This is a genomic window from Algibacter agarivorans (assembly GCF_039543245.1).
In the GTDB taxonomy this organism is placed as follows: domain Bacteria; phylum Bacteroidota; class Bacteroidia; order Flavobacteriales; family Flavobacteriaceae; genus Algibacter_G; species Algibacter_G agarivorans.
The window spans coordinates 57,672-115,342 of sequence record NZ_BAABJJ010000013.1 but is presented as its reverse complement, the minus strand read 5'-3'; the positions used below and the strand labels follow the sequence as shown (position 1 = coordinate 115,342).

Below are 57,671 nucleotides of genomic sequence, written 5' to 3'. Positions count from 1 at the left end.
GTACTTCATAATTAGTTGATGTATTAAGTAAAGATATATTATAAGGAGATGAAGTTAATCCAGTTACCTCTATCCAATTAAAAGAACCTACTTCTCGATATCTTAAATCAAAAGTTGCTCCTGCACTTGAGTCCCATGAAATAGAAGCAGAATCAGTTGTTATGCTAGAGGCTGATAAGTTGGTTGGAACTGCTGAGGTTATAGGGGTTAAAAGTACATCTGCTAAAGCTTTAGTTTCATAATCTAATATGGTTTGGTTGTTAAGTGTGAAAGATTGATAACAATCTGCTTCAAATAAAATATCATATGTACCAGCTTTTACTGGTCTGTAATAATCTCCTTTAGTGGCGTCAGAATATGTATGTGAACCATACGCATCATGACCAACAAGAGTAACAGTTGTCTCAATTGGAGTATTTGTATTTGCATCTTTAACAATGCCTCTAAAACCATAGGTTCCTTGTGTTAAATAATCTAGCAGGGCATCACGATTATAAAGCCAGTAATTTACTAGTTGGCTTTCAGGTAATATTTTTGTGTCTGATAACTCAATAGTAACTTCTTTACATTGATGGTAAAAATTCATGAAATCTTGACGTCCACCATAAACACGATACCACTCGGCACCATGTGTTACTCCTGGGCTAGGGTAAACGTTACTATCATCATCTGCGGTCATATATGTGTTGTCCCCTAAAGCATCGCTATCATTTTGTGCATGAGTTGCATATTCTACACCTGTGAATTCAAACCAATCGCCATCTGGGTGTGTGTATTGACTAACGTAAGCATTATCAAAAGGATAATTTACTAATTCTGTGCCCCCATGAAAATTAGCAGAAAGAACAAAATGATTGGCATCTGCTAATGCCATAAAAGCCAATGTTTCTATTTGGTAAGCGTTACCGTCATCATGAGGCCCAGCTACATTATCCGGATAGTTTCTGTTTAAATCTAAATTGTTGAAATTACCTCTTCTAGCTCCAGTTACAGATGTGTTTCCTGCACTACCATAATAAGTTCCGTCTGGGTTTGCACTTGGGTTAATCCAAATTTCAGCATTTTCAACCAAGTTTTTAACTCTAGCATGGTCGGCATGTCCAGGATTAGAATACACAGTTAGAATATAATCGATAAGACTTAACATCATTGGGTATCCAGCTATTTCATCTCCATGCATGGATGACGTGAACATGAGTTTAGGTTCTTGTTCGTCAGTGGATACATTATCTGAAATTTTCACAAAGAGTAACTCTTTCCCATCATTTTCGGTTGTAGATCCAATACTGAATTTATCTACCAGAGTAGGGTAGTCATTCTCAAAATCCTGCATTTGTTGCGCGTATTCTGCATAAGTTGGGTAATTGTCAACAGGGAAAGATAGTGTGTTTGCAAGACTTTTAGAAGTTAAATTTTTTGTTGAGGACTTAGATTTATTATCATAGATTAAGTTTGCATCTACTTCATTTTCACTTTCAGGTACTTCAAAGGGAATATTTTTTGATTTAAAAACCCTGAACTGATTTTCATTAGCCCAAGCTTTAACAGTTTTAGTTTTTGGGTCATAATTTACAATAGAGAAATCTCTAGTGTAATGATCAATTTCATTTTTATTATTTACTTTAAAAGTAAATGTAATCTCACCTTTGAGAGATAAATATTTTTCGGCTTTTTGTTCGTTAATACTTTGCGAGGAAACAAGTCCAAAATTGAATACAATAAAAAGTGATAATAAAACTTTTTTCATGAGAGTTGGTTATTATAGGTTAATTAATTTGATGATGAATTTAATATTATATTCTAATACTTTTCATAGATATATGATCTAATTGTCTAATTATAATTTTTTTTACGGTTTTTACGTAATAATATATCGGAAAATTCTTATATAATGGTGTTTATAGTATAGATATTAAGTATAAGCTAAATGAATTGTTAGGATTGGGTTTACTTAATAAAAAGTTAAGATTTTGTATAGAAATATTATTTTATCAATACTTTTTTAGAAATAGTATTAACATCGGTTCTTAATTTAATTATATACGTACCAGCATTTAACGATTTTGTTTTATGCTCTATATAATTTTCATTAGAATTTTTATTACAACGATATACAGATTGACCAAGTATATTATATAATTCTATTGAGTTAATATTTTTACGTGTTGGATTATTAATAATAACACTCTTTTTTTCATTTGAAAAATAGGTTTCTAAGTTATCATTCTCTATTTCATCTGTACTTAAAACAGAATTTGAAAACGTGACTTCAAAACGATTTAGATATTCACCAGCAGATAAAAGCAATTCGTAATTACTTTGTTTTAAGTCATGATAAACATCAAGTGATTTATCATGTAAATAAATATTTTGATTGCTAGAGATATTTTCTAAGTTATCAATTTTAATAGTAGCAAGACCTTGGGTAGAAATTTTTAACCCTAAAGGTAAAACCTGATCGTTATTAAAATTATTTACCGCTTGAATTATTAATTTACCTTCGGTACCTAATATCCAATACATGTCTTCTTTATTCGTTTCATTTAATGCGCCATCATAAGCTAAATCAAATCCATTAGAAGCATTTTGATCAACACCAACAAGTAATTGTCTGTGGTAACCATCAGGGGAATCAAACATTAATCTGATTTTTTTTCTAGTATCAGTTGGTTGTTTAATTGTATACTTATTTCCTTTAGAACTGTTTTTTACAAATATCGAACCTGTATTTGCTCCCATAGTTTCCCCCTCTTTTTTGAAAACTCTTTGGTCATTTTCAAATATAATAGTACCACCATTGACAACTGTAATATCTGGGTCATTATCGTCACCAACTAAATCTGAATCAAAAATTGCAGACACAAAAAAACCTTGTCCAACAGGTATGTATCTTTCAGGTTCTTTGTTTCCTGAAATTCCTGTTGTATTAATTCTAACATCATTACTTATTGCTACAGCGCCGCCCATTAATGTGTAAGTTGCATAGCCACCTTCATATTGACCTAAATTATGAGTATTATCTGAGAAATGATCCCAGAAATATAAAGCGCCATTTATTACATTTAATGTATTTCCAGCATTACCTCCATCAGAAGCTCTTATATTATCTCTAATAAATTCATTAGCATCAATAGCTGATGGATAAGGGTTGCCAATTAAATAGTCATTACCAGCTGCAATTGCTAAGGTAATATCACCATTATTGGGTTGTCCTAAAAATTCATAGTTTTGATCTGGAGTTGCTGTGCCAGGCCCTTTCATAGTAAATCCTTGACCAGGTAATAAAGATCCTGTGCTTCTTACATGTTGCCATAAAGAATAATCGTCACTAATTCTATTTGCATATTTCCAAACCCAGTAATCGGCAACAGCAACAGGTGATGCCGTGCCATTATATCCAGAGGTAAGGAAGTTTGTACCATTAAATATATTTGGCAATGTAAAACTGGCATTACTAGTAGGAGCAACAGGTGATGACCAATAATTATATATATATGTATTTGAAGTACCCTGTTGGTCTCTTTCTAGAGTACCCGAACTAGAAGTGTCAAAATCACTCCTTTCTGTTTGTATGAGTTGTGACTCACCTTCTAAATCTATGGTGCCGTCAAGTTTCAAATAATGTGTAACTGTTAATCCAATACCTGTATTTGATGCGGTGTCTCCATTGACTTGTAAATCTCCGCTATTTATTATTAAACCTTGAACGGAGCAATCTCTTGATCTTGCGTCTGTAGGATTGTCTCCTAGGTATATGTTATCATTTATTTCAACAATATTCCAATCAATGGGGGTTGTATTGTCAACAATTGATAATGCGTTAGGTAACGGTTGTACGCTACTGTTTAACCATGTAGCATCAGCATCCCAAGAACCACTTGCTTGTGTTTGGTAAGGTAGTGGTGCTGTTTGTCTATCAACAGTATCTAAATTTCTTAGTGCCCCTTGGTTGCTATTTCCTGACATATCATTTGTGTTTGTATATGTATATACAGACATTGGATAATACCCTGCTAAATTAGACCAAGGAATAGTTATAGTTTCATTTTTTGTTATAGTATCTGGTAATACATCTCCATCTACATTTGAACTTATACTTTCCAACTCTTGGTTCATAATGTACCTTAATTGACTTACGGAAAGTGCTATATCCCAAACTCTAACTTCGTCAATATTTCCAGCAAAATGAGCTGTTGGTGCATTTTTTCCTGCTGCTGCAATAAAAAACGATTGTGTTGTTGCTACTGGTACAGGAAGAGAAGACGCCGTTGTATCTGGCACACCATCAATATATAAAGTGGCATTACCGCTATCATATATTATGGCTACTTGATGCCATTCATTTTCTGGTATAGCTACAGAAGATGTTATGGTTGCGGCTCCACCGTTTAAAACAAACTCAAAGTTTCCAGAGGCGTTAATTTTAAAATCATAACCTTCTGTATAGGTAGCGTCTCTTTTTGAAACTATAGAGGCATTTACAGTACCTGTATTTCTTTTTATCCATGCAGATATTGTGAAATTAGATGTGTTTAAATCTAATGCATCTTCCATATCTACATAATCAACTATACCGTCAAACTCTACAGAGCGTTCAACAATAACTTGTGGTGCATATCCAAATGTAATGTATTTTGTACCATCAAAATCATAGTCTGCATCAAGGTTTCCGCTACCATCTGGTGTCATCACTCTATAATCTGCTGTTGGGTCAAAAACACCTGTATCAGATATAAACATTAAAAAGCTTCCTGGGGGTGTAATGTTTCTTATGGCATTTTGTGGAATCCTTACTTTACAAGAAGGAATATCTCCACCGTTTTCAACAACTTTCCATATACGTTGCATAGCAGTAAACGATACATTAGTAGTAAGTGCAGGTGTAATGCCAGCGCTCATGTTAACACTTACAGTTGTAGCTGCTAAGTCTAAATCAATACCACTGTTACCCCAGGTTAGGTATTGCCTATCACTAAGTGCTGTTGGGTTTGTACTTATGTTTTGATTGTTTGTATCATAAATATCTGATAGTCCAATAGAAATAATACCTTCTGTAAGACCTGTGCCATCGGTGGCATTGTTAATACTACTTGATTGTTTTTGGTTTAATTCAGAAATATCATCACGACCAATACCTGCGATATCATAATTATAGCCTGAATTTGCAGATTGATCCCAAATAACATTCCCACCACCATCAACATAATCTTGAGATGTACCATTGACTCCAAGAGTAATACCATATTTTATGGCCAAATAAGATTGTATTCTATTACGATCTTGAGTTAAATCTGCATCACTTTTACGAGATGAATAGGTGATTATTTCTGCTATTCTTGCATCTGTTGTTGCTTCCCAACCTTCACTTCGTCCAATCCAATATCTTGTATTATTTACATTAGCAAAATCAGGCACATCATTTTGTGTTGTTTCAATGTCTGTTGCATTGTAATATAATTCTTGTTGTGTAGCTCCACTATTATTTCGTGCATTAATAATCCCAGCATTACTATATGTGTTACCCGTTCCTGTTTCTGCCACACCATAGCCTAAACCACTAGCAGTTGTACCGTGTGCATAAGAAATAATTTCACCTGTAAAACGTACTGAATAAGCACCTAAACCAATACCTGTAGCGTCCGTTTCATCTGTAGCAATATCTTCATCACCACAAAATACATCCATACTACCAAAGGAATTATTAACAGTAACATTTGGTAGTAAAACAACAAATACATCTTGTGAATAATATCCACCGGTACCCTGTAAAAACTCTGTTGTTGTATCATCAAAAGAGAAATCACTATCTAAACTAAATGCCGAAGAATTATTATTAAAATCTACTACCGGGTTAAAATTGATATTATAAGCGGGGTCGTCTCTATAAGTTGGTTCTACACCTACAACTGGAGCAGTGGCATCATTACCATTACTAGTTTGATCTTGCCATGTACTTACTGATTGACCAGTTGTATAACTTAATCCTGCATTACCTTTAAGCCATAACTCTAATCCACTATCTACACCACCTGGAGCTTGAACAAGTACACCTGTTCCGCGAATATTAAAAGTATATGGGTTTTCAGCACCAGTTGGGTCATCATTTGCAATAGTGACCGTTGCGTTTTTTACACCAATAGATGTCGGGTCAAAAGTTATAATAAAAGTTGTGTTGCTATTTGCTGCAATTGGAGTTAAAGGCACTGTAGTTACTGTAAAATCTGCGGCATCTGCACCTCCTATTTGTACTAGTGGTGCGCCTGTTAAATTTAAGCTAGTTAGAGTTCCTAAATTATTAATAGTAAAAGTATTTGCATTTGTACTACCAGTTATAATAACATTTCCAAAATCCGTATCATTTGTAGTCGATGGAATATTAGTTAGGGGTAAATCATGCGGAATGCTATTGCTATTAGCAGTAATATCTATTTCTTGTACTGTGGTTGTTCCAGTACCTTGTATATTAAATGTGTAAGGGCCTTCATCAGAATCATCATTTGCAATAGATACCTGAGCAGTTCGTAATCCTGTTACCGTAGGATTAAAAGTTATTGTAAAAGTTGTACTCCCAGCAGCAGCTATTGGAGTTGTAGGGATATCACTTGGCAATACTGATAGTGTAAAATCGCTAGTATCACCAGTAATTACAACATATGGGCTACCTCCTGTTAATGTTAGAGAAACCGCTCCTGTATTTTGAATAGTAAATATATTAGAGTTTGAACCTGATACTATATCTTCATTGCCAAAGTCAGTATCATTAGTTGTAGTTGGTGTATTTGAGAATGTAGGGTCGTTTACTATATTATTTGAAGCACCCACAATATTTATTTCTGGTTGTAATGTCCAGCTAATTACGACTAAACCGTTAGCGCCACTTCCACCATTTGTGTTAGTATTACTTGTTGTAGAACCACCAGAACCACCACCACCATAAATACTTCCATTATTACCATTGGTAATGCCACTTACACCGTCTGCGCCATTGCCACCATTTGTAGTGGTTCCAGCTCCACCGGTTTGCCCAGTTGCATTTACACCAGCTCCATTACTTCCAGCACCACCACCTCCACCTCCAGAGAATGTACCACCACCATCGGCACCATTACCACCTGAGTATGTAATTGTTCCTGTAGAAGCACCTGCTGAACCTCCTGTAGCTCCAGTTGTAGAGTTGCCTCCAGCTCCATTACCACCAGCAGCAACAACTGTTAAGCCGTCAAAAGATGATGAACCACCAACGGTGTTTTCAGGGCCACCATTTCCGATTGTAACAGCATAAGAATTTCCAGGTATAACAGTAACTACACTACTGGCATAAGCGCCTCCACCGCCACCGCCGCCACGTCGTCCTCCACCATTCTGTGTAGCATCACTACCACCACCACCTGCACCCCAGGCTTCTACTGTAATTGATGTTACTCCAACAGGAACAATAAAAGAACCATCTGTAGTAAATGTTTGGGATTGGGACATACCATCTGTTGATAATAACATACCAACTAGAAGTATACTAGACCTTAATAAAAAAGTAATTCTTTTCATGAGAGATTAAATTTAGCTTGGGACTAATTAATTTAGGGAACAAATATAAGTTTATACTCCATGAAACGCAAATAAAATCGATGAAATGCAATTTGTGTTTTTAGTGTTCTGATTTTCAGTAAATTAAAAAAGGTGAGTTTTCTCTAAAAACCCACCTTTTTTAAATGTTGTATAAAAATCTCACTATTTTTTAACTAATTGCCTCATAGTGTTTTGACCACTTTTATTATTAGTTATTTTAAGAAAATAAAGACCTTGTTGTAACTTGTTTAAGTTTGAAATATTTATAATTTTATTATTACTTGATTGTATTTCGTTAAAAATAGTTCTTCCGTTAATGTCGAATAATAGAACATCTAAATCAATAGTGTTACTATAGTCTGTTAATTTAATAGAGATATTATCGTTAAACGGATTTGGATAAACCGTAGTTTCTCTTAATTCATTGTCTTCAACTTCAAGCGTGTTATTGGTTACACTAACTTGAACTGTAATCATATCATTACCACATTCTGCATTAGTACTGGTTAATACAACATCAAAAGTATTTGTTTCAAGGAAGGTGTAAGTTGGACTTGCACTAGTTGATGTGCCAATAAAATCTCCAAAATCCCATGAGTATGACGTGGCATCTGTTGAAGTATTTGTAAAAGTAACTTCACCATTGTTTAACGGATTTGCAACAAATGTAAAGTTTGCCGTTGGAGAAGGGTCAACAGTTACCACAACTTCTTTACGTGCACTTTTAATGCTTCCAATTTTCCAGTCATGGAAATAATGATATCTATTCGTTCCCTCGCTACTGTTTTTTATACTAATACTGCCATTTGTATAGGGGTAAGAAATTCCTGATGTGTTTCTGTATAGTCCGCCAGTACTAAAATCTTTACCTACTAAGCGTAAATTATTTGCTACTGGAATTATAAAATTGAGGTCAATAACTTGTATCCCAGAATTTACGTGTATAACAGTAGCGTCTAAAACATTTCCAGAACTATCTTGTAATTGCACTTCAACATCGCCTGAAGAGTTCGCGTTAATAGTTACTTGTTCTAAGGTAACGGATTCTGTGCAATCAAAAATTAAATATCTTCCAGAAGAAGTATGGTTGCGACCACCTGAATTATTACTTGTATTACCAACATTTGATTTTGAAATTACATCTTCAACAAAATAGCTAGTTGTACTTGTTAAATTTGGTGTGGTATAGCTTGCTCCTGTATATATAGAAGTCGTTGCATTTTCAGCATCATACCACTTTAAAGTTCCTGTTCCAGAAGCATTTAGTGTCGTAGTTCCAGAATCGCATAATTGATCGTCTGAAGCTGTTGGTTTAGCAGTTGTAGCTACTAAGGTTACATTCTGGATGGTTTTAGTATCATCAACAGCTGTTACACTAATATCTTGAGAAAGATACCCAGGCGCAGAATATGTTACGGTATAAGTTCCACCTTTTATTAATTTATAATAGTCACCATGATCTGGGTTAGAAAATACATGGGAATTTAGTTTATCATGCCCAGAAATGGCTATTTGTGCAACAACTGGGTTTCCAGACTCATCGGTTACAATACCTTGAAAACCATTATTTACTTGTTTTATGTAATCAAGAAATGCTTGTTTGTTAAAAGTCCATAGCGAAGGTAACTCAGCTGGGTCTATAAATTTTTCAAAAGCCAATTCTACTGTTACTTCTTTTGAGTGTTGGTAATAGTTTGAATAATCTTGACGACCACCATAAACTTGATACCAAATAACACCTTGAGTAACTCCTGGGCTAGAAGGGTTTTCTGGGTCATCATATTCAACAGTCATATAATTTGGATGATTTGAAACACCACCCGCACTTCTGCCACTAACGCCAGAATAATAGTTAACTGGACTATCATTTTGTGCATTTACTGCATATTCATTAGAAATGTATTCATAAAAATCATGATCAGCATGTTTTGTAAACGTATTATCATAAGGGTAATTAACAACCTCAGTACCATCATGGAAATTAGCAGAAAGCACAAAATCTCTAGAATCTGCAAGTGCCATAAAAGCTAGGGTTTCGTTTTCGTATGTCCCATCGTAATGTATACCGGCCACATTATCAGGATAGTTTCTGTTTAAATCTTGACCGTTTGAATTTGCTCTTACTGGACTTGTAATCGTGTTGTTGCCTGTGCTACCATAGGTTCCATCTGGGTTTGCCAACGGATTTATGAATATTTCAGTTGAATCAACAATATTTTTTACCTCAGAATCACTTCCATAATTTGAAAGTAAATAATCAATTAAATGAATCATAAGTGGATAACCGGTAATCTCATTACCGTGCATTGATGAGGTGTATAAAAATTCTGGTTCCGCTTCTTCAGTAGCTACATTGTCAGAAATTTTTAGAACTAATAAAGCTCTTCCGTTTGCGGTTGTACCAATAGTTTGTAATGAACATAATGTTGGATAATCAGTTACAAAACTATTCATTTTTGCTATATACTGAGAGTAGGTTGGGTAGGCATCCCAAGTCGTATCCCAAGCGGCCATCATTTTTGAATTTTTAGATTTTGCTAAAATGGCTTCTTTAGATGTGCCACTTTTATGGGCATCAAAAAGCAATTCATTGTCACCCTTATTAACTTGGTATGGTAAGCCGTATTCTAAAAACTTTGCAAATGTTTTTTTGTTTGCATAGGCTTCGGCGGTTAAGTCGTTTTTGTCAACATGACCATGACCTAATGATAGAAACCTTGAAATTTCTTTAAATTGTTCAGGACTATTAGCCTGAAAAGTGAAGCATACTTCACCTTTAGTATTTAAGTAATTTTCTGCTTTTTGTTTGTTAGTGTTGTTTTGAGCAGTAAGAGAGAATACAGCACACATTACTATAAGCAAATTGAGAGTAATTTTTTTCATCAGATTTGAGAGTTTAATAACATTTTATGAAGCAAATATAGAATAATAATTTAAAAAAACTCCATGAAACGCAAAAAAAACCGATGAAATGCATTTTGTTTTAATGCTTATATTTTTAATTGATTGATATTAAGTGTTTTAAAAACATGTTTGTATATACCTTTATTTTATAAATACATTTTTAAGGGTACTAATTATTAGTCATCATGCTTTTTTAACCAATGAACCTTTGACTAACATTGCAGATATAACAATTTATAATTTAGATTGTTGGATTGATAATAAGACATGAGAAAACGAACTTTAATTTAACCTATCTGTAACAAAATAACAGACTGAATGCATTTATTTTTCAATTAAAAACATTCAGTCTGTACTGTTGGCCACTACAAACTTTCAGTTGACATGAATTAAGTTGTCATCTCATCTTTAGTTCTTTTATCAACAATCTTTTCAATCAAGTCTGGCACTTTCTCAAAAGCAGCTGCTAAACCATGTATTTTTCCAGCTTCAATAAAAGAGATTTCTTCTTCTTTTGTTACTAGAAAACCTACAGGTTCTATGCCGACACCAGCTCCTCCACCAGCTCCTTGACCTTTTCTGGCATTCTTTTTGGTCTCAACGCCTTCACCTGCACCGGAACCAAATCCCATACCCACTTTAATTACTGGAACACATTTAAATTTTCCTAATTCAAATTGTTCGCCTACAACAGTATCTGTTTTGGCTTCTGTTTTAATAAAGTCAGTAATCTTACTTAATAATTCTTCAAAATGTAAATCCATAATGCAATAATTTAAAGGTTAATAAATGATTTAATAATATTGATTGGTCTATTTTTAATAATTATAACCAATTGATTTTTTCCTTGAAAATTTATATGAAATTTTCCTATGTTATAATTCAGCAATACAAATAATGGATACAATTTGGCATTCAATATGTAATTTCCAGTATCCATATTTATATAAAACTGTTTTATTTTAAATGTTTTTAATAGTTTATAAATTCTAATAAAAGACATGTGTCTTTTAGGTTTGGTTACATGTTTTTTCTTAGCCTTCTTTGGTTTGTTTGCACGCCTTTTTTTTAAAGGATAGATATAATATTTCATAAACAAAATATTTAATCGTATTCTAAAAACCTCCTCATCATGTCTTTCTAAATTCGCTTTCATTAAGCCTTGCAATTGTATATAATATTGGTTGGACGTTGTATCAATACATATACTAATAGGTACTAGTAGCAAGGAAACTAAAAGTATTAGAAACAGTGTTATGACTATAAAAAGAGTCATGATTAAATTTTGATTTAAAGTATTGAACAACAGGCATATAAAGCAATGATATTGATCAGCTTTGTTAATAAGTCTGATTTATATCATTGTTGCTTTTTGTGAAAAAGAATAATTTTGCTTAACATAAAACTATTACGGAACCACCTTTACTATGTAATCATTAAGATATTATCAGTGTGTTGTATTCAGCGATATTGTTGAAAATCAATAGTTATATTAATGTAATTGTTATTTAAAAATCACTCGATAAAAAATAAATTATTTCTAAATATTAATCAAGATGAAAGTACTTGTCTTTAGTGCCAAAAAATTTGAAATACCTTATTTAGAAAGCGCAAATAAGAGAAAACATAAACTAACTTTTATTGATGATGCACTATCGTCTGAAACAGCAATGAAAGCTATTGGTTTTGATGGGATTTCTATATTTTCGGCTGATGATGCTTCAGATTTGGTTATAGAAAAACTAAAAGATTTTAAAATTAAGTTTATCTCATTACGTTCTGTTGGTTACGATAATGTTAACATAAATACAGCTTCAAGGTTAAACATAAAAGTGGCCCATGTACCATCATACTCTCCATATGCCATAGCAGAACATGCTGTAGCCTTATTGTTAGCATTAAACCGAAGGCTAATTGAATCTAGCCAACGTGTAAAAAGAAGAAATTTTGATTTAAGCAACCTAACAGGTGTCGATTTAAATAATAAAACCATAGGGATTATAGGTACGGGTAGGATAGGTTCTGTTATGGCTAAAATAATGCATGGTTTTGGTTGTAAATTAATGGGACATGATATTGAAGTAAATAATGAATTGGTAGAAAAGTATAATATGCAATACATGTCTTTGGAAGATTTATGTAAAGGATCAGATATTATTTCATTGCACGTGCCTTTAAATACGAAGACGCATCACTTAATAGATAAATATTTAATTGAAAAAATGAAAGAAGGCGTAATCATTATTAACACCGCTAGAGGTGCTGTTTTGAATACGGAACATGTTATTAATGGGCTTAAAGATAATATAATCGGAGCTTTAGGAATAGATGTATATGAAAATGAAAAAAGACTGTTTTTTAAAGATCGCTCTTATGATTACCCTAATGATGATATTATCATTAAATTAAATGCTATTCCTAATGTTTTAATCACAGGTCATCATGCATTCTTAACAGATGAAGCACTTACCAACATAGCAGAGACAACCATTTATAATATAGACTGTTGGAATGAGGGCAAGAAAACGGAAAATGAATTAACAAATTCTTAAATATCAGTAATTGTATTATCTGTTGTAGCCATAAATATCTTTTAACGTTACTTTTTTGCCCTTTTCGTCAATTACATTTAAATCGTATCTTATATTGATTTTCGTACCAATAGGTGCATAATAATAAATAACCCATGCATCCGCTTCTTTAGTGCCAATACAACCATTTGAATAGGCCTTGTTTAAGGTTATTGGATTAGTTGTAGGATGAATGAGTTGTCCATTTCTTACGCCATTTATTTCGGTTACTATAAAAGGGATTTGTGGCAATTTAGTAACTTTTTTATCATCACGATTGGTTGCAAAATATTGACGCCCGTTTGCTGGGTTGTAATAACTTGGGTTACGAACGTGATTTACAATGAAACCATGGCCTGTTTCAGTTTTTAAATCTATAACTCTACCTGCCATTTTAAGATATTTTTTCTCATGCCTTCCAACCCGTATTGGAAACTCAAAAAGGTTAGTGGAATCTTTAATAATACGTAGTTTGAATTCGGGAATATTTATATCTATAAATGTGTTTCTAAATGAATTTAGAAGTTTTGTGGCCGTTATGGAATCAGGAATTGTTATAACAGCGCCTTTCGGCAAAACAATCATTTTTTTTTGATTATATACAAATGAATCTCGCGCTTTCATTCTATAATAATCCGTATTTTGAAGTGTGTCTATAATCCAAGAATTAGCCCTAACCAAAAGGTGTTCGCTTAATTTATATGGTGTTATGGAATCATATTTATGAACAATGGAATCCAAAAAATCAAAATACTTACCAATCGTAATTGGAGTATCAACTACAATGTTTTTTGAACTAGGAATTGAAGCCGTTTCATCTGAAACATTATAAAACGCAATAAGGTTATCATCTTCTTTAGGGCAGCAAAACTTTAATGTAACTAACAAGATGATTACCAAGGAAAGGGGAAAACTTATTTTTGGTAACATCCTGTTAGTTTTTAAATTAATTTTTTAATATCTTACTTAGAATAGTGTTTTTATCTAATTTTTTAGTGCAGAAAAACCAATCTTCACATGTTAATCCATCTTTGCTAGTCATACGTTCTTCTGCTACGTTGCATGATCCTGCTGGCGAAATAATGACATCGTCTCCAGGGTTCCAATCCGCAGGTGTTGCAACCGCAAATTTATCAGATGTTTGCATAGCAATTAAGGCTCTATATAATTCATCAAAATTTCTGCCTAAACTTAAAGGGTAGTATATTAAAGCTCTAACTATGCCTTTTGGGTCAATAAAGAAAACGGCTCTAACGGCTTGAGTTTCGCTTTCGCCTGGTTGGATCATCCCATATTTTTTAGCAACATTCATGGTAATATCTTCAATTAAAGGGAATTTTACTTCTATGTTTTTCATCCCTTTAAACTCAATTTTTTCTTTAATGGTTCTTAACCAAGCAATATGGCTATATAATCCATCAATAGAAAGTCCTATCAACTCACAATTGGCTTTAGCAAATTTGCTTTCCAGATGTGCAAAGGTCATAAATTCAGAAGTACATACTGGTGTGAAATCTGCTGGGTGGCTAAATAAAATGACCCATTTACCTTTGTAATCTTCAGGGAAATTAACTTCACCTTGAGTTGTTGTCGCTTTAAATTTAGGTGCTCTGTCTCCAATTCTAGGCAAAGACACCATGGTTTCTTGTTCCTGTATTGTTTCCATTTTTTTATTTTTTAATTCTCCCTATTTTGCAACTCACGTATGATTTTGTTTTTTCACCCAAATCATTTTTTTTATCAAATGGTGAATAGCCAATATTTGATAATATTTGTTTTACCTCTTCAACATCTGCTTTGTTTTCATGTTCAAATGTAATTGTGGCATATTGAAATTTAATTGATATGTTGGAATTGCTTTTTAGCGCAGAAAGCCTATTTATTAAAGTGGTTTCACAGGTGCCACATTTTAAATTTTGTAAGTATAAAGTGGTTTTCATTAGGACTCATTATTTATAGAAATAAAGATACATTTATGAGAAAAATACAGAAATGATAACCATCAGTCTTGGTAGAATATTATTGAAAATTTTAAAAGAGAGAGATTACGAATTAGTGTCTGTTTACGATTAGGTACTAAATATAACGCCATGTATCACTTGGAATTATCTAAGAAAAATTTAATAATATCGGCAGTAGAGACAATGCCTGCTATTTTATTGTTTTCAAGAATAGGAACGGCATGATAATATCCCTTAGCTAAAACTTTAGCAACATCCTCAATAGTTGCGCTAGTCGTTAAATAAAAAGGCTTTTGAGTCATTATATCTTTAACTTTTAGCTCTTTATAGATTTTATTATCATCACTAATTCCAGCGCCGGCAATATTATACATAAAGTCTATTAAACTTACCATGCCTACTAATACGTCATTTTTAGTAACAGGAATGTGATGGTGCCATTTCTTTTTCTCATAAATATGCTTAACATCCAAAAGATGTTGTTCTGGAGAAATACAAACCACGTTTTTAGTCATTATTGTTGTTATCGAATTGGATTTCATGAGCTTAAAATTAATGTTTTAGTCTACTTTAAATTTAAACCATTACCTGAGAAACCAAAATGATGAATATCATGTTAAATGATATAATTTGTCAATATATTTAGTATGAAGTTAAATACCATCTATTATGAAAACAAAAACAATTTTAGAACTACTCACATTAAGTTCTAGTATTTATTATTTAGCAAAAGACACTAAGTTTCTAGATAAAATAAGTGAGTTTTCAGAAAAAGGAAAAGATAATCTCAATAAAATTGTGACCGAATCTCAATTAGACGATAATGGGAATGAATTGGAATTTGCAGATAAAATAATTTTAAAAACCCATGAATTAAAAGAAGAGCTAAATGAAAAAATTGAAGAACTAATTGTCAAGTTTTACAAAAAAATAAATGTGGCACACTTAGATGAAATTAAGGCTTTAAATGAAAAACTTGAAAAACTAGATGCCACTATAGCGCTATTAGAAGCCCGGTTAAATAAATTAGAAGCTTAAAAAGAAATGGGAATTTTAAATGGGATTGGGAAGAATTTTAGATCTATCTCTAGGTACAACCAAATACTTAAAGTTTTAATAAAATATGGATTTGAAAATTTGGTAGAATACTTAGAGGAGGGCAATCAATATAGTTTTATGCGAAAATTAGTTCCTAAAGCTTGGAGACAACATGCTATGGCATATAGCAAATGGGCAAAAATGAGACTGGTATGTGAAGAGTTAGGACCTACGTTTGTGAAATTCGGGCAAATTTTAAGTAATAGACCGGATTTAGTGCCTTTAGAATTAACTTTTGAGTTGGCAAAACTTCATGACAATGTACCGCCAATGTTAGAAGGCGTTGCTAAACACGTTGTAGAAACAGAGTTAAAAGATAAAGTAGAAAACCTATTTGCTTGGTTTGAACCAACACCGTTTGCATCAGCATCCATAGCGCAAGTGCATAATGTAACTTTACACTCTGGTAAGCGTGTTGCTTTAAAAGTCCAACGAGCTGGGATTGATAAAGTTATTTTAGAAGACATTAAGGCCATGTATAAAATTGCAGAGGTTTTAGAAAGAAGAATTCCTTCTTTAAAAAGCTTTGATCCAACTGGGATTGTTGAAAACTTTGAAGATTCCATACTAAAAGAAATTGATTTTATTAATGAATCTATTAATATTCAAAGGTTTTATAATAATCTTGAAAATGATAACTCATTAGATCAATTTGCTGAGGCACCTAAAGTATATTCTGCTTTTACAACTTCAAAAGTTTTAGCTATGGAGTTTATTTCTGGAATTAAAATCAATCAACTTGATAAGTTAAGAGCTAAAAATTTTGATACTAAAGTTATTGCTAGAAGACTTACTATAAGCTATTTTAAACAAATTTTTGAATATGGTTTCTTTCACGCCGATCCGCATCCAGGAAATTTATTGGTACTCCCGAATAGCCATATTTGTTATTTGGACTTTGGCATGATGGGAAGTATGCTCCCTAGAGATGTTTCCATTTTTAGTAAATTATTCGTAGCTATTACGAACAAGGATGTGAAAAATGTAATTAAAATGCTACAACAACTATCTAATAATGCACCTATTAGAAACATGAGGGATTTGGAGTTTGATATTAATGAATTTGTAGAAAAATATTATGTGAGAGATATTCATGAAAATGAAATGAGTACGGTTTTATTGGAACTAAAAGATATTATCATTGACCATGGCTTAAAAGTTCCTACTTATTTCTTCCTTTTTGCCAGGTCTTTAGTTACCGTTGAAGGTGTTATTAATAATTTGGATCCTACCTTAGAACAATTTGAAATTGCAAAACCATATTTAAGAACAACTGTAACTAAAAAATATAACCCTTTTAAAATGGGAAAAAAAGTTGCAAATTCTATTGTGGAGTTTACGGATTATATGGAAGAATTTCCATCAGATTTAAAGAATGCGATACGTAGAATAAATACTGGTCAAGTTAAAGTAGACTTAACCCATAAGGGTATAGATCCTATGGTGCGCACATTACAAAGAATAACAAAACAGATCATTATAGCCTTTATTATGGTGGCCTTAATTATTGGAGCGTCATTGTTTATAGTTTTTGAAATACAGCCACTATGGAAAGGCATTTCGGTATTAGGTATATTCAGTTTTATTTTTGCTGTAATTTTGGGGTTTCGTGTTAGAATGAATATTAAAAAAGGGGAATATTAATTTCCCTAAGTAACATGATAAGTTTTAAATGAAAAAAGCACAATTTACATTGTGCTTTTTTCATTATTAAATAGGTTAAGTTTGGGAAAATGCTTTTTTAAAATGATCAAAAGCTTCAGAGATTTCATTTTGAAAATGCTCTAGTTTTGTTTCTTCTTTTTTCTTTCCATATTTACCTTTAAACTTATCAATAAAGGAATTGAAATCTTTTTTTCCTTTTTCAAAAGTGTCTTTAGCTTCTCTTTTATCTTTATTAAACTTTTGCTCTAATATCTCTAACTGAATTTTAAACTGTTCTATTTCAATTAGTGTTAAAGCATACATTCTATTTAAAGTTTCATTGGTTTTTATTTTTACTTCAATATCATGAAGTATTAAAAGTATTTGCTTTTTTTGTTTTTTAAATATCTCTTTAGTTTCAGCTTTTCCTAAAGCCAATTGTACGCGTAGTTCATCAAACTTGGTGTTAAGTTCTTCTATTTTTTCTTTAATCCCTTTTATTTTAAACTCGCTATCATGTATGAATACGTTAAATTTCTTTTTAACCTCTTCATACTTATCTTGAGCTTCTGCTTTTCCTAAGGCAGCTTTTACTTGAAATTCCTCTAGCTCTACTGCAGATTTTCTAAGCGCTTCTATAACTTTATCAACAAATTGAATGTCTTGTGTCTTTTTCATGATTATTAGATTTTTATTGCTATTAAATATCAAAATAAGTCCTAAATTAGGCAATGATTATTATCAGTTTTGAATTGGTTTAGGTAAATGCTTTAGCTTAAGTAATACCTCTGGTGTTAGTGCTTTTTTTGCGGCATTGTAACCTATTTTAAAGATATCCTCAATGTGATTTGTGTCAAAAGTACCATATTTGCTTAATTCTTTAGGCGAAATAACTAAATCGCATGTATCGAATTTTTTATAATCTACCTTAGCCGATTTTAGTTTAAATGCACGCTCCACAACGTTATACGAATGTTTTAAATCCTTTATGGTTATTGCATTAAAGCCATTAACATAACTTCCTATAATAATATCGCTTTTAGATTTTAAAGCATTAACAGGAAAATTGTTAAGTGCTCCACCATCAACATAATAGGAGTCTTTAATTTTTACTGGTGCAAAAATCCCTGGAATTGCTGCAGAAGCCAAAATGGGTTTTATAAGTTCACCTTCGGTAAATACGGTAAGGTGTCCTTCCAAAATATCTGTGGCAGTAATGGTTAGCGACTTTTTAAGTACATTAAAATTATCCTCTTTTATATAAGTGTTAAATTTTGGGTAAAACTTTTCTGTATCGATAATACCTGGTTTTCCAAGTGCGTATTTTTTTAAATCCAATATTTGAATACTTTTAAAGAATGCCAACATAGCTTCCCAATTATAACCATAAGCATAAAGCGCCCCCACAATAGCACCAGAGCTTGTTCCAGCAATATGTGTTGCATATAAGTCACATTCTTCTAAAGCCTTTATGACTCCAATATGCGCTGCGCCTCGCATGCCTCCTCCAGATAATACTAAACCTAAATCCATCTGCTACATAAATAACATTAAAAGTATAGTTAACTAACTAAAAGTATAGCTAACTCGCTGCTATTGCAATGATATTCATCAGTAACTATATGATTTTAATCATTTTATATGTAATTGTGATGTCATAAATTTAATTAATATAATATCTGCTTTATGTTGAAATTAATCAAAATAAAGTCTTTTTTAACGGAGATTGGTGAAATCACATATTTTGCACGTCGATTTTTTAAAGAACTTTTCAGCAAACCTTTCGAGTTTAATGAGTTATTAAGGCAATGTTATAGTATAGGAAACAAGTCCTTATTATTAGTTGGTGTTACGGGTTTTATTATTGGTTTGGTAATAACCCTACAAACCCGACCAACATTAGAAGAATTTGGTGCTGAATCTTGGATGCCTTCTATGGTAAGCATTTCCATTATTAGAGAAATTGGTCCCGTAATAATAGCTTTAACATTTGCAGGGCGTATTGCTTCTGGCATAGGTGCCGAATTAGGTTCTATGCGGGTAACCGAGCAAATTGATGCCATGGAGGTTTCGGGCACCAATCCCTTTAAATATTTAGTAGTTACAAGAATTTTAGCAGCAACACTTATGCTGCCCATATTAGTTATTTTAGGTGATGCCATAGCCCTATATGGTTCTTATCTTATTGAAAACATTAAAGGCGAAGTATCGTTTCAATTATATTTTAATAAAGTATTTGATTCTCTCGAATTTGGAGATATTGTTCCAGCAACGATTAAAACGTATTTCTTCGGTTTTGCAATCGGGCTTGTTGGATGTTTTAAAGGGTATTACTGTAAAAAAGGAACAGTAGGCGTGGGGTTGGCAGCAAATTCTGCTGTGGTGTTTTCATCTATGCTATTGTTTATAATCGACTTTGTTGCTGTATTTGTAACCGATATATTTTTTGAAATTTAAAAGATGAAACAAATACAAAACATACAAGAAGGAATTGAAACGGTAGTCTCTAAAAAGGTAATGCTTGAAATTAAAGATTTAAAAAAGGCCTTTGGCAATAACCAAGTTTTAAATGGATTTAATTTAGAGCTTTTTGAAGGTGAAAACCTTGTTATAATGGGCAAATCGGGTTCTGGAAAGTCAGTAATGATAAAATGTTTGGTCGGTTTAATGCAAGCAGATTCTGGTAGTATAAAAGTAATGGATAAGGATATTACCACATTAAACCGTATGGATTTAGATGAATTGCGTACCGAAATCGGGTTTCTATTTCAAGGAAGTGCTTTATATGATTCCATGACGGTAAGAGAAAATTTAGAGTTTCCTTTAAGGAGGCACAAACACAAATTTGGAACTATTACCGATACGACTCAATTGGTTACCGAAGCCTTAGAAAGTGTTGGATTGGCGGATGCTATAGATTTAATGCCTGCCGAACTTTCTGGGGGTATGAAACGTCGCGTAGCATTAGCTAGAACCTTAATATTAAAACCGAAAATTATTTTATATGATGAGCCCACAAGTGGGCTGGACCCTATAACTGCTAAAGAAATCATAGAGCTTATGCGTCGTATTCAGCGTCAGTATAAAACATCATCACTTATTATAACCCATGATGTTGATTGTGCACGAGTTGTATCCGAACGCATGATTTTATTGGTAGATGGTATAAATTATGCCGAAGGCACTTTTGAGGAATTAAAAGCATCAAAAGATGAAAAGGTGAAAGCGTTTTTTAAATAAAACATAGTAATCATGCAAAAAACAATAAACGAAAAACTAAAACTAGGAATTTTTGTTATTATAGGATTATTCATTTTTATAGTAGCCATTTATTTTATTGGTCAACGTCAAAATATATTTGCTAAAACTTTTTCAATAAGCACCAATTTTAATAATGTTAATGGACTAATAAATGGTAACAATGTGCGTTATTCTGGTATTAATGTTGGTACGGTAAAGTCCATAACTATGATAAACGATTCTACAATAAATGTAGTTATGTTAATAGATGAAAAAATGATAAATCATATTAAAAAGGATGCTATTGCAACTATAGGGACAGATGGATTGGTAGGAAATATGATTGTAAATATTATTCCTGGAGATGGGGTTAATGGATCTATTTCATCTGGAGATGTTATCAAGTCATATACAAAAATTGGAACTTCAGATATGTTAAATACCTTAAGTGTTACCAATGAAAATGCTGCTTTATTAACAGCCAAATTATTAAAAATAGCTGATGCTATGGCAAATAGTAAAGGCACATTTGGAATGCTTATAAACGATACTATTGTGTCTAACAATCTTAAACAAACTGTAAATCAGTTGAGAATTACGAGTATTGAAGCATCAAAATCTATAAAAGAGTTAAACGGTATAATTTCTTCAATCAACTTTAATGAAAGTATTGCTGGTACTTTATTGAATGATTCTTTGCAATCTCAAAAAATAAAAAACATTATTACTAATTTGGAAAATTCCACCAGTGAAATAACTGATGTTATTATTAATATGAATGAAACTATTGCCAATGCGAAAGAAGGCGAGGGGGCCCTAAATTACCTTTCAAATGATGTTGAATTTGTTGAAAGTCTTAAAGAAACTATTAAAAATATTAATGAAGGTACAGATAAGTTCAACCAAAATATGGAAGCTTTTAAGCATAATTTTTTAACGCGTGGTTATTTTAGAAAATTGGAACGACAACAGCAAAAAGAGGATAAAAAGCAAAAAGATTAAGCATCATATTATCAGTTCCTGCTATTTGAGTAAATTTAAGCATTTAAAATAGCAGGAAAAATATGGTCCCATTGCCGTTTAGACTTGGCTTTACGGTACGAATATACGGTTACTTTTCTATTATATTTATCCATTATCATTTGAGCTTTAAAAAAGCATAGCGTGGATTCTGCTCCTTGATTAATATTTACGTGGGTATCTTCTAAACCATCGTAAGAAGCACCGTTTTCAGGATTATACATAATTTGGTTAAGGTGGTTGTTTCCTAAAAACCAGCTAAAGGCAATTTCAAGTTGATTTTTATATTTAATTTTTCCAGTTATTCTATAAAATAAATCTAAAGCAATAATAGTAGTCGCTATTTCTATAGGTTGTTCACCATGAAATTTACGTTCATTTTTTTTCTTAAACCATCCTCTATTTGATATTACTTTTATTTGACGCTTCATAAAATATTGTGATAATAAAAAATCAAAAGTAATTTCAGCTATTTTTTTATAATCTTCGTTTTTTGTCATTAAGTAACTATACATCATGGCTTCTGGCAATATATTATTGGCATAAGTGAGGTAGTCTTCATACCAATGCCAACCTTCTTCATAGTTTACTTTGTAGTGTTGTAAAAGCTTATTTGCCAAACTTTCCACTTTAATTTTAATCAATATATCAGAGTTGGTTGTATAATAATGGCACAGTCCTTTAATTGCATAAGCAATGGCTCTTGGTGAATTAATTTCATCTATTCTTTCTATAGTTTTTTGTAAACATTTTTCGGCACGTTGAATAAACCCTATAGGCAGTTTTTCCTGATGCCCTATAACGTATCCCAAGCTCCAAATAGCCCTTCCATTGGCATCTTCAAGATTAGTTTTATAATTATTCTTTGTTAACTCGAGTTTATAGTTCATATAATTGTCAAACCAACCATTATCTCTTTGTATGTTTTCTATAAAGCTTAGATAAATATCTGCGTAGTTAAGCACACTCTTTTTTCCATATAAATTATAATGCATCACCATATTTATTAGAGCTCTAGCATTATCATCTAAAGTATAGCCTGAGTTTATGTCTGGCTCACTAAAATTTGAAAATTGTAGTATACCGTGATTGGTAGTAAGTTTTTGAATATGATTCAGCTTAATTGGTGGTAAATTAAATCTTAGGTCTTCTATGCGCTCTGTTAGTTTTCCAAAAAGTAACCCGTATTTTATGGCTACATTTTCCCAAGTTGAATATCGAATATTCGCAAAAGCATTTTTAGCTATTTTAGTACGCTTATTTTTATTTTCTATGAGATCTAATATGTTATACTTAAGCTCATTACTATCTCCAAAATTTTCTAACAGTACACCATTTTCGTTTTTTAAAACTTCTATTGCATGAGGTATAGGATTCGAAATTACTGCACATCCACAACTAAGCGCATATACTAATGTACCACTAACAGCTTGGTTAGGATCTTTAGATGTGAATAAATAGATATTTGATAGTGTTAAATATTCGAGGAGTTGCTTTAACTCTAAATATTTATTAATGAAAATTATATGGTCTTGAAGCTTAAGTTTTCTAGTAATTTCTAACAGCCGATTGCGATAAGCTTCACCTTCTTTTTTTATGATTTCGGGATGTGTTTTTCCTATTACCAAGTAAACCACATTAGGGTGTTTTTTAACAACATCTTTTAAAGCATATAAAGCAGTTTCTATATTTTTATTTTCACTAAGCAGGCCAAATGTTGACAATACCATTTTATCACGGTATCCATACTTAATTTTTAATGCTTTTTTCTGTTCCCAAAGTACAGTGTGAGTACCGTGCGGGATAATTATAACTTTGTGTTGTGCACATTTATAGTCTTCTACAAGTATTTTTTTAGATTTATTAGTAAGTGCAATAAGTCTATCTGAAAGTGTTTCTATGGTTTGAATCACTTTTTTCCGTTTTTCATCTGGATTTGGCAATACCGTATGAAAAACCGTTATTACCGGTTTATTCAATGCAAGTAAGAATGCTAATAAATAATCTCCATGAACCCCACCATATAAACCAAATTCGTGTTGTATACAAACTAAACCAATATCATTTCTTTCGTTAATTTTTTCAGCAATCAAACTGTAATTTTCTAGAATTGAGGTAAATAATATATAGGACACTTCTTCTCCATACGATAGTTTGGGTTCTTCATTTTGCAATGCGCATACTTCTATGGGCAGTGTACTTCCAAACATACTACTTATGGCATTAACGGTATCATTAGAAAAAGTTGCTATTCCGCATTTTCTTGGTGGGTATGAGCCAACAACTAACATTTTTATTCCTCTTTCTAAAAATTTCATAGTTTTTTTAAGGTTGTTTTCTTAATTCCTGTAACAGTTTATTTAAGCTCATTTTTACGACACCAGTGTACGTATCTGCCGCACCATAATACACATATAAATCGTCACCAAATATGGCATGCCCAGTAGGGAAAACAACATTATCTACAACACCATGTTTTTCCCATTTTTTTGTTGGAGAAAATAAAGGATATGGTAACCTTGATATTTCAATTTCTGGTTTATCTATATTCAATAAAGCTGCTTTTGCATGGTAAGTACGCCCTTTTGTTGTTTCCTGAACCCCGTGGTAAATTAACAACCAACCGAATTCAGTTTCTATTGGAGGGCCTCCAGCACCAATATAATTAACTTCAAAAATGCCTTTTGGGTCTAAAACTATATAATCTGTTAAATTCTTAATATAATCTTCCCAAAAACTTTTTGTTAAATCTTTCCAGTCGTCAAAATAAACGATTTGAATCCCAGGCCAAATACGGTGTAACATGGCAAATTTTCCGTTTATTTTTTTTGGAAATAATACAATATCCTTATCTCTTAAAAGTCTGTGTTTTTCATCTACCAATCCAATTTTGGCAAAAAGACGAAAGTAATGGTGGTATTTAGGGTTTAGTCCTTTTTTATCACAACATTTAACTAAGTTTTCGTACTCTTTATAATTGACTTGTGGGGTTATAATGCCCTGTTTCTCAAAGTGCACTAAATCTTTTGAGGTAGCCAAAGCCCCCAAGGTATTTATGCCATCATAAGCCGTATAAAGTATGTAATAAGTATCGTCAATTTTTGTGATTCTTGCATCCTCTACACCGTGTTTCTCATAATCTAAATCTCTTGTTATTAAAGGATAATTATAGCGTTCTTTTATTTTGTATGGACCATCTGTTTTTGCATACCCAATGGTAGAAAAATTACCGTGTTGTACTGCCCTGTAAAGGATATGAACCGTATCTCCATCTTGGTAAATACCAGGATTAAAGACACCATCGTTTTCGAATTCGTTTTCTGTTGGGCTCAAAAGAATTCCGTATTTTTCTAACCCCTTCATCTGTTTGTTTATTTTTGAATCTGTTTCCGTGAAACTATAAAAACAGCTTAAAAATACATTAGATGAAGGGTATTACAAATGATATCAATCAGTTAGATTAATATTAATTGTTTTTTGATTTTGATAGCTTAATCAATACGCTAATTTGTTTTTGGAGTTATTTACGTTTGTATTTTGAAGTTTAATTTTAGTGCTATGTTTATTAAACGCAAGTATGGGTATCTCTACCGAAGCTTCCATATCTTTCACTAAATCTTTATGAAAAACATTAGAAAAACTCCATCCATGTTTGCGTTCTAACATAGCTAACATGCTTGCTTTTCCATTGTTCAAAACACTTAATAAACCCAATTTTATTTTACTAGACAAAATACTTCTAAATGTTATTTCTGGATAAGAAACCTGTTTTAAAAGTATGTTTTTAAACTTTTCCATGTTTTCTCGTGCTAGGTGTTTATTCATTTCATAAACATGTACAATTTCTATAAGTGCTTCAAATGGTCTTGCTATTTCTATAAGTTTTTTAATCGATAAAATATCTGCTTCCTCAAAATCAGTAGCATATACTATAGTTTCAAGAACATTATAGGGTATATGATTTGGTACAATTAATAATGGTGCTTCAATTTTATCAAGTAATAAATTGGCAATATTACCAGAAAAATAACCTCTAGTACTATGGCTGTCTTTCATACCTATAATAATTAAATCTGGGCTTAATATTTTAGAAAGGCGCAAAACGCTATCGGAAACAGAGCTGTTTTCAACCACATGAAAAGTAATAGGTTTTTGGCAAAATTCATTTTTAAGATGTTCTGCACAATATTTGTTTACAAGTTCTATTTGCTCTTTGTGCATTCTTTTTTTCAATGACTCTAAAGGCTGAATAGTTGAAAGATTAATTGGAGGAAAATTGTAAACGTGTAAAATATGTAACTCTGCTTTCATAATAGCGCTAAAACGATAGGCATATTTTAACGTTGAAGCAGCATTGGAAGTACAATCTGTAGCATATAGTATGGTTTTCATTATAATGTGTTTTTAACTTAGTAAAATTAGAGGAATTGCTTAGTTTTTGAAATGATATTTATCATAATAGCCATCATATGTTTTTTTGCTTGGCGCCGGTTTACTTAGTTTCATATGGGTTTAGTGTATTATATTCTAAATCTGTAATTTCAAGATTTAACCAATTAAAATCGCCTTCTTTTAATTGCCAAGAAACTTCATATTTATATGGAATTTTATAGCCATTAAAGACTTTGTGATCTGTCATATTGACAACCCGTTTTTCTAGTTTTGAACCCTCATTTCCACCAAAATAACGGTAGGTTTCAAAGGCAATTAATCGCCTTTAGTGTTAAACTTGAAAATTCCTGAAACACTTTCTATACGTCATTTAATAAGTAAATTGGTATTAGATGGTTTAATGCTCTGAAATGTTTTTATGGACTCTTTTTGAACCTTATTGTTAAATTGAAAATTGCCGTAAGCAACAAGACTAACTAACAAAATAACAATATTTATAAATGTGCCAAATTTTGCATCTTTCCTATATGTAACAATTAAAAATTGAGAAATAATAACTGCAATAAAGGCTATTGTAAACCACCATTTAATTTTTAAAAAGAAAAGAAAAACAATAAGCAAAAATAAAAAAGAGGCGAAAGCCCAAAGCACTCCTAGAGGTTTAGGGATACTTTGGGTCAATAGATTAATTTCTGTAAGTTGAAAGGCTTTTGTAAAACCCATTAAATGTATAAGACCATGAGAGAGTAGGATAATAGTGAAAACCCATTTCATATTTTCATGATTATAAATATCTGTAGTTTGTAATAGCTTTAGAAGCTATACAGCATACAAACACTCTATTGAATATTGAAAACTAGTTACTATTTAAAATCTCCAAAATCATCCACTTTAACCTTAATACGCTTTTTACCATTCTCAAGGGTAACTTTATATAACTTTCTTATGTTGCCAGATTCGTGATAATTAACTAGGTATATGTTTTTCGATATTGCCCAGTTAGGGAACCTTTTAGTAATTGCTTTTGAAACAGGGAATGGTAATTTAATGTTTTTATATCTTTCAGCTGTACTTAATAGGTTGCCATCCTTATCATAGGAAGCCAGTACTTTACCTTCGGGAATTATAAAATAAACATCATATAGATCATATTCTTCCGAATAGACATCCAATTCCTTAACATCAAAATCACTTACTTTTAACTGTAGATTTTCAACAGGTACAGCCAAATCTTCCGAGCCTGCAGCGCTTAGGTACATATAGTTATGGACTATGTGCACTTCAGGGAGCTGTATTGGGTCTTGCGCATAAATTTGGGTGGTTAATCCCATTATAAATAAACCAAAAATTAATTTTTTCATAATTCAAATATTTAAGTGTTAATATAAAATAAAGCTATGCATATTAGTTAAGTCTCAAAATGATAACCATCAGTTGTTTAGTGTTTTGTAAGATGTTTAATAGCTTTGGGATTCCATATCTTTCTTATGCTTTTTAAAGAAGGGTTCTGACATGGTATCTTGTTCATAATTACGCTCCTTACCAGTAATTTCATGAATATTTATACGGTAAACTATTGGTTTGGCCTCTGGATTGGTCTTACCAGTAATTTGTGGAATAAATCTAAGCTCCTTTTTTTCTTTTTCAGCGATAAGTTTTTTTACACCAATTGAAAACTTATGTAATTCATATTTTGCATCTGGGCCTTTTAGTTCTTCAAAGGCACCTTGGACCAATACAGATTTCCAATTGTCAATAGCTTTTATTTCAACAACTTCGAGTGCAACAAGATTGTTTAATTTTAAAGCTCTGGTTTTATGCCCCTCACCAGTATAGCCAATAATTGTAATGTTTTTTTTATCATAAAAATAAGTAACCGGGATTACAAAAGGTAAATTTTTATATATGTAAGCCAAATGACCTATGTAATTGTCATTAAGTATTTTTAAGCATTGCTGTGTGTTCATGTCTGTTATCATTGTTTTTAGTGTTTTATTGTTTTAATAAAGGAGTTAACTTTTTAATAATTTTACTTGAATAAGATTCTGAGTTTTCTAATTTAGATTCACATGTGATGGTATCAACATTTTCCATTTTGAAGGTGCCTTTACCTGAAGTAGTTAATACAATAATTCTATCCTGAAAATCTTTTGTGCTATCAATAAATGTCTGTACATCAACAGGTGGTTTCCAATTCTCCCATGTGTGCATTACTACTATAGCATTGTAATTTTTTGGTTCTATTTTTTGTAGTGAGGACACATCAATAACTTTAATGAATATAGAATCTTGCTTGTAATGATCTATAATCCGTTTGGTTATTGCATCTTTAAATTCACTGCCTTGAGTAGCAATGATAAGTTTCTTGTTTAAGTTAGGAGTATTCACTTCGTATGCCTCTACCTTATACATGGAATATTCATATTTATACCAAATTACTAAGGATAAAAACAAGGCGCCAATTATTAAAATGGTTAGAGTTATTTTATTTTTACGAGACATCATGACTTAAACGATAGGTTTAAACAACAATATATTTTATATATGTTTTTTAGCCAATGATATAAATCAGTCTGAAATTTCTAATGGTGTTTTTTACAACTCAATTCAATAAGTGTTATCTCAGGTCGCATGCCTAGCCTTCCAGGAAAACCTATCCAGCCCAGACCCCTATTTACATATAAATATTGATTTTTATGTTTGTACATACCGGCCCAATGTTGATATTTATATTTTATAGGGCTCCAAGTATTGCCTTTTAAATTAATGGCAGCTTGCATACCATGTGTATGACCTGAAAGTGTTAGGGCTATATCGGTTTTTTCAATTATTTCTTCATTCCAATGTGTTGGGTCATGAGACAGTAAAATTTTAAAGGGCATATGCGATGCGTTTTTTAAGGCAGTATTCAAATCCCCATATTGTTTAAAAGGTGGATTTCCCCAATTTTCAACACCAATAATGGCTATTCTTTCATTATTAACATCAATAATTTGAGATTCATTTAACAACAATTTAAAATCGATGTCTTTATAAAATTGTTTAATGGCATTAAAGTTTTCTTGTTTAGCCTCTATGCTGTCCCATTCGCTATAATCGCCATAATCGTGGTTTCCCAAAACAGCATATTTTCCTTTTTTTGCTACTAGTTTTTTAAATACTTTTTTCCAACCTATAAGCTCCCATGCATAATTGTTTACCAAATCACCAGTAAAAAATATAACATCTGGTTGTAAGCTATTAATACTTTTTATCGCTTTTTCTAGTACATGAAATCTGTAATTAAATCCACCTAAATGCAAATCGGATATTTGAACAATTTTTAACCCATCAAATGCTTTAGGCAAATTTTGAAATTGTATTTTAGGATGATAAATTTTGAAATTATATACCGCATTAAAAATGGCATACATAATAATAAAAAAAGGTAAAAAGCCAGAAAACAGCCCAATTAAAGGTATGATTATAATGGACTCCATTTCAGAAAACATATAGTTAGTAAAAAAGAGAATTGAAATAATAACAATAAATAATATTTTAGGAATAAATGAAGAAACCGTAAGGCCGTATAACGAAGAAACGATTAAACTTTTACGTCTAGGACTAATATTGTCTAAAGTGATTTTAAGCACTATAATGGCGGTTGTTAAACCCATTGTAAAGACCCAAAACAGTATGTTTATTAATGTTTTTAAAAAAGCTGAGGGTAGTAAAGCGGTTACGGATTGCAACCAATAAAATGATATGATATCTACTAGTAATATCGCTAAGCATAAAAGCAAAATAGTAAATAACGAATAGCTGCGCATATTTGAATTACCGTATTAATATTATTTCTTTTTTAACCGTCGTTTGTCACGTAATGCCCAATAAATACCTTTTACGTCCGAAGCCCAATTATCGTACATAAAAATGAGGGTAATTTCTTCAAAAGTTTCTAATAAACCTATGATGATCATGATATAAAACAGGGTGTATTCTGGGTTAAAGAATAATGACCATAGTATAAACAGACTTTGAAGCATTGCCGAAAGTTTTGCTAAATAGGTGTGAAATGCTGTTGATTTGCCATATTTAAAATAAGCAATAATCATTTGTAAAATATAAGGTATAAATGCTATCAGTATTAAAACGATGTTTGTTTTGATAAAATTAGGTTCAAAATAAAAAAGCCCTATTAACCCAATTATTAGGGTTACTTGGTCTCCAAACGAATCTAGTTGTGAGCCTCTTGGACTTGTTATTTTTAGCTTTCTAGCTAAAAAACCATCGATAGCATCAGTAGAATAACTTATTAAAAGAAGCCATGTGAAAACCAATTGCAAATCGAACCAAATCAAGGCCAATAAAAAAGGTGCAGCAATTATTCTATAAAATGAAAACCAATCGGCTATATTGAAGTTTTTAAATGTTAGCATGCCTCATTTCAATTTCAATAAAAATACAACGAGTTGGGCATAAAAAAAATGAGCAATGTCAGGTTCAAAGTCAATTTATATTAAAATAAAAACCCCTAGAAAACTCGTTATAGCATAAAATCTAAATACGAACAAGCCCCACTATTTTAAAATGTATAACTAGCACCAATGAGCCAATAGAATGAATTTTCTAAATCTTCTTCATAAATAACGTCTTCTGCGGTTAAAGTAGCGGGGGTTTTGGGGATTGCCCAAACTGGTAAAAATGTTATAGCAAAGGGTTTGTGTATGTACCAAATGGGTAAACTGAACTCAAACGCCATAAGGTCAAATTTTTCACTTTCATTTAGTACCACTGTTGTTTCTGTTATGGTTGTTCCTCCAGTTCCATGACCAGATCCCGAACCTTTTCGACTTCCAAGGCGAGTATTTATATAATATTCTTCGTAAAAATTTTGTGAGCCAAAGAAAACACCTATAGTTGGGGATATTTGAATTTTTTGATTTTTGGTAATAAAATCATGACTTATTTCCGATGACAAAATGATGTCAACCTTACCGTTAGTATTAAAAAAGGTAGTAGCAGATGCTGCTAAGTTTATAATGTTAAAATCATAACTAAACATAGCGGTAATATCTGCTTCAACTTCAGCAATAACATTATAACTATCACTATTAAAAAAGTATTTTGTAAAAGAGATATCTCCATCAAACTTTTTTATTGCAAAATCGTAGCCAACAGTACCTAAAAACAAATCAATTCTACTTTCGTTTGATTTAGTGAGGTATGAAAAAGAGCCTGTGGCATAAAATCCAGATTTGTTGTAATAGGAAATAGATGGATATAAATATGGGGCGCTAATGGAATCTTTCCTGCCTAAAAAAACAGCATCATTAATAAAACCTAGGCTTAATGAAAAGTAAGATGGGACCTTATCCTTAATTTGAAGATTTGTTTCAGAATTGTCTTGCCCAAATACACTATTATTTAATATGAAAAATAATATAAAGCCAAAAAGTTTAATTGCATGAGGTTTCATGGAAAATGTTTTGAAATTTGTAAAAAGGGATTTGTTGTTATACACAAATCCCCTTTTAGTTTTTATTAACTAGCCCCTTTTTTTTTGCTTGTTTTTTTTACAACCCTTTTTTGAACCTTTTTATTCATTAAAGGTTTGTTTACATTCATTTTTCTGTACTGATAGGTGTTTTTAAACATTTTCCCATCCATATTCAAACATTCTCCATCTTTTAAGCGTAACTGAGCACGGGCTTTAGTTTGATAGCTTCCATCTGGATTTACAACAGTTCCGTTATCCAATTTAATTTGCTCGCGTATTTGATTTTGAAACTGATTTCTAATTTGATAAGCTTCTCCATCAATCATCATTATTTGATATCTGTTTTGATTTCTTTCTTGAATTTGGGCTTGATCTAAGCCTTTGTTTTCTTGTTGCACTTTATAGCGGTACTGGTATTCGTTACGGTATTTTACACCATCATTGTCTAAACATTCGCCAGGTTTTAAGCGTAATTTAACTTGGTCTTTAGTTTGGTAGGTGCCGTTTGGATTTACAATAGTACCATCGTTTAAAGTGATTTTATCTTTTAACCTAATTTGATCACGATCTCTAATTTGTAAAACATCGCCATCCACCAACATAATTCTATCTCGGTCTCGATCCTGTACTTTGTCTTGTGCGGTAAGTGTACTAGTTACTAATACTATAATTACACTTAAAAAAAATATTTTTTTCATTGTAATGAAATTTTAAAATTAATAAGTTAAAAATAACTCTATGCAAAAATTACTACAATGATATTGGTCAGGTAAAATGCTGTTTATATGTAACTTAAGTTGCTTTTGTTCGGTTTTGTTTTATTATATAACCTTTACTTCAGGTATCTTTATCAACTCTAAAGTTGTTGAAGCCAAAATAACTTTGCCATTCGTTTTTTTAACTTCCTCGTGAATTCTATCATGTAATAGATGCCTAGTACTACGCCTCTTTTTATAATCCACAATATATCTTAGGTTAAATTGAATCCAATTATCAGTTAGTGTAATAGCCAAACTAGGTTCCACAACGGCATCTTCAATATAATACTTATTAACGACACCTTTCCATTGTGTTTTTGAATTGGATGTGTATTCGGAAAGTATTTCTGAAGCAATTTTAATAACTATGGATTTTGCCAACTCCATATCAGACCCATACCTAATTGGTAAATTTAATGCATCCCAAATAAAAGGAAAGTCTTGCGAGTAGTTATAAATGGGACCTTTAAATACAAAGGCATTACTTAGTTTTATAATACGCCCTGTGTAATTATCGCTTTCAACCCACTGACCAATTTCCATCATGGTTGTGTATATACTATCTACATCTATAACATCGCCTTTAATACCGTTAATTTCAATTCTATCGCTTGGTTTATATACTTTCACAATAAAAATATATAGAGAGCCAGCAATGCTTAAAAAAAGTTCTTGAAGCGTAAAAGCAATGCCCGCGGTAAATAGGCCAATAATTAACGTAAAATCTTTGATGCTACCCGTGAAATAGGAAAAGGATAAAATAATCAAAATAATGTAGCCTATAATTTCTATACCTTTTTGTGATTTGTAGCGTGCTGAAGTATCTGTAACTTGTTTTTTTAAAAACCGTCTTATAAGTTGAATTAAAAAAAGAACAAAACCAACTAATATAGCATACTTAAAAATACTATAGAGTGTCGGATTTTGGGTAATCCATTCTTGAATAAATTCAATCCATTTCATATATCATAAAGTTAACTGTTGGGTTTTACACTAAAAATGATGAATATCATTTCAAGCTTAATGATTTAATTGTTCTTTTATTTATAATAAAAATTGGAAGTCATGAAAAAAGTAATTTATGCTTTTGGTATAATCTTAGTATTATCAAACTGCTCCTCTGCAAGAATGGTTGATAGTTGGAGGAGTCAAGAATACAATAATTATAAACCTAAAAAAGTGTTGATAGTAGGGGTAACCGAGAATTTAACCGCAAGAAAAAAGTTTGAATCACAATTAAAAACAGAACTAAAAATAAGGGGTATTGATGCTGTAGAGAGTTATGATGTGTTCGCACCTACTTTTACCAGTTTGAAACAAACCGAGGAAGATATTGAAAAAGAAGTAGAAAAAATATCTAACAATGGTTTTGATGCTATTTTAATTTCAGCAGTAAAAGGTGTTGATGAAAAAACAACTTACACTGGAGATTGGTATATAACAGATTATTATTGGCGTCGTTTTGGACGTTATTACTATTTATATCAAGATGTCTATTTTGATAGGGGGTATTATAATAAATATAAGATTTATAATATAGAATCTTCCCTGTATAACTTAAAAGAGAATAATGATAAATCCTTAGTATGGGTGGCGTCTTATAGTGTTGTAGACCCTTCTTCAATTAATACAACGGTTAATGATTATGTAAAAGCAATTATAAAGTCATTGGAAAACGAGGGCATTATTAATAAAATCAATTAGTTTTTTAGTGGTAATGAAATGAACAAATAGATGATAAACTTCTTGAAAGAAACCGAATAAAAAGATGTTTTTCAGATTCATTCCATGAGGCTTGCCCAGAGGTTTTTTTGATTTTTACAGAGACTTATATATAGCTTGCTTAAAAAAAAATAAATGATCAATATCATTTTACAAGATATTGGTTTATAGTACTTTGGGGTCATAAGTCAAAATCCATTTATTATGAAAACTTTACTATATGTATTTTTGTTTTTAGTTTCATTTATAGCCCATTGCCAATCTGATACAGATAAAGATGTAACCATTTTAGAAAAACAAAACGACGACATTTATCTTGCAGGCGATCAAATAAATATTAAAGCTCCAATACATGGCGATGCTGTAATTGCAGGAGGCACTATAGTTGTTAAAGACACCATAAGCCAAGATTTAATTGTTGCAGGTGGCGATATTACAGTAAAAGGGTACGTGCATGATGATATTCGCGCTGCAGGAGGGAACTTAATTATTGACACTACGGTAGGAGACGATGTTATTATATTTGGAGGTGAGGTACATATTACTGAAGACGCCATAATCCATGGAAACCTTATTTCCTTTTCAGGCACTATCATCGTAGATGGTACTATCATGGGGTTTGTAAAAGCTTCTGGTGGCGACCTTAAAATTAATGGCAAAATTGCCCAAGGCGCTGAATTCCGCGCAGAAGACTTAAAAATAAATGGAGAGATTACCGGACCCACTAAAATGGTTGCAGAAGATATTACCATTGGTGATAATGCTAAGTTTTTTGATGATGTTGAATATTGGAGTACATCTGGAGCGGTAGATTTTAAAAATTCGTTGGTAAATACTTCAGCAAATTTTAACCAAGATTTGGCTAGAGAGGAACACGACTTTCCTTGGGAATTCTTTGGGATTGCAGCCATTGGTGTTTGGATATTTTATATATTGTCTGCATTTCTTATTATTTTGATTCTTAATATTTTCTTCAGGAAATTTTTGTCTAAAACCATAGTATCACTAGAAAGCAATATGATTAAAAATTTAGGCTATGGCTTAATATATCTTTTTGGATTACCGTTACTTATCTTAATTTGTTTTGTAATCCTCATAGGCATTCCTATTGGTTTGTTATTGGGGGCTTTTTATTTATTTAGTATTTTAGTAGGACACTTAGTCGTTGCCTTACTTATTGCCCACTATCTCAATAATAAGAATCAAAATTCTTGGGGAATCTGGATGTTAAGTTTTGTTGCTCTTGGCATAGCAATAGTATTAAGATTTATAACGTTTATCCCTTTTTTAGGAGCACTAATTTCTTTAATAATAATTGCTATAGCTTACGGTTTAATTATACTGTCTTTAAAAAACAACAGAAGTGTCGTGAAGTTAACTGAATCTTGATAAGTAGATATTTAATCCTTATTGGTTCTGTAATATGCTTTTGTAGCAGGTAAATGACTGGTAAAAACAATACATATGCCAAGCATAGAGTATATTAAATGGAGTATATCAAATCCAATTCTAAAATATAACTGCATATTTATCCATACTATAAGTACCAATCCGAAGTAGTACGAAAATGTCCACGACCAATGATGATTCTTATAAATATTAATTTTTTGAAAGAATTTGAGTTCTTTTTTTGTTATTAACCCGTAAAGAATTAATAAGGGTATTAAACCAAGGATAAAAAATAAGAAAAGACCAGGAATCAGAAAATTATCGAAAGGCGCTTGGTTTAGTAATATGATTGGTAAACCTAACGTTTCGCCAGACGGATCGCTAATTAGGGCCCAGCCAGCTGGCACAGCACTAATAACTTGAAAAGCAATTAGAAGTATTAAAATGTAACTTGTTATGCGTTTCATATTTTAAAATTTTAGGTAGTAAAAATAAAAACCTAGCCTAATTGATTCAATAAAAGCTTTAATTGTATTAGTTGCAAAGACCTCATGAGTTATTGAAACCCGTGAGGTCTTTGCTATTTCTAAAACTGAAGGTTGTTTACTTTTCAAAATAATTTTTTGTCATGCAATTAAAGGCATTTTATAAACGCCTATAGAATGCCCTAATTTTAGATATCCATAATACCAAAACTGATTTTTGTGTTTACCCGGTATTCTTTAATCTTGTTGTTTTCAACTGTTACTTGCATATCTTTAACATATACAGATTTAATGTTTTTAACCGATTTTGATGCTTCTTTTATTACATTAGAAACGGCGTCTTCAAAACTTACGGTAGAGTTCCCTAGTACTTCAATAACTTTTAATACAGACATGATTTTTTGATTTAAAGATTAATAATTGTTTTAAAGTACTCTAATCGTGTTATTTACACAATGATAATTGTCAATGTTTGAAAAATAATATCTATTTGTTTAGAAAAGGAAATCTAAACGAAAATAACCCCATATCACGTGCCAAATCATGTAATAAAGTAGCCTAAAAAAGTACATGGTTATAAAATCATATGTTTTAAAAACAATTAATTGTGTGAGATTGAATAAAAACAAATTGATGAAAATTATACCGACAGCCCATGTAGGTGAAGAAGCCATATTGATGGTTTGATAACTTGGTTCCAATAATGCCACTATAACAATTGAAATCCATAAGTGTTTTTGGAATGCTATATTCTTAAAAATGGAAGTTGATAAAACCAGTAGGAAAGCAAGGGGTAAAACATGAAAAACAATCTCTATAAAAAATGCAATAACTGGATAAAATAATAAGGATTCGGGAAACAAAATATGTGTGTCCTTTGGAAACGGAACCTTCAAATCGATATAAATTGCTATGGAGGTAAAGAGCACTACCAACCAAATATATTTTAAAGACTTTTTTAGATTATTCTTTTTATAAATGGTGAACCAACCTTTAAAACGCAAGAAGTTCAATATCAAAAAAACCAGTACAACACTCAAAATAATTACAAACAAGGGGTTTATACTTCCTAAAAAACGGATAAATGATGAACTACTTTGATAGGTTAAGATTGCTGTTAGGATTACAATGAAAAACATAAAGAGAACAAGAATTTTATTCTGCGCTCTTTCTGCTAAAATTACGCCACTAAATTTCTGAAACCAATTCATGAAGTTTTTTGCTAATAATTTTCAATTTCCAAGCTAGATTTTAAATCATAAAATGTTTCAATACGCGCAAAGCTCTCAAGGTATTCCATCGGCTTGGTTGTCCTGCTTTTTCCATATCAAAATGAACTTTCCCAGGATGCTTTGCTCGTAGATTCCAAGTTCCTTCTTTATTTCGTTTTTTTAATAACATTTTAACGGCTGGTTGCATGCGGTCGTCCCAATCGGTTTTTGAATATTGGAAATAATCTAAAGCACTCAAAATATCATATCGCCATCGTCGTGGATAAGAAAACCTCAAAAAGTCTTTATTAATGATGTCTCCCGTTCTGTCGGATAGAAATAACTGGTGCATTAAAATAAATTCTATAGCTGATTTCTTTGCCATAATTAATTCCTTAAGTCGATATTTATATGAATTAAGCTCATATTCAGTTATTCCTTCTAATACAGATAATGTGGTGTGCAAAGAACTGTGAACGGTTAGAAATCTATTAGACCTACAATTAAAACCACCGTCCGGCATTATTTGTGCTAATATGCAATCAACAACAGATTTTAGGTGGTTTTCATTTGTTTTAAAATATGAAGCATAGTTTAAGAACATGCCATTAATACATAAATCGGTTACTTGCGTTTTGCCAATTGGCAGAATCCCGCCATCTTCAGCTTTTTCATTTTTCAAGATAATTTCAACAGATTCTTTTATAATTGGATTATCGGGGGCGATACATAAATTCCGCAAATCAAGGAGCGTATAATGGGTAGAAGTCCATTTGGGCTGATAAAACTTAATGCCCCAATGGCCATCAGTTTTTCGTTTAGACAAAAATTTGGCACCGAACCCTTCTTCCGAAATGCTGTCCCGCAAGTCATTTCGGTCTGTTGATAATAAATCTCTGTGGACTTGATATTGTATAGATACATCACCTTTTAAAAGCCACTTTAGAACACCATCCTTACTCATAAAGCAATTTTATGAATTCTTCCAACGTTCTAATCTCGGTATATTCCTTGTAAATAACCAAGCCATGAATTTTGATGAACCCTGTTCAACCATTTTCTCTTTACAAAAATGCTGCATGTCCTTTGCTGTACCTTTAAAAGTGAAATCGCCATTCTGGTAGCAGTAACTGCAATAGGTTAGGTTTTTTGTTCCATCTTTGTTTGTACCTCCTTGTTGAGGGTCTTTATTTATTGGCATCCCACAACTTTGACAAAATTTGTTAGTTTTCATTTTACTGTATTTTAAATTTGTTCAAAAAGATTTAATGTCTGTCACCTTATTTTTTTAGTTCTTTTTTAAGAATATTCTTAAAACGCGTGGCACTCAAATAGTGATCTTCCAATAATTTACCGTCATGTAATAAATTAAATACCCCAAAGCCTGAAGGGGCTTTTTTAGCTTCTCGAGCGGTTTCCATTTTCGTTATTTTTAAATCAATTCCCGCGTCCAGAGCAACATGCAACATGGCTTCTACAGATTTTTCGTGCCATGGGCATTGATCTGCGTAGACCAAGTTCCAGCCTTTATATTTGTTTTGTTGCGATGTCCAATCAAAGAGTTTTGGTTCTGGTGATGTTGTATTCCATTGTTTTGATAGTAATTCGAAACGTCCTCTATTATCAACTTCGATAAAACCATTTTGTTCAAAAAGACGTTTATCAGCCATCCAAGAGCCTTTGCTGGTCATAACGCATAAGCCGGCCATATTTTTTTCTTTGGCATCTTTTTCTGCCGCTTTTACCAATAGTGAACCCAAACCTTGATTTCGGTTTTTCTTGGCATAGATATACAAACAATGGATGAACATAAAGTTATCAGCATCTATGGGTCTCCATGCATTTATTGCAGGAATGTATTCTATAAACCCAATCATTTTATCTGCTTCATCTTTTAGGATTTTTAGTTTCAATCCTTCTTTATGCCGTTTTTCAAACCATTTTTGCTTATTCTTTGCCTCGGGTTTTTTCATGTCCTTTATACAGAAAAGGGTTTCTTGCTCCACATTATCTGGTGTAACGGCCACTATTTTCATAGTTTTTCTTTTTCAGTTTTTATCATTTTTGCTGTATGCACAATAGGTATATCCCAAGCCTCTTTAATCTGACCATCAATAATGCACCATACCACAATAGCGTCAATTTGCATTGGTTTACCTTCTAGTGACAATGTGTCTTTAACATGTGTGATAATCAGTTCATCGCCCAAAGGGGTTATGGATATGGGATTTACCTTAAAGGAACCATTGGTACGACCTGCTAATTTTTGGAAGAAATCCGTTAAACCAGAGAGGCCGAAATAGTCTCCTTCTAACTCCGACAGCTTTGGGTTAATATAATGCCAAACGAAATCTTCAGCTAACACCTCAGTCAAAGTATTCGGATCTGCAGGGTTGAACCTCTTTAAAATTTTGATATTCGGATGTTCTTTATTCATGATGTTAATTTTGACTAGCTGCTTTTTAGAATGAATTACCTTCATGCTCTACTAGGCTCAAAGAGACTATCGAACAGCGTGCAATAAGTAAAAAAAGTTATAGTGTCAAGCTTTTGATTTAAACACTAATCTACTATATATGAGTTGTTTGAAAAATGATATAAATCAGAGAACACGTTTTTAAGATTCCTATTTCTATTTGGATATGGTGGCAAATAGCAATAATAATAGCAACAATTAGTATTGCACTTATAATTGAATTGAATGATGAAACTATTTAGTTTTGAAAGCGTTTTTTAAGCTCTGATCTGGCTTCTTGTTCTATCTCCATTGAAATTTTATTCACTATTTTATTCCAATATGTCTTCATTTCTTCTCTTTGTTTTGGGTCTACTAATTTTTCTTGGTGAAAGCTGATTGTCGTCTTTTCTATATTTCCAATCACCCTAAGTTGAACTGTTGATATGTTTGTCCAATTCTTCTTTTGCCAATTTATTCTTATATGCGAATTTGGCTTGAACACCCTTACATATCCTCTAACCCCTTTTTCAGTTTTGAATTCTTTTTTTAGTTCAAGCGCTCTGTCTAATTTGCCAAGCCATATGTTCAATCCTTTTTCGGAAAACAAGAAATTCCACATATCATCACTTGAAATCGGATACGTTTTTCTGATTCCAAATTGAAATCCGGCATCTTTTGTTTTACCTATTTGCTTTTCCATTTATTTTTCTTTTTTATATATAGCCAAATAATAATCACGCCTAAAATTCCTAATATGGATAGTATAGCCGCAAAATAAATCCAAAACATACTGACATTATGCGTTGATCGAAATTCAGGTTTTACGTCGAAATTAATCCAGGGTCCTGTTCTACCCAACACAAAAATTAAAACTCGAAAAGCATGAAAAATAGCAGCATAGGCACCTAAATGTAATGCCATTGATTTTGAGCTATTTGAATTTCTAAACAGCCAATGAGATGAAAAAATGAAACACAATATATCAATGGCCATTTCAATGAAGGTTAATACAATCACCCAATAAGCGAGCGTGTTCCAGCCATTTTCAATGGTTAATAATCTAATGGTTCTGAAAAATAAAATACTCGCACCTAGAATTAAAGCTAAAGCATATAATTTTTGTTTATTCATTTTTTATCAAGACATTTTTAACAGAATTTTCCCCTCGGTCATTTGGTTGGTATAATCACGGATGGCTTCTTTCACTTCTTTCAAAGGATAAATTTTTCTAATGTCACTTTTGAGATGGTTTGGAATTTGTTTCTGTGTACGTTTCCATAACAGCATTATTTTTAATAGATTTTGCTTCCTAATCCAAGGACCTAGCCAGAAACTGTCAATGCTCTTATTTTCAAATATCAAAAGGTCAGGACTCGCTTGAACAGCTTGACGGGACAGCGCGCTAAACACAGTAACCTTGCTATTTGGAGGCATAGCTTTTAATAGCTGATTCGTTAATGATCCTGCAACCGCATCAAATGCTAGACGCGTATTGGTTTTATGACAGGCATCATGTAGCTGTTGTTCAAATTCTTCATCATTGCTATTCAGTACAATGTCAGCACCTTGGGTCTTAAGAAGATCCACTTGTGAATCCCTGCGAACAACATTTATTATTTGGATACCTTCGTTTCTCCCCAGACGGTTCACCATTTTACCCAGTGAACTTGCCGCAGCAGTCAATAAAATGGCTTTATGTTTTCCTTTTTTAGAAATGTCTATAAATGCACTGGCTGTAAGCGGGTTTATAAAGGACATGGCGCCTTGCTCTAAACTCAATGATTTATTCAAAGACAATACGCCTCCTTTAACACTTTTAACTACATACTCTGACCAAACACCACCGCCTGTTCCCCAACCAGTACAGGCAACTCTTTTACCAAGGAAATAGCTTGCCATAACTCCTGGTCCGGCAGCAACGACTTCTCCAGAACCTTCTCCACCTGGCACAATAGGAGTTGGATTTTTAAAGCCATAATAACCCGTCAATGTTGCCAGATCCGAAGGATTTATTGGTGCGAAGACAACTTTGACCAAAACTTCGTTCCTTTCTGGTGTTGGTACCGGTCGTTGCTCAATACTTAAGGCATCAGCACCAGAATAAGAATTCAAAACGACCACTGTCATTGTATCTGGGATTTTTATTTTTTTCATGTCAATTCTGTTTTGTACTAAACCATAGGGCCAAATATCTTCGCCTTACCTCCAATATCGATAAGCTCAGAACTTTTAAAAAAGCTACTGCCATTAAGTTCAACATGAAACCGAATTTTTTCTTCCTCTGGAGAAGAAACAACGGGAAGCCAACGGTAGGGTAGATCCAACTCAGTTACTTTTGGTTCCATTAAATTAAGAATAACATACTGTCCATTTTGAGGCTGAAATCTGGCCAGTTTTTCAAAGCTTAATTCAATCGTTTTGTTATCAACTTTTTTACGCTCCAAGAGGGAAACAATTCGCTGGTCAACATACTTCTCGTCATCACAAACTGACCAAATTTTATCTCGATTCATCTGCAAAGCTGCCAAAAATCCGGCCATGATGGATCCCTCGAATCCACCTCCGGGAAAAGCCCATGCCGATGCGAAATACAAGTTGGGAATCAAGAAATTATTTCTGAGGCGTTTTGTTCCCGACTGTTCTTTGGTTTGCTTAAAACCGTAAACTGAGCCAGCAGTATTTGAGGTAAATCGTTTAATGGTTTTTGGAGTGGCGACTTCGTAATATTCAATACTTTCTCGTATTCCTGGAAATTGTTTTTCTAATCGGCCTAATAAAATTTGAGCTACTTCTTCCTTTTTTGCTTTGTAGTCTTCCTTACTCATTCCATCCCAGTCTTTCAGATAATCCGCGCAACAGATTACACCTACCGATTTGCCTGCTGGTGCCAGTTGGGAATCTATTTTGTTGTAATCTACAAAAACGAAGCTACGTTTTGACCAATCGCCAGTATTGTTAGGGTGTACATCCTTCAAGGTCTTTACATCATCTCCCTTAATAGCATTGGAGTAGTGTTTTACGCCATAGGCCTCTAAATCAGATTTAAAGCCTAGATAAATATTTAATAAGGAGCAAGCATTGGTTTTATCACCGATTTGTTGTTTGAGTGAAGCCGCATGGGGTTCATCCAGCATATCAGGCACTATGGGCATGGCACAATTGGCCACTACATTATCGCATGAAATAGTCTCGGGTTCCAAGCTGTCATTAAAACTATCACGGAAGGTGACTCCCGTTACTCTGCCATTTTTTGTTACGATTTTCTCCGCCTTTTTACCCAACAAAACGCAACCTCCCTGTTTCTCAATGTATGCTGCCAATTGATTGGATAGCTGTTGTGAACCACCTTTTATAAAGTAACCACCGCTTCCAATAAAGCTAGAAAATGGCAAGCCATAATAAAACATGGATAAGGTGTAAGGGTCATCGTCCCAATAAACAATATGCGCTAACAGGTCGAGTTTTGCGTTTTCATTGGTAATATACTTATCGAACCAAGACCCGACCGTATGTCGGGATGCTTCTACAAGATTAGGATAAAGCAAGGGCATAAACGGATACATCAACTTGCGTTTTAATGGTGTGCGTGGCAATTTTACTCCTTCTCTTCGTATACTGGCAAGCAATTTCATAAGCCGTTTGATTCCTTTTTCATCTTCAGGATATTTATCGATCAGTACTTTGCTCGCTGCAGCATAGGTGTGTGGAAACACAAACTTCTCCTGGTCTGAATGCACAGCATATAGTTCCGGTACTTGTAGAAACTCTACTTGTTGATCGACTTCCAACATGTTGAATATTTGCTTTATTGCCCCATCTTTTTCGAAGCCACACATTTCATGAAGGCCGACTTCAATGATGAAATCTCCTCGCTTAAAAGTGGTGGCACAGCCACCTGGTTTGTGGTGTTGTTCTAATAATAGGACTTTCTTACCAAATTTTGAGAGCGTAGCTCCGGCGGTTAATCCTGCTAGGCCTCCTCCGATAACAATAGTATTATATTTCATTTTTTTTTGTTTTGAGTGGGTGAGTGTAATTTCTTTCTTGATACTTAGTTATCTGATATTTTTGCTGTACGCACAATAGGTATATCCCAAGCTTCTTTGATCATACCATCAATAATGCACCATACCACAATGTTCTTCATTCATGATATTTATTTTTAGCTAGTCGCTCTTTAGAATGAATTGCTTTCATTCTCTGCTTGGCTAAAAGAGACTACAGAGCAGAATCCAATAAGTAAAAAAAGTTATAGTGTCAAGCATTTGATTTAATCACTAAATCTACTATCTATCAGTTATTTACAAAATGATATAAATCATTAATATTCATAAAATTTAGACTAAAAATGCCGTCTTGTAATGATATATATCATTGGTTATAAGGTGTATATGAGCTTATTTTATAAATTAATGCTGTACTCATGAAAAAACCAATATTAATGGGCATACTTGTCTTAACCATGATCTTTGGTGCATTTGCACAAAATGAACTAGAAACGACACCACCAAAATTTGAGATTAAAGTCATAACGAGTATTGAATCCATAGTTCCGATGGGATTAGGTCGTTCAAGACTTATCTCCTCAAATGCAGAACGCAATTACCAAGAATTTTCTTCGGAACAAACTGAAGATGACAATACTCGAAATAAATCCAAACGTAAAGACATTCGTATAAAGGATTTTGAAGAAACAAAACTGTTAAACTTCTACAATCTTGGCGGTATACGCTTTCAAAATATTGCTTCTAATGATGTCGTGATATCTTCAAAACTTACTGCGATGCTTACCGAAGGTTGGGATTTAATATTTGTTACAAGTGCTGTAGAAAGCGATGCAGGAGAAAAAGATGAACAAGGTATTTTTATTACACGATATATTTTTAAAAGGAGATTATAAATAATTAAAATAAAAACTATGACAACTAAAAAAGAAGATAAAAGTACTTGGGCAATTGGAGGAATGACAATGATTGGAGTTGGAGTCGGACTCTTTTTTATGCAATCATCACCTATATTAATGGTAGCCTGCATACTTATTGGTATAGGTTTGGGACTTCTTATTGCTTCGATTCTTTCTAGAAAAAAGGAAATTTAATTTTAAATAAAATGAACACTTCCATACAACATAAAAATGATGCGAAGGAAATATTCAAGAAATGTGGAACCTGCTCCAGAACGTTTGCACATATTTTAAATCGGGAATTTGGAAATGTTAAAGAACACGAAGAACGTGCCTTAAATCCGCTAGCAGGAGGCATTATGAACCATGGCCACCAGTGTGGAATGCTTTGGGGTGCTGCATTGGCCGTAGGAGCAGAATCTTATCGAACACATAAAGACCTTGAAAAAGCTATTCCTATTGCTGTTAATGCTACACAACATATTATAGAATCTTTTGTAAAATACTCTGGTGCTAAAAATTGCAAGGACATTATTGGTTATGACCTTACCTCAATTATTGGAATGACAAAGTTCATGTTCAAAGTCACACTTAAAGGCATGGAAAATAGTCATTGCTTTAATCTTGCCGAGCAATGGGCTCCAGAAGCGGTTGAAGTGGCGACTAAAAGCCTTTCTCAAAACATCGCAATCAAACAAAAGCCTGTTATTAGCTGTGCTTCCGAAGTTGTAAGACAAATGGGTGGCAGAGATGAAGAGTTGGCAATGGTTTCAGGATTTGCTGGTGGTCTTGGTCTAAGCGGAGAAGCTTGTGGTGCATTAAGTGCTGCTATTTGGAAAAAAATGCTGGACTGGTGTCGAGACAACCCAGAAAAAATCCCACCTTATTTTAATAATAAGACCGCAAAAAAAATGCTAAAAGCTTTTAATTAAGGTGACAAATAATAAAATGCTGTGCCATGAAATTTGCGATAAGCATTTTTCAATCTTAGAAGACCATACAGCATATATAAAAAATGGCGGATGTAAAACGCTTATTAATGTATTGGCTACTGTGTAATTAACAGGTTATATAAAATTATAATTATCAGAATTTTAAAAAATCAATTGCGCCTTTCATAATCAATTTGTGACAGGTTATTAAAACATTAGCATTTATGCCCTTATTTAGTTAGTAGTATTTTGGTAGTTTACATTCAAACAGTGATGGATTGAATACTAATTTTACTATTAAACTCATTTAAACTTTTTTTTATTGGCTGTAAAATGATATTTTTCACTCACTTTTTGTCTTTTTATAACTCCGTAACGATGTTATGCAGTTCAAAAAAGTCTTCAATTAAGTAAAAAAACCTCTATTTTTCGCTTCAATCTAAAAAGTTTAAATGAGTTCATTGAAAACTATTGTAGTTATTTTTCAATCTCTGCAAAAAGCACTATATAATTATGACCAAATTTTTCTTGACATTCTGGGCAATACGCATAATGAACAAAATATGTTTTAGCCTTCTTGTTTTTTGCTTTCTAAATGTGCATCCATTTCTTTAATAAATTTTGGTATTGCATTATAGTTACCATCAAACACCTTACTCATAAATGTTCCTGTAAGCGTTGTGTTTGTGGCATCGTGAACGCTACCGTTTACTGATAATAATATTTCAGATTTAAAAGGATGGGGGTCTGAAAACAGCACTAAAACGTCTTCTTTATTTGCTGTTATCATTTTGGAGTTTTCTGCCATTTTCATCATTCTGGTTAATTGTTTCCCTATCATTGGCGGATAAGGAATATGAAAAAATGTGGGAACTGAGGCTTTAATAAAGGGTTTGTTATTCCAATTAAATGTTTTGTTGTCCCATTTTTCTGGATGGAATTTAGGGCAACATTCCTCGGTTTTTTGTTCTCGTGTTTTGGTCATCATATTTTAGTTTTCTTAGACTTTATTTTTTTAAAGTTAATTTAAAACCTAATTGAGAGGGCCATGTTAAAACTATTGTTTTTGCTTTAATCAAGTTCAAAACGCTTCAATCTATTATGCAATGCTATAATATCCTCATGCAATAGTTCTACTTTTTTAAGAAGATTAAAAATAACATCCATGCCTTCAAAATTTATATCAAGATCGTAATGTAAACGCATCATTTTTTCAACGGCTTTTATTTGGGTGGTATGGATATAAAAAGCATCTTTTTCAAAAATGAGTTCTATAAGTTTAAATTCTTGCAATGTGTTAATAAATGATACAGGAACATTATAACGTTTGCAGAGTAACTGTATAGGTATTAAATCTTTAGGTTCCATAATCAGCGTAGTTTTTGCAACTTTTGTATGAGTGCTTTTTCTTCATTAGAAAGTCTAGTGGGTAGTTTTATTTGATAGGTAACGTACAGGTCTCCAAACTGATTTTCTTTTTTGTATTTAGGAAACCCTTTGCCTTTAAGTTTTACCTTAGTGCCGTTTTGAGTTTCTGGTTTTATATTGAGTTTTACTTTTCCGTTGAACGTGTCAATCATGATGTCACCACCAAGTAAAGCCTTATACAAATCTAAATCTACCGTTGCATGAAGATTATCTTTGTCCCTTTTAAATTTTGAATGGTTCACAATTGAAAACTGAATGTACAAATCGCCATTAGGGCCACCATTAACACCTTTGCCACCGTGGCCTTTTATTTTAATGATTTGTCCGTTTTCAACACCTGCAGGAATAGTAATTCTGATGTTTTTATTATTGACCGTTAAGGTGCGCTTATGTGTGGTATAAACGTCTTTTAAATCGAGTTGTAATTCGGCATTAAAATCTTGACCTCTAAATTTAACCTGCCTACCACGACCTCGTGAAGATTGACCACCAAACATATTCTCGAAAAAATCTGAAAAATCTGCTTCAGAATAGCCACTGGATGCTCCTTGGTAACTCCCTTGATATTGCTGTTGCTTCTTTGCTTTTTCATATGCTTCGGCATTTTCCCAATGCTCTCCATACTGGTCATATTTTTTTCGGTTTTCAGGATTGCTTAAAACTTCATTGGCTTCATTGATTTCTTTGAATTTTTTTTCAGCAACTTTATCATTGGGGTTTAAATCCGGATGGTATTTTCGAGCTAATTTTCTGTATGCTTTTTTTATATCATTTTCTGAAGCAGTTTTAGATAAACCAAGTATTTTATAATAATCTACAAAAGACATTTAGTTCTTTTTATGGGTTTCAATATGATGTTTTAATAATTGTTTTAAACTTTCATTGTAATCTTCCATGACTTTGATATTAATATCAGGGTCATTAACAGATGGAACGGTTATAGGGGTTTCTTCTAAAAAAATATATAATTCTGGGTACTCTGTTTTTATTAGGGTAGTTAGCCTAACTATGTCGTTTTCTATATTTTGTAACACATTCATGATAACTATCAATTAAACTTCCAAACCTGTTTCTTTTTTTGCTTTTCAAACACGTCCTTAATCATACAGAAAACAACTCTCCTCATTTTTCTTTCATTATCAATAAACCTTACAATAGTATCTCCAAGTTGTTCATTTTCAATTTTAAACCCAAATGGGTCATGGATATAAGTGTCATCAATAATACAAACAATGCTTTCTAAATTGATTCGAGTGTCATTTAGTAAATACTCACATTGGCTTTTTAATTCAAAAACCTCTATTTGTAATTCCCTTAATTCATCTAAGTTTTCATACATTAAAAGTTCGGAAAAATAATTTTCAATAAGTATTTCTAAAAAGCTCATATCAAAATAATAAAATTCTAACTCCTTTTTCCAGTTTTCGGTTAACAGGTAAAGGTTTTCCCAATTATCATCCTTTCTAACAGTTTCTTCAAGTTTGTTTTTTAAAATAATCATCTGTGTCGTTTTAAGATTAATGATTAAATTTAATTGTAAAAACTCTTATTTGAAATGATGTGTATCAGTCTTGTGAATAATAAAGAGATATTAGTTTAGGTTATTATTTTGCCATCTGCCATTTGAATAATACGATCTGTTTTATTGGCGAAATCTTCGTCGTGAGTTACCACTAGAAGAGACAAACCTTCTTCATCACTTAACCTTTTGAAAATATTGAAGACGTTTTCAGCATTAAAACTATCTAAATTCCCAGTAGGTTCATCGCCCATAATAATAGATGGGTTGTTAATAAGAGCTCTTGCAATAGCAATACGTTGTTTTTCGCCTCCAGAAACTCTCGATGCGCGTTTTTTTGCAAGCTGTTCTATGTTTAACATTTTTAGTTTTTCAAAAGCATCGTGTTCTATTTCTTGATGTGATTTTTCAGCTAGTTTTTTAGCAGGTAACATCACATTTTCTATAACTGAAAATTCAGATAATAAGTAATGAAACTGAAATACAAAACCAATATGTTTATTTCTTATATATGAAAGATGGTCTCTACTTTGATTTGTAATGAGTTGGTCGTTTAAAAAAAGTTCACCCTCATAATCGGTATCCATAGTAGATAAAATGTAGAGCAATGTAGATTTTCCACAACCCGATTTTCCCATTATTGAGGCAAACTCTCCTTTTTTAATCTGAAAATTGATGTCCTTTAAAACATGAAATAATACAGGCTTCTTAAAGTATTTGTTAATATGTTTTGCTTCTAGTACATGACTCATTTTATTGGCCTCTTATAATGGTTACAGGGTCTATTTTTTTAGCTTTTTTTGAAGGTAAGTAACCTGCCAAAAAAGTTGAAAGCATAGCAAAGGAAAAACCTATGATAAAAAACAGCGGATTTAGGTTTATTGGATACGTTTCAACTGTTGGAAGAGCTTCTGTTTGAAAGGGAATGGTATCAATGATACTCACTAATGCAAAACCGATTATAAGTCCTAAAATACCACCTATAAGCCCAATAATCATAGCTTGACTCATAAAAATAAGTTGCACATCTTTACCAGAAAAACCTGTAGCTTTTAATATAGCTATGTCGTTCATTTTTTCATAAATAAGCATATTCAAAATATTATAAATCCCAAACCCAGCTACAATAAGAAGCGTTATTGAAACGGCATAGGTTATAAGATTTCTTATGGTTGTTCCTGTTTCAAATTGTGCGTTGGCTGTTTTAATATCAATAGCAGTTAAATTGAATTGTTGCTCAATTTTTTTTGATAATGGCATGGCTTGCTCGATGTCATATAATTTCACATTAATATCTGTAATATAGTTTTTGGCTTTGCCTAAAATGCGCTGAATGGTTTTTATATTGGTAAAACTTTGAACAGCATCTAAATCTGCAATACCACTTTGAAAGAAGCCCACTATTCTTAAAGGGAAAATGCCTCCATTTATAGGGCTAACTTGTACACGGTCTCCAACTTTTAATGACATTTTTTTAGCAATACCAATGCCTAATAATATGCCATTATCTGTATTTTGTAAAGCTTCGGCAGAACCTTCAACAATATAATCGCCCATATTAAATAAGCGCGCTTCATCAAGCGGATTAATACCTGTGAGATTACCTCCCAATTCAATAGAGCCTGCTATATAAAAAATTTGGGTTTTGACTTGTGGGAGTGCACCACGAACCTCCTCCTTATCTTCTAAATATTTAATAATAGGTAAGGCATTATGAATTTTTTTTTGAGTTAATTTTGGTTTTATGGAATGTATAACGTTAAAACTTTCTTTTACATTATCGTATAAAGAAATAGGTTGGTGTTTAGAAGGTTCTATTTCATTATAAACATGAATATGAGGTGTTTGGTTTAGAATTAAATCATCCAGCATAGCGTTTAAGCCTGTCATAAAACACACCAGAGTTATGTAAGCTCCAATACCAAAAGTAACCCCAAGAGCTGCTGTAGATGTTTGCTTTATTTTAGTCAGCAAATGGGTTTTAGCAATGTTTAATATCACTTTCCAATTCGTCATTATTCGGGTTTATAAATAAAAGTATCTTTAGTGATTCCAGAAAGCACTTCAATGTATTCCATGTTTTGTAAACCTGTTGTAATGGGGGTTAATCCATCATCTGTTTTTACTTTATCATCTTCTATTAAGTAGGCTTTTGGAATGGTTAAAACGGTATCTTTTTTTTTAATAATAATATTGGCTTCTCCAGAAAGTCCAGGATATAATATGTTTGGTGGATTTTCAAATACAGCTTCTACTTTAAAGGTTTGGTTGCGTTCGTCTTTTTTTGGATAAATCTTTGATACTTTTCCTTTAAAAACTTTACCGTTATAAGCATCTAAATTTATAATAACATCTTGGTTTTTGGAGATGCTTACAATATCAACTTCATCAACCAGCATGTCTATAACAAAATGAGTAGCACTGCCAATAGATGCAAGCGGTTCCATGGTGGTTACGATTTCTCCAGATTCTTTGTACAACGCATATACTTTGCCATTAATCTTACTTTTAACCATAAAGTCCTTAGTGTTAATCAAAGCCGTTTGATAATTGTTTTGTGCTTGTTGTACAGCCGTGTAAAGTTCGTTTTTAGTTCTATGATATTTACTTTGTAAAAGTTTTAAATTGTTTGATGCCAACTCATAATTAAGTTTTCGAGTATCAAATTCTACTTTTGAGCCTATTTTTTGTTCCCACAGGTTTTTTTGCCTGAAATAATTTATAGAGTCGTTTTGGTATTTAAGCTTTGCCGCTGTTATTTCTTCAAGAATACTGTTTAGAACAGCAGCGTTTCCATTGTAGTTTTCTTTTGCCAGATTTAAACTGAATTTAGCATTTTGTGCATTAAGTTTAGGTGTGCTATTAATAATTTGAATAAGCGTTTGGTTTTTTGAAACCACATCGCCTTCTTCCACTAAATTATTATCTAAAATGCCAGCAACTATAGCATAAGCCTGATATAAACTATCTGGTTGAATGGTTACTGAAGAATAAACAGATTCTGTTAAAGGCCTTTCCGTTGGAAGTATTTTATTCTCATTATTAAAACATGAATATATGATGAAAAAGAGCATTAAATACCTGAATAATTTCATAATGAATGTACTAGTTTAGCCTGTAGCAATATGTATTCGTTTAAATTAATATGGTCAATAGCGCCAACAAGTTTATTGTTTTCTAGAACAGGGAAAAACGGATGTTTTTCACTATGTGTTAGTTTGTATATTTTATCGAGTTTATCATTACTATAGACTGTTTTGAAATTTGTAATCATAATATCTTTAACCAATATGTTTTTATTGGAATTTTCTATAATATCCTGATGAATCAATACCCCTACGATAGTGTTGTTTTCAATCACAATAAAATTATTTTCGGTGCTAGATATTAATTTATTTACTACTAAATCTATGGGGTCTTCAGGATTAAAAGTTGTAATATTTATCATCATAGCTTCCTCAACGTTATGTCCTTTAAGTAACGCTAAATGTTGTACCATTTGGTTTTCACCATAAGCCCCTAAAAAGATAAAGAGTGCAATTATTATTAAGAACGGGTTGTATAAAAAACCTATTAATAGGAAGAAAACCGCAATAAATTGCCCAATATTTGAAGCTATTTGAGTGGCTTTTGCACGATCCATTTTCATGGCAAGCAAGGCTCTTAAAATGCGACCGCCATCCATTGGAAATGCTGGTATAAAATTAAAAATCACTAAACCTACATTGACTATAAATAGAAGAAACAGGAAATTTTGCCATGTAAAACTCATTAAAGTCTCAAAGGTTTCTGTGAAATTTAAATGTGTAAGTTCATTTACGGGCACAATAAAATAGAGCAATAATGCTATAATAACATTTACCAAAGGGCCTGCTAATGTTACTAAAAACTCTTGTTTGGGCGATTCTGGAATGCGCTCTAAACTTGCCACACCGCCTATGGGGAGCAGGGTTATTTTTTTAGTGTCTATACCAAATCGTTTAGCGGTTAAGGCGTGCCCTAACTCATGCAGTACCACACATGCAAAAACAGCTAAGACCAATGCAACATTAAACAAAATACTTTCGGTACTACCACCACGTTTTAATTCACTAAAAACTATCCAAGCTATTAAGAAAAAGAATGTCCAGTGTACCTTGATTTTAATTCCAGAAACGCTTCCTAAATTTAAATTTGCTTTCATTTTATAGATTTAATAACCCATTTATTATTCTCGTTAAGTATAGCAACTAAATCCTCTGTAATAAATTTAGATGTTATTTTTGGAGGGCTTTTAATAAATTTTTTGTCTAAGGCTATATTGTTACCTTTTGGGTTTAAATATTCTTTTACGTTACCTTCAGTATCGATGATTACCTCAAAGTATTTATAATTAACGATCGGTTTATTCAATATGTCATTTTTACCCATGGATTGAGATAATACTTCTAAAGCTAAAGCAACATCATTATTAAAATTTGAAGCATTTAAGAATTTTGTTTCTATAATTTTTTCACCTGTTTTATCTATATAGCCAAAGTACTGAATACCATCTTTTTTTTCTGAAATTAAACATCTGTTATTATAAAATACAGGGTACTTGCCATCGTCGGTTTTAGTTAAAACCAAGTCATCTCTAAAATTTATAATAATAACGCCTTTTTTATTTATAAATCCCCACGAGTTGTCTTTCTTAATGGCTGCTATACCATCATTATAAGTGGCTATTAAATCTAGTTCTTCTGTTGTTTGTGCTAAAGCAAAAACTGGGATTAATAATAGTATAATTAGTACCTTTTTCATAGTCAAATATTTTATAACAATATTCTAAAATATGATGTTTGGGGTTATTATAAAATGATATCCATCAGCAAGAAATAGTTTAGATGTACTGTTTTATAATTGAAATAATATCATTTTTTTGAAGTACCCCAGATTGTCGCCAAACCTGTTCTCCGTTTTTAAAAAGCAACATAGTGGGCACACCTCTAACTTGGTATTTTGCTGCTAGGGGTTGATTTTTGTCCACATCAATTTTTATGATTTTTATGGCATCTTCAAGTTCTTCTTTTACTTCTTTTAAAATAGGAGCCAACATTTTACAAGGACCGCACCAATCGGCATGAAAATCTATTAATACTGGTAATTCAGATTGTATTATGGTGTTAAAATTATTTTTCATTATTGATATTTTTGATAACATTTTTAAGTTTTGTACTAACAACTTCGGCAACGTCGCTTAGTTGCTCATTTTTTACAGCTTGCATAGAAACCATAGGGTTAATAGCAGATACTTCAATAGTATTTTGCGATGTTTCTTGCACTATAACATTGCAGGGTAACATTGTACCTATTTTGTTTTCAACTTGTAAAGCTTTATAGGCAAAAGGCGGGTTGCAAGCGCCTAAGATTTTATACTTTTTAAAATCAATATCCAATTTGTCTTTTAAGGTTTGCTGTATATTAATTTCTGTAAGTACACCAAAGCCCTCATCTTTTAGTAAGTCTATAACTTTTGCCTCTACAGTTTCAAAACTTCCTTTTGTAATAGTGGTAAAATAATAGTTCATGATCTTGTTTTTTTTAATTCTAAATCTAATTTAGCAAGCATAATCAATTCGGATTTGTTCAACCCAGAAAACGAAGCAGCAATAGCATGCGCTGTTTTTAATATTAGTTTCTTTATATCGTCAGTAAATAAATGTGGTTGTTCATTTTTATACTTTATAAAAGCATTGTAACCTGCTTTAGCGTTTAAATTTTCTTTATCATTCAACCAATCAAAAACAATCTCTATTTGGTATGCTGCATCTGTATGGTAAGCATCTTCAATAACATCGACTTCTAGCCAATGTTTTTTTACTAATTCTTTTAACTTGTTAAACTCCACATCTCGCACCCGCATATCTGCTGCTGCTATGGCATAAAATAGCTTACCAAGGTTTTGGTAAAACTTAAGTGTCATTTTCTTTTTGGTTGCCATTTTAAATACAAATTAACTTTAATAAAGTTACATACTTGTTCGTTAACTACATATGATAAAAATCAGTATAAATAATAGCGAATTTTTCGTACTTTTATGGCGCTGTGCAAAACATAACATATTATGTTCCTACAAGATCAAGAAATATTTAATATTCTATTAGAAACCATTTCAGAGGGTGTTATTATTGTGGATAATCATCAAAAGATAATGGAAGTTAATGCATCTGCAGAAACTATTTTTGGGTACACAAAAAGTGAGATTATGGATAAGGATTTAAACTTATTAATCCCATCTAATTATCACAGAAGCCATGCCTCTTATATTGAAAAATTTATTAAAAAAGGCAAACGTCGTAGGATGGGAGAAGCCATCGATATTTTTGCCTTAAAAAAAGATGGCACTATTTTTCCTATTGAAGTCGAACTTAACCCTTTTACAATCTATAACAAAACCTATGTTATGGCTCTGGTTAAGGATGTTTCAGAAAAAAAAGAAATTGAAAAAAACCTTATGCTCCGTTCTAGAGCTCTAGAATCGGCAAACAATGGTATTATTATTACCGATGCTTTAAAACATGATAATCCAGTTATCTATTTTAATGCAGCTTTTCAAAACCTTACAGGGTATTCTGATGAGGAAATACTCAATCATAATTGCAGGTTTTTACAAGGTAAAGATAGAGACCAAAAACCTCTAAAAAACCTTAGGGATGCCATAAAAAAAGGCGAGAGCTGTCAAGCAACACTGCGCAATTATAAAAAAGATGGCACCTTATTTTGGAATGACTTGTACGTTTTTCCAATAACAAATACTAATGGCACAGTTACAAATTTTATAGGCATACAAAATGATGTTACATTAAGAAAAAAAGCAGAGGCAGAACGACATCACTTAGCAACTATTTTTGATGAATCTTTGAATGAAATATATGTTTTTGATGTTAAAACATTGAAATTTATAAATGTAAACTCAGGAGCGCAAAAAAATATTGGATATACATTAGAGGAGTTAAAGGGTATGACACCTTTGGACATAAAACTAAATAACAATAAAGCGGATTTTAGAAAAACTATTGATGTTTTACTTAAAAAAAATGTTGAGAAAATTGAATTTGAAACCATTTGCCAACGGAAAAACGGTACCACTTATCCTGTAGAAGTACATTTACAATTATCAGTCTTAGGTGAAAAAAATGTTTTTGTAGCTATAATTTTAGATATTACGGAGCGAAAAGGCTATACCTCAAAGCTAGAAAATAAAGTGCAAGAAAGAACACAGCAACTTAATATAGCACTAAGTAAAGAAAAGGAGCTTAATGAATTGAAAACTAATTTTTTATCTTTAGTGTCTCATGAGTTTAAAACACCTTTAAGTGGTATTTTAACGTCTAGCCAATTACTTAGTAAATATAAATTAACCGAACAGCAAGAAAAACGAGATAAACACTTAAAAACGATAATTGATAAGGTCCACTTTTTAAACAATATACTAAATGATTTTTTATCGGTTGAAAAATTAGAAACGGGAAAGGTTAACTATAGGTTAAGTCATTTTAAACTAAGCAAGGTTGTTAATGAGGTGGTTTACAACGCCAATATGCTTTTAAAAGAAGGGCAACAAATAAAGTATCCAGAAAATATTGATGATTTATCGCTGTACCAAGATGAAAAAATCATTCAATTAATATTTTCCAATCTACTGCATAATGCCATTAAATATTCTTCTGAAGGTACGGTTGTAGCCTTACACTTAGAACAGGATAATGATACTACTATATTAACTATAAAAGATGAAGGCATAGGCATTCCTCAAAAAGACCAAAAAAATATTTTTGAACGTTATTTTAGAGCTCATAATGTAATTAACACGCAAGGTACAGGCATAGGTTTAAATATTGCTAAGAACCACTTAGTGAACATGGGGGGCTCAATTTTTTTCGAAAGCAAAGAACATGTGGGTACAACATTTACAGTAACTATTCCAAATGAAGCAAGCCAATGAAAACAGTTTTACTTATAGAAGACGATATTGTTTTAAGAGAAAATACAGCTGAACTTTTGGAGCTGTCTGGTTACACGGTTTTATATGCTTCAAATGGCAAAACAGGTGTAGCATTGGCTAAAAAAGAACGGCCAGATATTATTATATGCGATATCATGATGCCAGAACTAGATGGTTATAGCGCACTTAAAATACTTTCAAATAACAAGGCTACAAAATATATTCCCTTTATATTTTTATCTGCAAAATCAGAACGTAGCGATGTTAGAAAAGGCATGAATTTAGGGGCAGACGATTATATTACAAAACCTTTTACTGAAGACGACCTTATTAGCGCTATTGAAAGTCGTTTAGCAAAAGTTTCCATTTTACAAGAACTCAATACGCTTACAAAAAGTGAAATACTTCAGCCTAATCAAACTGAATTAAAAACACTTAATGATTTAAAAAATTTCTTTGATGATTATGGTGATGAATTTATGTTTAATAAAGAAGACGTTATTTATCATGAAGATGACCATTCCAATTACATCTATCTAATAAACCAAGGCGCTGTAAAATGTTATAGGATAGACGGACATGGTAAAGAACTTGTAACAGCTTTATATAAAGAAGATGATTTATTTGGTTATACATCCTTTACGCAAAACATACCTCATAAAGAAACAGCAACGGCTTTAACAAACACCAAGTTAGTCGGTATTTCAATAATAGATTTTAGTGACATCCTTGATAAAAATCATAAAGTGGTGTTAGAGCTCATTGAATTATTAACTCATGATTTGTCTAATGTAAAAGAACAGCTTTTGCAAATGGCTTATGGTACGGTTAATAAAAAAACAGCGACTACTATTTTAAAATTTGCTGAAAAAATAAATAGGAAACCAGAAGATCCCATAAAAATCTCCAGAAATGATTTGGCAAGTGTTGCCGGGATAGCTTCCGAAACATTAATTAGAGCATTAACAGAGTTTAAAAAACAGGGCATTATAAAAGCAGAAGGCAGAAATATTAAGGTCATAGATA

At 32.2% G+C, this 57,671-nt stretch carries 60 protein-coding genes and 1 pseudogene (2 of these 61 cut by a window edge); 13 read left to right on the top strand and 48 right to left on the bottom strand.

The window, feature by feature from the left end; translation table 11 throughout:
• The 5 genes from ABD935_RS06515 to ABD935_RS06495 form a co-directional block, all read right to left on the bottom strand.
• Positions 1 to 1,747: part of a M14 family zinc carboxypeptidase coding region (locus ABD935_RS06515; protein WP_345190909.1), annotated on the bottom strand (this coding region is incomplete at its 3' end). Its footprint begins 1,682 nt before the window's first position; the window shows 1,747 of its 3,429 annotated nt.
• Positions 1,748 to 1,983: 236 nt separating this feature from the next.
• Positions 1,984 to 7,545 carry a DUF8202 domain-containing protein gene (locus ABD935_RS06510; RefSeq protein WP_345190908.1) on the bottom strand — a complete coding sequence of 1,854 codons (5,562 nt, stop codon included), beginning with the start codon at positions 7,543 to 7,545 and terminating at the stop codon, positions 1,984 to 1,986.
• A gap of 183 nt (positions 7,546 to 7,728) precedes the next feature.
• Positions 7,729 to 10,449 carry a M14 family zinc carboxypeptidase gene (locus ABD935_RS06505; protein ID WP_345190907.1) on the bottom strand — a complete coding sequence of 907 codons (2,721 nt, stop codon included), beginning with the start codon at positions 10,447 to 10,449 and terminating at the stop codon, positions 7,729 to 7,731.
• Between the two features lie 410 nt (positions 10,450 to 10,859).
• Entirely contained in the window at positions 10,860 to 11,234 is a 375-nt protein-coding gene (locus tag ABD935_RS06500; protein ID WP_345190906.1) for a GerW family sporulation protein, read from the bottom strand.
• Positions 11,235 to 11,245: 11 nt separating this feature from the next.
• Entirely contained in the window at positions 11,246 to 11,626 is a 381-nt protein-coding gene (locus tag ABD935_RS06495; RefSeq protein ID WP_345190905.1) for a hypothetical protein, read from the bottom strand.
• Positions 11,627 to 12,026: 400 nt separating this feature from the next.
• Here ABD935_RS06495 and ABD935_RS06490 point away from each other — a divergent pair, with 400 nt between their 5' ends.
• On the top strand, positions 12,027 to 13,022 hold the full coding sequence (locus ABD935_RS06490) for an NAD(P)-dependent oxidoreductase (protein ID WP_345190904.1): 996 nt from the start codon (positions 12,027 to 12,029) through the stop codon (positions 13,020 to 13,022).
• A gap of 15 nt (positions 13,023 to 13,037) precedes the next feature.
• On the opposite strand, the gene ABD935_RS06485 is transcribed toward ABD935_RS06490, so the two are convergent.
• The 4 genes from ABD935_RS06485 to ABD935_RS06470 all read right to left on the bottom strand — a co-directional run bounded on the left by ABD935_RS06485 (position 13,038) and on the right by ABD935_RS06470 (position 15,543).
• Complete coding sequence (locus tag ABD935_RS06485; RefSeq protein ID WP_345190902.1) at positions 13,038 to 13,970, bottom strand: L,D-transpeptidase; 933 nt, start codon at positions 13,968 to 13,970, stop codon at positions 13,038 to 13,040.
• A 16-nt stretch (positions 13,971 to 13,986) separates the two neighbouring features.
• Positions 13,987 to 14,706 carry a peroxiredoxin gene (locus tag ABD935_RS06480; protein WP_345190901.1) on the bottom strand — a complete coding sequence of 240 codons (720 nt, stop codon included), beginning with the start codon at positions 14,704 to 14,706 and terminating at the stop codon, positions 13,987 to 13,989.
• Positions 14,707 to 14,710: 4 nt separating this feature from the next.
• Positions 14,711 to 14,980 (bottom strand): heavy-metal-associated domain-containing protein, encoded by a 270-nt coding sequence (locus ABD935_RS06475; protein WP_345190899.1) that lies wholly within the window; start codon positions 14,978 to 14,980, stop codon positions 14,711 to 14,713.
• 155 nt (positions 14,981 to 15,135) lie between these two features.
• Complete coding sequence (locus ABD935_RS06470) at positions 15,136 to 15,543, bottom strand: CBS domain-containing protein (protein ID WP_345190898.1); 408 nt, start codon at positions 15,541 to 15,543, stop codon at positions 15,136 to 15,138.
• A gap of 127 nt (positions 15,544 to 15,670) precedes the next feature.
• Here ABD935_RS06470 and ABD935_RS06465 point away from each other — a divergent pair, with 127 nt between their 5' ends.
• Both ABD935_RS06465 and ABD935_RS06460 read left to right on the top strand, forming a co-directional pair.
• Positions 15,671 to 16,039 (top strand): hypothetical protein, encoded by a 369-nt coding sequence (locus ABD935_RS06465; RefSeq protein ID WP_345190897.1) that lies wholly within the window; start codon positions 15,671 to 15,673, stop codon positions 16,037 to 16,039.
• 6 nt (positions 16,040 to 16,045) lie between these two features.
• Positions 16,046 to 17,743 carry an ABC1 kinase family protein gene (locus ABD935_RS06460; RefSeq protein WP_345190896.1) on the top strand — a complete coding sequence of 566 codons (1,698 nt, stop codon included), beginning with the start codon at positions 16,046 to 16,048 and terminating at the stop codon, positions 17,741 to 17,743.
• A gap of 75 nt (positions 17,744 to 17,818) precedes the next feature.
• Here the strand turns inward: ABD935_RS06460 and ABD935_RS06455 are convergent, their stop codons facing one another.
• The gene (locus ABD935_RS06455) at positions 17,819 to 18,421 is read right to left on the bottom strand and encodes a hypothetical protein (RefSeq protein ID WP_345190894.1); all 603 of its coding nucleotides are present in this window, start codon (positions 18,419 to 18,421) and stop codon (positions 17,819 to 17,821) included.
• 63 nt (positions 18,422 to 18,484) lie between these two features.
• Positions 18,485 to 19,276, bottom strand: coding sequence for a patatin-like phospholipase family protein (locus tag ABD935_RS06450; RefSeq protein ID WP_345190893.1), 792 nt, complete (start codon positions 19,274 to 19,276; stop codon positions 18,485 to 18,487).
• Positions 19,277 to 19,429: 153 nt separating this feature from the next.
• On the opposite strand from ABD935_RS06450, the gene ABD935_RS06445 reads away from it, so the two are divergent.
• From ABD935_RS06445 to ABD935_RS06435, 3 genes are read left to right on the top strand one after another with little or no spacing between them, the layout of a single operon-like run.
• The gene (locus tag ABD935_RS06445; protein WP_345190892.1) at positions 19,430 to 20,200 is read left to right on the top strand and encodes an MlaE family ABC transporter permease; all 771 of its coding nucleotides are present in this window, start codon (positions 19,430 to 19,432) and stop codon (positions 20,198 to 20,200) included.
• 60 nt (positions 20,201 to 20,260) lie between these two features.
• Positions 20,261 to 20,983, top strand: coding sequence for an ABC transporter ATP-binding protein (locus ABD935_RS06440; protein WP_425550202.1), 723 nt, complete (start codon positions 20,261 to 20,263; stop codon positions 20,981 to 20,983).
• 12 nt (positions 20,984 to 20,995) lie between these two features.
• A complete protein-coding gene (locus tag ABD935_RS06435; protein WP_345190889.1) occupies positions 20,996 to 21,985 on the top strand; it encodes an MlaD family protein in 990 nt (329 codons plus the stop codon).
• Positions 21,986 to 22,020: 35 nt separating this feature from the next.
• Here the strand turns inward: ABD935_RS06435 and ABD935_RS06430 are convergent, their stop codons facing one another.
• The 13 genes from ABD935_RS06430 to ABD935_RS06370 form a co-directional block, all read right to left on the bottom strand.
• Positions 22,021 to 24,321: a glycosyltransferase gene (locus ABD935_RS06430; RefSeq protein WP_345190887.1), complete on the bottom strand. Its 2,301-nt coding sequence runs from the start codon at positions 24,319 to 24,321 to the stop codon at positions 22,021 to 22,023.
• 7 nt (positions 24,322 to 24,328) lie between these two features.
• Positions 24,329 to 25,366, bottom strand: a complete 1,038-nt coding sequence (locus ABD935_RS06425) for a glycoside hydrolase family 130 protein (protein WP_345190886.1) — start codon at positions 25,364 to 25,366, stop codon at positions 24,329 to 24,331.
• 132 nt (positions 25,367 to 25,498) lie between these two features.
• Positions 25,499 to 26,395 carry a universal stress protein gene (locus ABD935_RS06420; protein ID WP_345190885.1) on the bottom strand — a complete coding sequence of 299 codons (897 nt, stop codon included), beginning with the start codon at positions 26,393 to 26,395 and terminating at the stop codon, positions 25,499 to 25,501.
• A 100-nt stretch (positions 26,396 to 26,495) separates the two neighbouring features.
• Entirely contained in the window at positions 26,496 to 26,711 is a 216-nt protein-coding gene (locus tag ABD935_RS06415; RefSeq protein WP_345190914.1) for a DUF6920 family protein, read from the bottom strand.
• 50 nt (positions 26,712 to 26,761) lie between these two features.
• Positions 26,762 to 27,169, bottom strand: coding sequence for a hypothetical protein (locus ABD935_RS06410; protein WP_345190883.1), 408 nt, complete (start codon positions 27,167 to 27,169; stop codon positions 26,762 to 26,764).
• Between the two features lie 89 nt (positions 27,170 to 27,258).
• Positions 27,259 to 27,756: a nicotinate-nucleotide adenylyltransferase gene (locus ABD935_RS06405; RefSeq protein ID WP_345190881.1), complete on the bottom strand. Its 498-nt coding sequence runs from the start codon at positions 27,754 to 27,756 to the stop codon at positions 27,259 to 27,261.
• Positions 27,757 to 27,852: 96 nt separating this feature from the next.
• Entirely contained in the window at positions 27,853 to 28,374 is a 522-nt protein-coding gene (locus tag ABD935_RS06400; RefSeq protein ID WP_345190880.1) for a pyridoxamine 5'-phosphate oxidase family protein, read from the bottom strand.
• Positions 28,375 to 28,387: 13 nt separating this feature from the next.
• Positions 28,388 to 28,900 carry a hypothetical protein gene (locus ABD935_RS06395; protein ID WP_345190877.1) on the bottom strand — a complete coding sequence of 171 codons (513 nt, stop codon included), beginning with the start codon at positions 28,898 to 28,900 and terminating at the stop codon, positions 28,388 to 28,390.
• 77 nt (positions 28,901 to 28,977) lie between these two features.
• The gene (locus tag ABD935_RS06390) at positions 28,978 to 30,051 is read right to left on the bottom strand and encodes a metallophosphoesterase (protein ID WP_345190876.1); all 1,074 of its coding nucleotides are present in this window, start codon (positions 30,049 to 30,051) and stop codon (positions 28,978 to 28,980) included.
• Between the two features lie 174 nt (positions 30,052 to 30,225).
• Entirely contained in the window at positions 30,226 to 30,813 is a 588-nt protein-coding gene (locus ABD935_RS06385) for a CDP-alcohol phosphatidyltransferase family protein (RefSeq protein ID WP_345190875.1), read from the bottom strand.
• 146 nt (positions 30,814 to 30,959) lie between these two features.
• Positions 30,960 to 31,853 carry a hypothetical protein gene (locus ABD935_RS06380; protein WP_345190873.1) on the bottom strand — a complete coding sequence of 298 codons (894 nt, stop codon included), beginning with the start codon at positions 31,851 to 31,853 and terminating at the stop codon, positions 30,960 to 30,962.
• Between the two features lie 65 nt (positions 31,854 to 31,918).
• Complete coding sequence (locus ABD935_RS06375) at positions 31,919 to 32,572, bottom strand: DUF6799 domain-containing protein (RefSeq protein ID WP_345190872.1); 654 nt, start codon at positions 32,570 to 32,572, stop codon at positions 31,919 to 31,921.
• A 123-nt stretch (positions 32,573 to 32,695) separates the two neighbouring features.
• Complete coding sequence (locus tag ABD935_RS06370) at positions 32,696 to 33,595, bottom strand: mechanosensitive ion channel family protein (protein ID WP_345190871.1); 900 nt, start codon at positions 33,593 to 33,595, stop codon at positions 32,696 to 32,698.
• Between the two features lie 102 nt (positions 33,596 to 33,697).
• Here ABD935_RS06370 and ABD935_RS06365 point away from each other — a divergent pair, with 102 nt between their 5' ends.
• Both ABD935_RS06365 and ABD935_RS06360 read left to right on the top strand, forming a co-directional pair.
• The gene (locus ABD935_RS06365; RefSeq protein WP_345190870.1) at positions 33,698 to 34,336 is read left to right on the top strand and encodes a hypothetical protein; all 639 of its coding nucleotides are present in this window, start codon (positions 33,698 to 33,700) and stop codon (positions 34,334 to 34,336) included.
• Between the two features lie 222 nt (positions 34,337 to 34,558).
• Positions 34,559 to 35,743, top strand: coding sequence for a polymer-forming cytoskeletal protein (locus ABD935_RS06360; RefSeq protein ID WP_345190868.1), 1,185 nt, complete (start codon positions 34,559 to 34,561; stop codon positions 35,741 to 35,743).
• Between the two features lie 11 nt (positions 35,744 to 35,754).
• On the opposite strand, the gene ABD935_RS06355 is transcribed toward ABD935_RS06360, so the two are convergent.
• The 10 genes from ABD935_RS06355 to ABD935_RS06310 form a co-directional block, all read right to left on the bottom strand.
• Positions 35,755 to 36,210, bottom strand: a complete 456-nt coding sequence (locus ABD935_RS06355) for a hypothetical protein (RefSeq protein ID WP_345190867.1) — start codon at positions 36,208 to 36,210, stop codon at positions 35,755 to 35,757.
• Between the two features lie 206 nt (positions 36,211 to 36,416).
• Positions 36,417 to 36,623 (bottom strand): dodecin family protein, encoded by a 207-nt coding sequence (locus tag ABD935_RS06350; protein WP_345190866.1) that lies wholly within the window; start codon positions 36,621 to 36,623, stop codon positions 36,417 to 36,419.
• An 856-nt stretch (positions 36,624 to 37,479) separates the two neighbouring features.
• Positions 37,480 to 38,403, bottom strand: coding sequence for a hypothetical protein (locus tag ABD935_RS06345; RefSeq protein ID WP_345190865.1), 924 nt, complete (start codon positions 38,401 to 38,403; stop codon positions 37,480 to 37,482).
• A gap of 9 nt (positions 38,404 to 38,412) precedes the next feature.
• Positions 38,413 to 38,673 (bottom strand): zinc ribbon domain-containing protein, encoded by a 261-nt coding sequence (locus ABD935_RS06340; RefSeq protein WP_345190864.1) that lies wholly within the window; start codon positions 38,671 to 38,673, stop codon positions 38,413 to 38,415.
• A 46-nt stretch (positions 38,674 to 38,719) separates the two neighbouring features.
• Positions 38,720 to 39,475, bottom strand: a complete 756-nt coding sequence (locus tag ABD935_RS06335) for a GNAT family N-acetyltransferase (protein ID WP_345190862.1) — start codon at positions 39,473 to 39,475, stop codon at positions 38,720 to 38,722.
• Positions 39,472 to 39,876 carry a nuclear transport factor 2 family protein gene (locus ABD935_RS06330; RefSeq protein WP_345190861.1) on the bottom strand — a complete coding sequence of 135 codons (405 nt, stop codon included), beginning with the start codon at positions 39,874 to 39,876 and terminating at the stop codon, positions 39,472 to 39,474. The genes ABD935_RS06335 and ABD935_RS06330 overlap by 4 nt, the downstream gene beginning before the upstream one ends.
• Positions 39,877 to 40,153: 277 nt before the next feature.
• On the bottom strand, positions 40,154 to 40,597 hold the full coding sequence (locus tag ABD935_RS06325; protein WP_345190859.1) for an ATPase: 444 nt from the start codon (positions 40,595 to 40,597) through the stop codon (positions 40,154 to 40,156).
• Positions 40,582 to 41,028, bottom strand: a complete 447-nt coding sequence (locus tag ABD935_RS06320) for a hypothetical protein (protein WP_345190858.1) — start codon at positions 41,026 to 41,028, stop codon at positions 40,582 to 40,584. Before ABD935_RS06320 ends, ABD935_RS06325 begins: the two co-directional genes overlap by 16 nt.
• 6 nt (positions 41,029 to 41,034) lie before the next feature.
• On the bottom strand, positions 41,035 to 42,051 hold the full coding sequence (locus tag ABD935_RS06315; protein ID WP_345190857.1) for an alcohol dehydrogenase catalytic domain-containing protein: 1,017 nt from the start codon (positions 42,049 to 42,051) through the stop codon (positions 41,035 to 41,037).
• 17 nt (positions 42,052 to 42,068) lie between these two features.
• The gene (locus ABD935_RS06310) at positions 42,069 to 43,904 is read right to left on the bottom strand and encodes a phytoene desaturase family protein (protein WP_345190855.1); all 1,836 of its coding nucleotides are present in this window, start codon (positions 43,902 to 43,904) and stop codon (positions 42,069 to 42,071) included.
• A gap of 455 nt (positions 43,905 to 44,359) precedes the next feature.
• Here ABD935_RS06310 and ABD935_RS06305 point away from each other — a divergent pair, with 455 nt between their 5' ends.
• From ABD935_RS06305 to ABD935_RS06295, 3 genes are read left to right on the top strand one after another with little or no spacing between them, the layout of a single operon-like run.
• Positions 44,360 to 44,797, top strand: coding sequence for a hypothetical protein (locus tag ABD935_RS06305; protein ID WP_345190913.1), 438 nt, complete (start codon positions 44,360 to 44,362; stop codon positions 44,795 to 44,797).
• Between the two features lie 18 nt (positions 44,798 to 44,815).
• On the top strand, positions 44,816 to 44,995 hold the full coding sequence (locus tag ABD935_RS06300; RefSeq protein ID WP_345190854.1) for a hypothetical protein: 180 nt from the start codon (positions 44,816 to 44,818) through the stop codon (positions 44,993 to 44,995).
• 11 nt (positions 44,996 to 45,006) lie between these two features.
• Positions 45,007 to 45,732, top strand: a complete 726-nt coding sequence (locus ABD935_RS06295) for a C-GCAxxG-C-C family (seleno)protein (RefSeq protein WP_345190853.1) — start codon at positions 45,007 to 45,009, stop codon at positions 45,730 to 45,732.
• Between the two features lie 477 nt (positions 45,733 to 46,209).
• Here the strand turns inward: ABD935_RS06295 and ABD935_RS16615 are convergent.
• The 14 genes and pseudogenes from ABD935_RS16615 to ABD935_RS06230 all read right to left on the bottom strand — a co-directional run.
• A pseudogene (locus ABD935_RS16615) lies at positions 46,210 to 46,272 on the bottom strand (hypothetical protein); the annotation flags it as partial.
• 28 nt (positions 46,273 to 46,300) lie between these two features.
• A complete protein-coding gene (locus ABD935_RS06290) occupies positions 46,301 to 46,720 on the bottom strand; it encodes a hydrolase (protein WP_345190852.1) in 420 nt (139 codons plus the stop codon).
• An 83-nt stretch (positions 46,721 to 46,803) separates the two neighbouring features.
• Positions 46,804 to 47,100, bottom strand: a complete 297-nt coding sequence (locus tag ABD935_RS06285; RefSeq protein WP_345190850.1) for a chaperone modulator CbpM — start codon at positions 47,098 to 47,100, stop codon at positions 46,804 to 46,806.
• 2 nt (positions 47,101 to 47,102) lie between these two features.
• Complete coding sequence (locus ABD935_RS06280; RefSeq protein WP_345190849.1) at positions 47,103 to 47,987, bottom strand: DnaJ C-terminal domain-containing protein; 885 nt, start codon at positions 47,985 to 47,987, stop codon at positions 47,103 to 47,105.
• Positions 47,988 to 48,200 carry a hypothetical protein gene (locus ABD935_RS06275; RefSeq protein ID WP_345190847.1) on the bottom strand — a complete coding sequence of 71 codons (213 nt, stop codon included), beginning with the start codon at positions 48,198 to 48,200 and terminating at the stop codon, positions 47,988 to 47,990. It abuts the gene before it with no gap.
• 8 nt (positions 48,201 to 48,208) lie between these two features.
• Positions 48,209 to 48,661 (bottom strand): hypothetical protein, encoded by a 453-nt coding sequence (locus ABD935_RS06270; protein ID WP_345190846.1) that lies wholly within the window; start codon positions 48,659 to 48,661, stop codon positions 48,209 to 48,211.
• 95 nt (positions 48,662 to 48,756) lie between these two features.
• On the bottom strand, positions 48,757 to 49,431 hold the full coding sequence (locus ABD935_RS06265; RefSeq protein ID WP_345190845.1) for an ABC transporter ATP-binding protein: 675 nt from the start codon (positions 49,429 to 49,431) through the stop codon (positions 48,757 to 48,759).
• Position 49,432: 1 nt separating this feature from the next.
• Positions 49,433 to 50,695 (bottom strand): ABC transporter permease, encoded by a 1,263-nt coding sequence (locus ABD935_RS06260; protein WP_345190844.1) that lies wholly within the window; start codon positions 50,693 to 50,695, stop codon positions 49,433 to 49,435.
• A complete protein-coding gene (locus tag ABD935_RS06255; protein ID WP_345190843.1) occupies positions 50,695 to 51,774 on the bottom strand; it encodes an efflux RND transporter periplasmic adaptor subunit in 1,080 nt (359 codons plus the stop codon). The genes ABD935_RS06260 and ABD935_RS06255 overlap by 1 nt, the downstream gene beginning before the upstream one ends.
• Complete coding sequence (locus ABD935_RS06250) at positions 51,771 to 52,862, bottom strand: M50 family metallopeptidase (protein WP_345190842.1); 1,092 nt, start codon at positions 52,860 to 52,862, stop codon at positions 51,771 to 51,773. Before ABD935_RS06250 ends, ABD935_RS06255 begins: the two co-directional genes overlap by 4 nt.
• Positions 52,859 to 53,461, bottom strand: coding sequence for a WG repeat-containing protein (locus ABD935_RS06245; RefSeq protein ID WP_345190841.1), 603 nt, complete (start codon positions 53,459 to 53,461; stop codon positions 52,859 to 52,861). Before ABD935_RS06245 ends, ABD935_RS06250 begins: the two co-directional genes overlap by 4 nt.
• Before the next feature lie 79 nt (positions 53,462 to 53,540).
• Positions 53,541 to 53,840, bottom strand: coding sequence for a thioredoxin (gene trxA / locus ABD935_RS06240; protein ID WP_345190840.1), 300 nt, complete (start codon positions 53,838 to 53,840; stop codon positions 53,541 to 53,543).
• A complete protein-coding gene (locus ABD935_RS06235; protein ID WP_345190838.1) occupies positions 53,830 to 54,228 on the bottom strand; it encodes a DUF302 domain-containing protein in 399 nt (132 codons plus the stop codon). Before ABD935_RS06235 ends, trxA begins: the two co-directional genes overlap by 11 nt.
• Positions 54,225 to 54,641, bottom strand: a complete 417-nt coding sequence (locus ABD935_RS06230; RefSeq protein WP_345190837.1) for a hypothetical protein — start codon at positions 54,639 to 54,641, stop codon at positions 54,225 to 54,227. The genes ABD935_RS06235 and ABD935_RS06230 overlap by 4 nt, the downstream gene beginning before the upstream one ends.
• Before the next feature lie 123 nt (positions 54,642 to 54,764).
• On the opposite strand from ABD935_RS06230, the gene ABD935_RS06225 reads away from it, so the two are divergent.
• On the top strand, positions 54,765 to 56,645 hold the full coding sequence (locus ABD935_RS06225) for a PAS domain-containing sensor histidine kinase (protein WP_345190836.1): 1,881 nt from the start codon (positions 54,765 to 54,767) through the stop codon (positions 56,643 to 56,645).
• Positions 56,642 to 57,671: the 5' portion of a response regulator gene (locus ABD935_RS06220; RefSeq protein ID WP_345190835.1), read on the top strand. 26 nt of this gene lie beyond the right edge of the window; the window shows 1,030 of its 1,056 coding nt (coding positions 1–1,030); the start codon lies at positions 56,642 to 56,644; the stop codon falls past the right edge of the window. The genes ABD935_RS06225 and ABD935_RS06220 overlap by 4 nt, the downstream gene beginning before the upstream one ends.

Coding starts and splice junctions, on each gene's coding strand:
- ABD935_RS06510 (WP_345190908.1), bottom strand. CDS start 7,545: ATGAAAAGAATTACTTTTTTATTAAGGTCTAGTATACTTCTAGTTGGT.
- ABD935_RS06505 (WP_345190907.1), bottom strand. CDS start 10,449: ATGAAAAAAATTACTCTCAATTTGCTTATAGTAATGTGTGCTGTATTC.
- ABD935_RS06500 (WP_345190906.1), bottom strand. CDS start 11,234: ATGGATTTACATTTTGAAGAATTATTAAGTAAGATTACTGACTTTATT.
- ABD935_RS06495 (WP_345190905.1), bottom strand. CDS start 11,626: ATGAAAGCGAATTTAGAAAGACATGATGAGGAGGTTTTTAGAATACGA.
- ABD935_RS06490 (WP_345190904.1), top strand. CDS start 12,027: ATGAAAGTACTTGTCTTTAGTGCCAAAAAATTTGAAATACCTTATTTA.
- ABD935_RS06485 (WP_345190902.1), bottom strand. CDS start 13,970: ATGTTACCAAAAATAAGTTTTCCCCTTTCCTTGGTAATCATCTTGTTA.
- ABD935_RS06480 (WP_345190901.1), bottom strand. CDS start 14,706: ATGGAAACAATACAGGAACAAGAAACCATGGTGTCTTTGCCTAGAATT.
- ABD935_RS06475 (WP_345190899.1), bottom strand. CDS start 14,980: ATGAAAACCACTTTATACTTACAAAATTTAAAATGTGGCACCTGTGAA.
- ABD935_RS06470 (WP_345190898.1), bottom strand. CDS start 15,543: ATGAAATCCAATTCGATAACAACAATAATGACTAAAAACGTGGTTTGT.
- ABD935_RS06465 (WP_345190897.1), top strand. CDS start 15,671: ATGAAAACAAAAACAATTTTAGAACTACTCACATTAAGTTCTAGTATT.
- ABD935_RS06460 (WP_345190896.1), top strand. CDS start 16,046: ATGGGAATTTTAAATGGGATTGGGAAGAATTTTAGATCTATCTCTAGG.
- ABD935_RS06455 (WP_345190894.1), bottom strand. CDS start 18,421: ATGAAAAAGACACAAGACATTCAATTTGTTGATAAAGTTATAGAAGCG.
- ABD935_RS06450 (WP_345190893.1), bottom strand. CDS start 19,276: ATGGATTTAGGTTTAGTATTATCTGGAGGAGGCATGCGAGGCGCAGCG.
- ABD935_RS06445 (WP_345190892.1), top strand. CDS start 19,430: ATGTTGAAATTAATCAAAATAAAGTCTTTTTTAACGGAGATTGGTGAA.
- ABD935_RS06440 (WP_425550202.1), top strand. CDS start 20,261: ATGCTTGAAATTAAAGATTTAAAAAAGGCCTTTGGCAATAACCAAGTT.
- ABD935_RS06435 (WP_345190889.1), top strand. CDS start 20,996: ATGCAAAAAACAATAAACGAAAAACTAAAACTAGGAATTTTTGTTATT.
- ABD935_RS06430 (WP_345190887.1), bottom strand. CDS start 24,321: ATGAAATTTTTAGAAAGAGGAATAAAAATGTTAGTTGTTGGCTCATAC.
- ABD935_RS06425 (WP_345190886.1), bottom strand. CDS start 25,366: ATGAAGGGGTTAGAAAAATACGGAATTCTTTTGAGCCCAACAGAAAAC.
- ABD935_RS06420 (WP_345190885.1), bottom strand. CDS start 26,395: ATGAAAACCATACTATATGCTACAGATTGTACTTCCAATGCTGCTTCA.
- ABD935_RS06410 (WP_345190883.1), bottom strand. CDS start 27,169: ATGAAATGGGTTTTCACTATTATCCTACTCTCTCATGGTCTTATACAT.
- ABD935_RS06405 (WP_345190881.1), bottom strand. CDS start 27,756: ATGAAAAAATTAATTTTTGGTTTATTTATAATGGGATTAACCACCCAA.
- ABD935_RS06400 (WP_345190880.1), bottom strand. CDS start 28,374: ATGATAACAGACATGAACACACAGCAATGCTTAAAAATACTTAATGAC.
- ABD935_RS06395 (WP_345190877.1), bottom strand. CDS start 28,900: ATGATGTCTCGTAAAAATAAAATAACTCTAACCATTTTAATAATTGGC.
- ABD935_RS06390 (WP_345190876.1), bottom strand. CDS start 30,051: ATGGGTTTAACAACCGCCATTATAGTGCTTAAAATCACTTTAGACAAT.
- ABD935_RS06385 (WP_345190875.1), bottom strand. CDS start 30,813: ATGCTAACATTTAAAAACTTCAATATAGCCGATTGGTTTTCATTTTAT.
- ABD935_RS06380 (WP_345190873.1), bottom strand. CDS start 31,853: ATGAAACCTCATGCAATTAAACTTTTTGGCTTTATATTATTTTTCATA.
- ABD935_RS06375 (WP_345190872.1), bottom strand. CDS start 32,572: ATGAAAAAAATATTTTTTTTAAGTGTAATTATAGTATTAGTAACTAGT.
- ABD935_RS06370 (WP_345190871.1), bottom strand. CDS start 33,595: ATGAAATGGATTGAATTTATTCAAGAATGGATTACCCAAAATCCGACA.
- ABD935_RS06365 (WP_345190870.1), top strand. CDS start 33,698: ATGAAAAAAGTAATTTATGCTTTTGGTATAATCTTAGTATTATCAAAC.
- ABD935_RS06360 (WP_345190868.1), top strand. CDS start 34,559: ATGAAAACTTTACTATATGTATTTTTGTTTTTAGTTTCATTTATAGCC.
- ABD935_RS06355 (WP_345190867.1), bottom strand. CDS start 36,210: ATGAAACGCATAACAAGTTACATTTTAATACTTCTAATTGCTTTTCAA.
- ABD935_RS06350 (WP_345190866.1), bottom strand. CDS start 36,623: ATGTCTGTATTAAAAGTTATTGAAGTACTAGGGAACTCTACCGTAAGT.
- ABD935_RS06345 (WP_345190865.1), bottom strand. CDS start 38,403: ATGAGTAAGGATGGTGTTCTAAAGTGGCTTTTAAAAGGTGATGTATCT.
- ABD935_RS06340 (WP_345190864.1), bottom strand. CDS start 38,673: ATGAAAACTAACAAATTTTGTCAAAGTTGTGGGATGCCAATAAATAAA.
- ABD935_RS06335 (WP_345190862.1), bottom strand. CDS start 39,475: ATGAAAATAGTGGCCGTTACACCAGATAATGTGGAGCAAGAAACCCTT.
- ABD935_RS06330 (WP_345190861.1), bottom strand. CDS start 39,876: ATGAATAAAGAACATCCGAATATCAAAATTTTAAAGAGGTTCAACCCT.
- ABD935_RS06325 (WP_345190859.1), bottom strand. CDS start 40,597: ATGGAAAAGCAAATAGGTAAAACAAAAGATGCCGGATTTCAATTTGGA.
- ABD935_RS06320 (WP_345190858.1), bottom strand. CDS start 41,028: ATGAATAAACAAAAATTATATGCTTTAGCTTTAATTCTAGGTGCGAGT.
- ABD935_RS06315 (WP_345190857.1), bottom strand. CDS start 42,051: ATGAAAAAAATAAAAATCCCAGATACAATGACAGTGGTCGTTTTGAAT.
- ABD935_RS06310 (WP_345190855.1), bottom strand. CDS start 43,904: ATGAAATATAATACTATTGTTATCGGAGGAGGCCTAGCAGGATTAACC.
- ABD935_RS06305 (WP_345190913.1), top strand. CDS start 44,360: ATGATCTTTGGTGCATTTGCACAAAATGAACTAGAAACGACACCACCA.
- ABD935_RS06300 (WP_345190854.1), top strand. CDS start 44,816: ATGACAACTAAAAAAGAAGATAAAAGTACTTGGGCAATTGGAGGAATG.
- ABD935_RS06295 (WP_345190853.1), top strand. CDS start 45,007: ATGAACACTTCCATACAACATAAAAATGATGCGAAGGAAATATTCAAG.
- ABD935_RS06290 (WP_345190852.1), bottom strand. CDS start 46,720: ATGATGACCAAAACACGAGAACAAAAAACCGAGGAATGTTGCCCTAAA.
- ABD935_RS06285 (WP_345190850.1), bottom strand. CDS start 47,100: ATGGAACCTAAAGATTTAATACCTATACAGTTACTCTGCAAACGTTAT.
- ABD935_RS06280 (WP_345190849.1), bottom strand. CDS start 47,987: ATGTCTTTTGTAGATTATTATAAAATACTTGGTTTATCTAAAACTGCT.
- ABD935_RS06275 (WP_345190847.1), bottom strand. CDS start 48,200: ATGAATGTGTTACAAAATATAGAAAACGACATAGTTAGGCTAACTACC.
- ABD935_RS06270 (WP_345190846.1), bottom strand. CDS start 48,661: ATGATTATTTTAAAAAACAAACTTGAAGAAACTGTTAGAAAGGATGAT.
- ABD935_RS06265 (WP_345190845.1), bottom strand. CDS start 49,431: ATGAGTCATGTACTAGAAGCAAAACATATTAACAAATACTTTAAGAAG.
- ABD935_RS06260 (WP_345190844.1), bottom strand. CDS start 50,695: ATGACGAATTGGAAAGTGATATTAAACATTGCTAAAACCCATTTGCTG.
- ABD935_RS06255 (WP_345190843.1), bottom strand. CDS start 51,774: ATGAAATTATTCAGGTATTTAATGCTCTTTTTCATCATATATTCATGT.
- ABD935_RS06250 (WP_345190842.1), bottom strand. CDS start 52,862: ATGAAAGCAAATTTAAATTTAGGAAGCGTTTCTGGAATTAAAATCAAG.
- ABD935_RS06245 (WP_345190841.1), bottom strand. CDS start 53,461: ATGAAAAAGGTACTAATTATACTATTATTAATCCCAGTTTTTGCTTTA.
- trxA (WP_345190840.1), bottom strand. CDS start 53,840: ATGAAAAATAATTTTAACACCATAATACAATCTGAATTACCAGTATTA.
- ABD935_RS06235 (WP_345190838.1), bottom strand. CDS start 54,228: ATGAACTATTATTTTACCACTATTACAAAAGGAAGTTTTGAAACTGTA.
- ABD935_RS06230 (WP_345190837.1), bottom strand. CDS start 54,641: ATGGCAACCAAAAAGAAAATGACACTTAAGTTTTACCAAAACCTTGGT.
- ABD935_RS06225 (WP_345190836.1), top strand. CDS start 54,765: ATGTTCCTACAAGATCAAGAAATATTTAATATTCTATTAGAAACCATT.